Annotated in this window: 49 protein-coding genes, 4 tRNA genes and 1 other RNA gene (2 of these 54 cut by a window edge); 31 read left to right on the top strand and 23 right to left on the bottom strand. The window is 72.1% G+C overall.

Annotated elements, in window-relative coordinates:
• Both ACFT32_RS23605 and ACFT32_RS23610 read right to left on the bottom strand, forming a co-directional pair.
• Positions 1-4,269: the 5' portion of a PAS domain-containing protein gene (locus ACFT32_RS23605; RefSeq protein ID WP_382492458.1), read on the bottom strand. The gene continues 381 nt to the left of window position 1, outside the view; only the first 4,269 of its 4,650 coding nucleotides appear in the window; its start codon is at positions 4,267-4,269; the stop codon falls past the left edge of the window.
• Positions 4,270-4,704: 435 nt separating this feature from the next.
• Positions 4,705-5,220, bottom strand: coding sequence for an SSI family serine proteinase inhibitor (locus ACFT32_RS23610; RefSeq protein ID WP_382492461.1), 516 nt, complete (start codon positions 5,218-5,220; stop codon positions 4,705-4,707).
• A 165-nt stretch (positions 5,221-5,385) separates the two neighbouring features.
• Here ACFT32_RS23610 and ACFT32_RS23615 point away from each other — a divergent pair.
• The 6 genes from ACFT32_RS23615 to ACFT32_RS23640 all read left to right on the top strand — a co-directional run bounded on the left by ACFT32_RS23615 (position 5,386) and on the right by ACFT32_RS23640 (position 9,642).
• Positions 5,386-5,476: transfer RNA gene (locus ACFT32_RS23615), tRNA-Ser, on the top strand.
• Between the two features lie 184 nt (positions 5,477-5,660).
• Positions 5,661-5,733, top strand: a tRNA-Arg gene (locus ACFT32_RS23620).
• Positions 5,734-5,989: 256 nt separating this feature from the next.
• Positions 5,990-6,316: a GYD domain-containing protein gene (locus tag ACFT32_RS23625; protein WP_358286799.1), complete on the top strand. Its 327-nt coding sequence runs from the start codon at positions 5,990-5,992 to the stop codon at positions 6,314-6,316.
• Positions 6,317-6,574: 258 nt separating this feature from the next.
• A complete protein-coding gene (locus ACFT32_RS23630; protein WP_382492464.1) occupies positions 6,575-8,842 on the top strand; it encodes an N-acetylmuramoyl-L-alanine amidase in 2,268 nt (755 codons plus the stop codon).
• 123 nt (positions 8,843-8,965) lie between these two features.
• Entirely contained in the window at positions 8,966-9,232 is a 267-nt protein-coding gene (locus ACFT32_RS23635; protein ID WP_382492467.1) for a hypothetical protein, read from the top strand.
• A gap of 38 nt (positions 9,233-9,270) precedes the next feature.
• Positions 9,271-9,642 (top strand): NUDIX domain-containing protein, encoded by a 372-nt coding sequence (locus tag ACFT32_RS23640; protein ID WP_382492470.1) that lies wholly within the window; start codon positions 9,271-9,273, stop codon positions 9,640-9,642.
• On the opposite strand, the gene ACFT32_RS23645 is transcribed toward ACFT32_RS23640, so the two are convergent.
• Positions 9,612-10,088 carry a MarR family winged helix-turn-helix transcriptional regulator gene (locus ACFT32_RS23645; RefSeq protein WP_382492473.1) on the bottom strand — a complete coding sequence of 159 codons (477 nt, stop codon included), beginning with the start codon at positions 10,086-10,088 and terminating at the stop codon, positions 9,612-9,614. The genes ACFT32_RS23640 and ACFT32_RS23645 overlap by 31 nt on opposite strands.
• A 100-nt stretch (positions 10,089-10,188) precedes the next feature.
• Here ACFT32_RS23645 and ACFT32_RS23650 point away from each other — a divergent pair, with 100 nt between their 5' ends.
• The 8 genes from ACFT32_RS23650 (at position 10,189) to ACFT32_RS23685 (ending at position 20,120) form a co-directional block, all read left to right on the top strand.
• Complete coding sequence (locus ACFT32_RS23650; protein ID WP_382492476.1) at positions 10,189-10,575, top strand: HGxxPAAW family protein; 387 nt, start codon at positions 10,189-10,191, stop codon at positions 10,573-10,575.
• 78 nt (positions 10,576-10,653) lie between these two features.
• Positions 10,654-11,526 (top strand): DUF2797 domain-containing protein, encoded by an 873-nt coding sequence (locus ACFT32_RS23655; RefSeq protein WP_382492478.1) that lies wholly within the window; start codon positions 10,654-10,656, stop codon positions 11,524-11,526.
• 172 nt (positions 11,527-11,698) lie between these two features.
• Complete coding sequence (locus tag ACFT32_RS23660; protein ID WP_382492481.1) at positions 11,699-12,439, top strand: response regulator transcription factor; 741 nt, start codon at positions 11,699-11,701, stop codon at positions 12,437-12,439.
• Positions 12,436-14,037 carry an ATP-binding protein gene (locus ACFT32_RS23665; RefSeq protein ID WP_382492484.1) on the top strand — a complete coding sequence of 534 codons (1,602 nt, stop codon included), beginning with the start codon at positions 12,436-12,438 and terminating at the stop codon, positions 14,035-14,037. The genes ACFT32_RS23660 and ACFT32_RS23665 overlap by 4 nt, the downstream gene beginning before the upstream one ends.
• A gap of 14 nt (positions 14,038-14,051) precedes the next feature.
• Entirely contained in the window at positions 14,052-15,515 is a 1,464-nt protein-coding gene (locus tag ACFT32_RS23670) for a glycosyltransferase (protein ID WP_382492486.1), read from the top strand.
• The gene (locus ACFT32_RS23675; RefSeq protein WP_382492489.1) at positions 15,512-17,689 is read left to right on the top strand and encodes an ArnT family glycosyltransferase; all 2,178 of its coding nucleotides are present in this window, start codon (positions 15,512-15,514) and stop codon (positions 17,687-17,689) included. The genes ACFT32_RS23670 and ACFT32_RS23675 overlap by 4 nt, the downstream gene beginning before the upstream one ends.
• Before the next feature lie 116 nt (positions 17,690-17,805).
• A complete protein-coding gene (locus tag ACFT32_RS23680) occupies positions 17,806-19,302 on the top strand; it encodes an MFS transporter (RefSeq protein WP_382492492.1) in 1,497 nt (498 codons plus the stop codon).
• Between the two features lie 53 nt (positions 19,303-19,355).
• Positions 19,356-20,120: a TetR/AcrR family transcriptional regulator gene (locus ACFT32_RS23685; RefSeq protein WP_382492495.1), complete on the top strand. Its 765-nt coding sequence runs from the start codon at positions 19,356-19,358 to the stop codon at positions 20,118-20,120.
• Between the two features lie 153 nt (positions 20,121-20,273).
• On the opposite strand, the gene ACFT32_RS23690 is transcribed toward ACFT32_RS23685, so the two are convergent.
• Positions 20,274-20,744: a PPOX class F420-dependent oxidoreductase gene (locus ACFT32_RS23690; RefSeq protein ID WP_382492498.1), complete on the bottom strand. Its 471-nt coding sequence runs from the start codon at positions 20,742-20,744 to the stop codon at positions 20,274-20,276.
• 10 nt (positions 20,745-20,754) lie between these two features.
• On the bottom strand, positions 20,755-21,108 hold the full coding sequence (locus ACFT32_RS23695; RefSeq protein WP_382492764.1) for an STAS domain-containing protein: 354 nt from the start codon (positions 21,106-21,108) through the stop codon (positions 20,755-20,757).
• A 216-nt stretch (positions 21,109-21,324) separates the two neighbouring features.
• Between ACFT32_RS23695 and ACFT32_RS23700 the strand changes: the two genes are divergently transcribed.
• Positions 21,325-22,047: an ANTAR domain-containing protein gene (locus ACFT32_RS23700; RefSeq protein WP_382492500.1), complete on the top strand. Its 723-nt coding sequence runs from the start codon at positions 21,325-21,327 to the stop codon at positions 22,045-22,047.
• A 57-nt stretch (positions 22,048-22,104) separates the two neighbouring features.
• A complete protein-coding gene (locus tag ACFT32_RS23705) occupies positions 22,105-22,815 on the top strand; it encodes a GAF and ANTAR domain-containing protein (RefSeq protein ID WP_382492502.1) in 711 nt (236 codons plus the stop codon).
• On the opposite strand, the gene ACFT32_RS23710 is transcribed toward ACFT32_RS23705, so the two are convergent.
• The 3 genes from ACFT32_RS23710 to ACFT32_RS23720 all read right to left on the bottom strand — a co-directional run bounded on the left by ACFT32_RS23710 (position 22,798) and on the right by ACFT32_RS23720 (position 26,745).
• Complete coding sequence (locus tag ACFT32_RS23710) at positions 22,798-23,619, bottom strand: YceI family protein (protein ID WP_382492505.1); 822 nt, start codon at positions 23,617-23,619, stop codon at positions 22,798-22,800. The two genes, ACFT32_RS23705 and ACFT32_RS23710, sit on opposite strands and share 18 nt — an antisense overlap.
• Before the next feature lie 89 nt (positions 23,620-23,708).
• A complete protein-coding gene (locus ACFT32_RS23715; RefSeq protein ID WP_382492508.1) occupies positions 23,709-26,243 on the bottom strand; it encodes an MFS transporter in 2,535 nt (844 codons plus the stop codon).
• Positions 26,244-26,256: 13 nt separating this feature from the next.
• Positions 26,257-26,745, bottom strand: coding sequence for a MarR family winged helix-turn-helix transcriptional regulator (locus ACFT32_RS23720; protein ID WP_184593624.1), 489 nt, complete (start codon positions 26,743-26,745; stop codon positions 26,257-26,259).
• 215 nt (positions 26,746-26,960) lie between these two features.
• On the opposite strand from ACFT32_RS23720, the gene ACFT32_RS23725 reads away from it, so the two are divergent.
• Positions 26,961-27,161, top strand: coding sequence for a hypothetical protein (locus ACFT32_RS23725; protein ID WP_382492511.1), 201 nt, complete (start codon positions 26,961-26,963; stop codon positions 27,159-27,161).
• 456 nt (positions 27,162-27,617) lie between these two features.
• Here ACFT32_RS23725 and ACFT32_RS23730 read toward each other — a convergent pair whose 3' ends face one another.
• The 8 genes from ACFT32_RS23730 to ACFT32_RS23765 all read right to left on the bottom strand — a co-directional run bounded on the left by ACFT32_RS23730 (position 27,618) and on the right by ACFT32_RS23765 (position 32,922).
• The gene (locus ACFT32_RS23730; protein WP_382492514.1) at positions 27,618-28,523 is read right to left on the bottom strand and encodes an RNA polymerase sigma factor SigF; all 906 of its coding nucleotides are present in this window, start codon (positions 28,521-28,523) and stop codon (positions 27,618-27,620) included.
• 267 nt (positions 28,524-28,790) lie between these two features.
• Entirely contained in the window at positions 28,791-29,711 is a 921-nt protein-coding gene (locus tag ACFT32_RS23735) for an RNA polymerase sigma factor SigF (RefSeq protein ID WP_382492517.1), read from the bottom strand.
• A gap of 155 nt (positions 29,712-29,866) precedes the next feature.
• A complete protein-coding gene (locus tag ACFT32_RS23740; RefSeq protein ID WP_382492520.1) occupies positions 29,867-30,160 on the bottom strand; it encodes a Dabb family protein in 294 nt (97 codons plus the stop codon).
• On the bottom strand, positions 30,160-30,336 hold the full coding sequence (locus ACFT32_RS23745; protein WP_193482975.1) for a hypothetical protein: 177 nt from the start codon (positions 30,334-30,336) through the stop codon (positions 30,160-30,162). Before ACFT32_RS23745 ends, ACFT32_RS23740 begins: the two co-directional genes overlap by 1 nt.
• Before the next feature lie 116 nt (positions 30,337-30,452).
• Positions 30,453-30,537: transfer RNA gene (locus ACFT32_RS23750), tRNA-Ser, on the bottom strand.
• Positions 30,538-30,582: 45 nt separating this feature from the next.
• The gene (gene tadA, locus ACFT32_RS23755) at positions 30,583-31,014 is read right to left on the bottom strand and encodes a tRNA adenosine(34) deaminase TadA (RefSeq protein WP_382492523.1); all 432 of its coding nucleotides are present in this window, start codon (positions 31,012-31,014) and stop codon (positions 30,583-30,585) included.
• Between the two features lie 56 nt (positions 31,015-31,070).
• A complete protein-coding gene (locus ACFT32_RS23760) occupies positions 31,071-31,610 on the bottom strand; it encodes a hypothetical protein (RefSeq protein ID WP_382492526.1) in 540 nt (179 codons plus the stop codon).
• A 1,078-nt stretch (positions 31,611-32,688) separates the two neighbouring features.
• Positions 32,689-32,922, bottom strand: coding sequence for a hypothetical protein (locus tag ACFT32_RS23765; protein WP_382492767.1), 234 nt, complete (start codon positions 32,920-32,922; stop codon positions 32,689-32,691).
• Between the two features lie 107 nt (positions 32,923-33,029).
• Here ACFT32_RS23765 and upp point away from each other — a divergent pair, with 107 nt between their 5' ends.
• A complete protein-coding gene (gene upp, locus ACFT32_RS23770) occupies positions 33,030-33,665 on the top strand; it encodes a uracil phosphoribosyltransferase (RefSeq protein WP_189727300.1) in 636 nt (211 codons plus the stop codon).
• 40 nt (positions 33,666-33,705) lie between these two features.
• On the opposite strand, the gene ACFT32_RS23775 is transcribed toward upp, so the two are convergent.
• On the bottom strand, positions 33,706-34,323 hold the full coding sequence (locus ACFT32_RS23775; protein ID WP_382492769.1) for a LytR C-terminal domain-containing protein: 618 nt from the start codon (positions 34,321-34,323) through the stop codon (positions 33,706-33,708).
• A 130-nt stretch (positions 34,324-34,453) separates the two neighbouring features.
• Positions 34,454-34,750 (bottom strand): type II toxin-antitoxin system VapB family antitoxin, encoded by a 297-nt coding sequence (locus tag ACFT32_RS23780; RefSeq protein ID WP_003999914.1) that lies wholly within the window; start codon positions 34,748-34,750, stop codon positions 34,454-34,456.
• A gap of 105 nt (positions 34,751-34,855) precedes the next feature.
• Between ACFT32_RS23780 and ACFT32_RS23785 the strand changes: the two genes are divergently transcribed.
• The gene (locus ACFT32_RS23785) at positions 34,856-36,466 is read left to right on the top strand and encodes a helicase HerA-like domain-containing protein (RefSeq protein WP_382492530.1); all 1,611 of its coding nucleotides are present in this window, start codon (positions 34,856-34,858) and stop codon (positions 36,464-36,466) included.
• A 35-nt stretch (positions 36,467-36,501) separates the two neighbouring features.
• Here the strand turns inward: ACFT32_RS23785 and ACFT32_RS23790 are convergent, their stop codons facing one another.
• The 4 genes from ACFT32_RS23790 to ACFT32_RS23805 all read right to left on the bottom strand — a co-directional run bounded on the left by ACFT32_RS23790 (position 36,502) and on the right by ACFT32_RS23805 (position 38,464).
• Complete coding sequence (locus ACFT32_RS23790; protein ID WP_382492532.1) at positions 36,502-36,633, bottom strand: hypothetical protein; 132 nt, start codon at positions 36,631-36,633, stop codon at positions 36,502-36,504.
• A gap of 70 nt (positions 36,634-36,703) precedes the next feature.
• Positions 36,704-37,030, bottom strand: coding sequence for a hypothetical protein (locus ACFT32_RS23795; RefSeq protein ID WP_382492535.1), 327 nt, complete (start codon positions 37,028-37,030; stop codon positions 36,704-36,706).
• A gap of 70 nt (positions 37,031-37,100) precedes the next feature.
• Positions 37,101-37,694 carry an HhH-GPD-type base excision DNA repair protein gene (locus ACFT32_RS23800; protein ID WP_382492538.1) on the bottom strand — a complete coding sequence of 198 codons (594 nt, stop codon included), beginning with the start codon at positions 37,692-37,694 and terminating at the stop codon, positions 37,101-37,103.
• A 47-nt stretch (positions 37,695-37,741) separates the two neighbouring features.
• Positions 37,742-38,464, bottom strand: coding sequence for a siderophore-interacting protein (locus ACFT32_RS23805; RefSeq protein WP_382492772.1), 723 nt, complete (start codon positions 38,462-38,464; stop codon positions 37,742-37,744).
• Positions 38,465-38,557: 93 nt separating this feature from the next.
• Here ACFT32_RS23805 and ACFT32_RS23810 point away from each other — a divergent pair, with 93 nt between their 5' ends.
• The 8 genes from ACFT32_RS23810 (at position 38,558) to ACFT32_RS23845 (ending at position 50,971) form a co-directional block, all read left to right on the top strand.
• Entirely contained in the window at positions 38,558-40,651 is a 2,094-nt protein-coding gene (locus tag ACFT32_RS23810; protein WP_382492540.1) for a penicillin acylase family protein, read from the top strand.
• The gene (locus ACFT32_RS23815) at positions 40,644-41,252 is read left to right on the top strand and encodes a GNAT family N-acetyltransferase (protein WP_382492543.1); all 609 of its coding nucleotides are present in this window, start codon (positions 40,644-40,646) and stop codon (positions 41,250-41,252) included. The genes ACFT32_RS23810 and ACFT32_RS23815 overlap by 8 nt, the downstream gene beginning before the upstream one ends.
• On the top strand, positions 41,249-41,722 hold the full coding sequence (locus ACFT32_RS23820) for a cupin domain-containing protein (protein WP_382492546.1): 474 nt from the start codon (positions 41,249-41,251) through the stop codon (positions 41,720-41,722). The genes ACFT32_RS23815 and ACFT32_RS23820 overlap by 4 nt, the downstream gene beginning before the upstream one ends.
• A gap of 221 nt (positions 41,723-41,943) precedes the next feature.
• Entirely contained in the window at positions 41,944-43,770 is a 1,827-nt protein-coding gene (locus ACFT32_RS23825; protein WP_382492774.1) for a copper resistance protein CopC, read from the top strand.
• Positions 43,771-43,926: 156 nt separating this feature from the next.
• Positions 43,927-46,476, top strand: coding sequence for a SpoIIE family protein phosphatase (locus tag ACFT32_RS23830; protein ID WP_382492548.1), 2,550 nt, complete (start codon positions 43,927-43,929; stop codon positions 46,474-46,476).
• Between the two features lie 7 nt (positions 46,477-46,483).
• Positions 46,484-46,948, top strand: coding sequence for an MSMEG_6728 family protein (locus ACFT32_RS23835; protein WP_382492551.1), 465 nt, complete (start codon positions 46,484-46,486; stop codon positions 46,946-46,948).
• A 185-nt stretch (positions 46,949-47,133) separates the two neighbouring features.
• Entirely contained in the window at positions 47,134-49,344 is a 2,211-nt protein-coding gene (locus ACFT32_RS23840) for a hypothetical protein (RefSeq protein ID WP_382492554.1), read from the top strand.
• A gap of 4 nt (positions 49,345-49,348) precedes the next feature.
• On the top strand, positions 49,349-50,971 hold the full coding sequence (locus ACFT32_RS23845) for an amino acid ABC transporter substrate-binding protein (protein ID WP_382492557.1): 1,623 nt from the start codon (positions 49,349-49,351) through the stop codon (positions 50,969-50,971).
• 89 nt (positions 50,972-51,060) lie between these two features.
• Here ACFT32_RS23845 and ACFT32_RS23850 read toward each other — a convergent pair.
• A tRNA-Ser gene (locus tag ACFT32_RS23850) sits at positions 51,061-51,148 on the bottom strand.
• A gap of 72 nt (positions 51,149-51,220) precedes the next feature.
• On the opposite strand from ACFT32_RS23850, the gene ffs reads away from it, so the two are divergent.
• From ffs to ACFT32_RS23870, 4 genes are all read left to right on the top strand, one after another.
• Positions 51,221-51,319, top strand: an RNA gene (gene ffs, locus ACFT32_RS23855) — signal recognition particle sRNA small type.
• A 46-nt stretch (positions 51,320-51,365) separates the two neighbouring features.
• Positions 51,366-53,843 carry a DNA polymerase III subunit gamma and tau gene (locus ACFT32_RS23860; protein ID WP_382492559.1) on the top strand — a complete coding sequence of 826 codons (2,478 nt, stop codon included), beginning with the start codon at positions 51,366-51,368 and terminating at the stop codon, positions 53,841-53,843.
• Positions 53,844-53,971: 128 nt separating this feature from the next.
• Positions 53,972-55,222, top strand: coding sequence for a phosphoribosylamine--glycine ligase (gene purD, locus ACFT32_RS23865; protein ID WP_382492561.1), 1,251 nt, complete (start codon positions 53,972-53,974; stop codon positions 55,220-55,222).
• A gap of 320 nt (positions 55,223-55,542) precedes the next feature.
• A protein-coding gene (locus ACFT32_RS23870; protein WP_382492777.1) for a hypothetical protein crosses the window boundary here: on the top strand, positions 55,543-56,793 show its 5' portion. It continues 564 nt past the right edge of the window; 1,251 of the gene's 1,815 nt are visible here — the first part of the coding sequence; the start codon lies at positions 55,543-55,545; the stop codon falls past the right edge of the window.

Genomic DNA, 56,793 nt, shown 5'->3' on the forward strand with positions numbered 1-56,793 from the left:
CGGCGGGTGCTGCTCACTGTCGCGCGGCGCCAGCGCCTTCAGCAGCACGGCCGGATCGGCTCCGTAGGCCGCGTCCCGCGAGGCCTGTCCGAGCCCGGCCGTGACGAGGACGGGCACCTCGGCGGCCACGGCGGCCTGCCGCAGCGACTGCAGCGCCGTACGGGTGATCGGCCCGGTCAGCGGGTCGACGAACAGCGCGGCGGGGAACGCCGCGATCTGCGCGTCGACCTCCTCGCGCGAGTTCACGATCACCGGCCGGTAGCCGCGGTCGCTCAGCGCCTGCTGGGTGCTGACGTCCGGCGCGGGCCACACCAGCAGCCGCCGCGGGTTGTCCAGCGGCTCCGGCGGCAGCTCGTCGTCCATCGGCTGCGGCCGCGGCGGATCGGCCACCTCGACGGCACCCCCGGGCCCGTCCAGCGGCTCGGGCCCCTCGGCGGCGTTCTCGTCGGGTGCGCCTATGGCGTACGACCGGCCGCCGCCCTCGGTCAGCTGCGTGAGCCGGGACTGACCGGCGAGGGACGGCTGCGCCGGGGCGGGCGCGGACGCCTGGGCGGGCACCTGTGCGGCGACCGGCGCGGGCGTCGGCTCGGCCGTCGGGTGCGGACGCGCGGCCTGTTCCGGACGGGCCGCCTGCTCCGGGCGCGCCGTCTGCTGGGGGCGCTGTCCCTGGTCCGGGCGGGACGCCGGTTCCGTACGCGTGGCCTGGTCGGTCCGGGTGGCCGGGTCGGGCGGCGTGCCGAGCTTGCGGCGCCGGCCCGATCCGCCCGGCTGGTGCGGGGGAGGCGTCGCCGTCGGCAGAGGGACGGACAGCGCCGGGGGCTGCTGGACCTGAGCCGCCTGCCGGTTGAACGGCACGCCCTGTCCCAGCGTCCGCACGCTGATCGCCCGCCCCTGCGTCGAGTTCGGATCGACGGGCGCCGAGGCCTCCGCGGGCAACGGCTGAGCCGCCCGCTGCGCCTGCACGGCGCCCTCCGGTGGCAACGGGGTGCCCGGGGCCGGGGTGTTCGTGGCCGCGGCGTTCGTGGCCGCGGCGTTCGTGGCCGCGGCGTTCGTGGCCGGGGCGTTCGGCTGCGGGGCCTGAGGGGGTGTGCCGTTCGGGGGTACGGCGACACCGGCCCCCGTGCTGTCGTCGGCGGCGGGCCAGGGCTGGGGGGCGGGGGTGCCGCCCTGAGCCGGGGTTCCCTGAGCCGGGGCCCTCTGAGCCTGGGCCCCCTGGGCGGGAGTGCCTTGAGCCGGGCTGCCCTGGGCCGGGGTGCCCTGCCCGGGGGCGGCCTCGGCGGGGAGCGGCTGCCCGGCGGAGGGCTGCTGCGCCGCTGCGGCGACGCCCTGCTGCGGCTGGGGCTGCCCGCCCTGGGCCGGAGGCTGCAGCGCCTGCCCCGGGAGGGCCGCCTGCACGCTGTGCCCGAGCCCGCCCTGCGCGGGGACGGACACGCCCTGCGGCTGCGGGATGCCGCCCTGCGGAGCGTGCCCCTGAGGCTGAACGGCGTTGCCCTGCGGCGGCACGGCCGCACCCGGCGCGACCTGCGCGGCGGCCACCCCGACCTGAACGGGCGCGCCCTGCCCCGGCGGGACCTGCTGCGCGGGAATGCCCTGCCCGGGCCCCGCGGGCACGGAACCGGGCGGCACGGCGGCAGCCGGTACGGCACCCGTCGGCGCGGCACCCGCCGCACCACCGGGTGTCTGCCCCGGGGCTCCCTCGCCCTGCTGCGGCACCACGGCCCTGCGCCGACGGCCTGTCGGCGCACTCGTGGGATGCGGCTGCGGCGGGGTGTGATCGGCGGACTGGTCGTGCGGTACGGCGTCGTGCCGCCCCTCCGCGGCCACCCCTTCACCGGCTGCGGCCGACGCGGCGACCGCCTCGGTCCCCTGCCCCTGATCGGCCGGTCCGGCCTGAACGCCCTGGTGGGCCGGTTCGACCGGGGTCGTCTGATCGGCCTCGGCCGGCGGCAGGGCGAACACCGGACGCGGCCCCGCGGCCTGCTGTGCCGCCCGCTCGTTGGCGGCGGCCAGCGCACGCCGCCGGCGCCCGGTCGGCTGCTGGGCCTCTCCCGGTGCCGCACCGTCCGAACCGGAGCCGGCGTCACCGGACGGCGCGGGCAGCGCCGGAGGCAGCGCGCGCTGCTCACCGGGTTCACGCCGGGCCCGCTGCCCGGAGGCGTCGGGCACGCCCTGCGGCGGAACGGTCCCGCCCAGCCCCGTACCCGAGGCGGCGGTCCCGGCCGCGTGCTCGGCGGCCGTGACGACGGCCCCCTCGGCGACACCCTGGACGGCACTGCCGACGGCCTCGAGAGCGAGGGCCTCCCCGGCGGCGTCCTCGGCCGGACGCCCGCGCCGCCGCCCGGTACCGCCCGACCCGGCGGCCTCACCGGAGGCCAGCGCCGGAAGAGCGGCCGGTTCCCCGGCGGCCCGCCTCCTGCGCCGCCCGGACCCACCGGCCCCGGCGGAACCATCGGCCTCGTCGCCCTCACTGGGAACATCGCCGTCAAGGAAGGCATCGGTGGTGGCGCGCCGCGCCCGGCGCCGCCCCCCACCGGAGGTCTGCTCACCCGGGGCCCCGGCGAGGCCCTCGTCGACTGCCTCGGCGGCGGCATCCGCGGCAACGGCCCCGGCCCCGCCCCCGATCGGCACCTCGAGGACGTAGGCGCTCCCGCTCATCCCCGGCACGTCATGCGTCTGCAGCACACCGCCGTGCGCCCGGACGATCCCCCGCACGATCGGCTCGTGCACGGTGTCGCCACCGGCGTACGGTCCGCGCACCTCGATGCGTACGACCTCGCCGCGCTGCGCCGCCGCCACCACGACGGTGTTGTCCAGATAGCCGCCCGCCGACAGGGGCGTGTTGCCGGTCGCGTCGACCCCCGCCACGTCCGCGACGAGATGCGCGAGGGCGGTGGCGAGCAGCCGGGGATCCACCTCGGCCTCGATGGGCGGCGCGTGCACGGCGAACTGCACCCGCCCGGGCCCGATGAGCTCGACGGCCCCGTCGACCCCGGAGGCGACGACGGCGTCCAGCATCACCTTCGTACGGGCCACGTTCTCGCTGCCCGTGTCGAGCCGCTGGTAGCCGAGGACGTTGTCGATGAGCGTCGTGATCCGCGAGTAGCCCGCGGACAGGTGGTGCAGCACCTGGTTGGCCTCGGGCCACAGCTGCCCGGCGTCGTCGGCGGCCAGCGCGGCCAGCTCGCGCCGCAGTTCCTCGAGCGGCCCGCGCAGCGACCGGCCCAGCAGGGTCAGCAACTGCTCGTGCCGGGCGGCGAGCGCCTCGTACCGGTCCTTCTCCCGCTCCCCGAGCGCGGCGTACCGATCCTCGTTCGCGCCGAGTTCCTCGGCGTGCCGCTCGCTCAGCTCCTCCAGCTCGGTGACATGCCGCTGGCGCAGCGCGGTCAGCTCGGAGGCGTGCTCCTCGGCGACCCGCTCCAGCTCTTCCTCGTGGCGCTTGTCCGCCGCTTCCTTCTCCTCGACGACCGTGTCGTACGGCCGCCGGTCGGTGAAGGTCATCACGGCGCCGACGAGCTGGTCGCCGTCCCGCACGGGCGCGGTCGTCAGATCGACCGGAACCTTGCCGCCGTCCTTGGCGTACAGCACCTGCCCGCGCACCCGGTGCTTGCGCCCGGAGCGCAGGGTGTCGGCGAGCGGCGACTCCTCGTACGGGAAGTCCGTCCCGTCGGCACGCGAGTGCAGCACGAGTTCGTGCAGTTCACGCCCGCCGAGATCGCTGGCCCGGAAACCCAGTATCTGAGCGGCGGCCGGATTGACGAGCACGATCCGCCCGTCGGTGTCGGTCCCGACGACGCCTTCGGAAGCGGCCCGGAGAATCATCTCGGTCTGCCGCTGCGACCGCGCGAGCTCGGCCTCGGTGTCCACGGTCCCGGACAGATCGCGTACGACGAGCATGAGCAGCTCGTCGCCGGTGTAGCCGTAACCGTCGTAGGCCTGCTGCCCGTTCTCCAGATTCGCACTGGTGACCTCGACGGGGAACTCGGTCCCGTCCGTCCTGCGCGCGATCATCCGGGTCGGCTTGGTCCGGCCCTGCGGATCGAGGTGTTCCGGCCGTCGCATGGAGCCGGGGATGAGCTTGGAGTCGAACTGCGGCAGCAGATCGAGCAGCCCGCGCCCCACCAGAGCGGTGCCCGGGGTCTCGAAGGCCTCCAGGGCGATGGTGTTGGCGTTGACGACCGTCCCGTTGGCATTGACCAGCACCAACGCGTCGGGGAGCGCATCCAGTATGGCTGCGAGGCGAGCAGCGCCTCGGGATGGCCTGCTGCTCACGAGACGCTTCCTCCCTGTTACCGCACCTTGCCGACCGCTCGGGCCATCTTGCCAACCGTCCCGCAGCGTGTCACGCGAGGGAGTCTAAGGGCTGCGGTTGCGCTCGCGACGCCGGATGAGAGGGAGGTCGCACGCACAAGTGACCCCGAACTGACGACCGAGTAACCGCCAAACGCCCGCCCTCCTGCGACGACGTCGCGGGACCTTCGCGGGACCTTTACGACGACGGTGTTTCTGTACCTTTTGGCCGGACCGGCGGGATGAGGGACGGGCAGGGGCGAAATCCGGACGAGATGCGACGAGGTACGGAGGGTCGTAACGGAGGCGACATGGGGAGAACCGGTGCGGGATCCGATGCGGGATCCGATGCGGGATCCGATGCCGGTTCCGATGCCGGCCCCGATGCGGGTTCCGATGCGTGATCCGCTGCGGTACTCAGGCGCGCCGCCCGCCCCCGATGTCCGGCAGGAGCGGCACGAGCCGGTCCCAGCGGGAGATCTGGCAGCCGTCACGGCGGTCGTACGTGGCGTCGACGGGGCGTCCGGCCCAGGTGCCGGTGATGTGCGCGGTGGCCGGCCCGCCGTACTGCATGGTGCAGAAGCCGCCCTGCGGGGCGGGAGCGAAAGTCTCCTGTCCCCACCGCGTGTCCCGCTCCAGGGCGGCACACGCGCCGCGCGGGTCGGGATGGCTGCCGCCGTCGGGTCCGCAGTACAGCTCGAAGGTCCCGTCGGCCCCGTTGCCGGCGTTCCGCACGGTGACGGTGAGGTGATCCCGCTCCTTGCTCTTGCCGTCGCCGAGCCCGGTCTGGGCGTACGCGGCCGGGGATACCGCGGCCAGTGACCCGAGGGCGGCGACGGAGGCGGCGGCACCGAGGGCGAGGCGTCGCAGACCGGGGCGGAGGGTGGTCCGGGGCGCGGTTCGGGCGGTGGCCCGGGAAATGGGAGTCGACATGCCCTGACTAACGCGGCGTGCCCCGGGACGTTGCGCGACGGCCCGAGAAGGCTTTTGCCCTGCGACCTTCCTGCCTAGTACCGTGGGGGGCGATTGGTGACACGGCGCTCGACTGTGTCATCATCGGCAAGCACCGACTCGCGCTCGCGCGAGAGGATGTTGCGTGGAGGCGTCGCCTAGTCCGGTCTATGGCGCCGCACTGCTAATGCGGTTTGGGACTCAAATCCCATCGAGGGTTCAAATCCCTCCGCCTCCGCACCTGATCACGAAGCCCCGGTCACCCGACCGGGGCTTCGCTGTCACACCGGCCGGAACAGCCGTTTCCGCAGCTCACAAGGGGTAAGGCAAACGGATTTCACATGGCGGCGGCAGTCATGTAATGTTCTTCCTGTCGCCGCGAGCGAGCCGGAAGGCCCGAGAGCGGCGATAAAACAGAACAAGCACTCGTAGCTTAACGGATAGAGCATCTGACTACGGATCAGAAGGTTGCAGGTTCGAATCCTGCCGAGTGCACACAGGTGAGAGGCCCCGGAGAGATCCGGGGTCTCTTGTGTTTCCGGCGCGTACAGCCCGGCCCGTCGGGCGCGCAGGGCGAGCATGTGATTCGGATTCCCCGGCTCGATGGGCGTCCCGTACTTCGGCGGCTGAGCCGCTCGCCGGCAGTGGCCATGTCGGTCGTCGTCCCGGCCGTTCGGGGGATACGCGCGCGGCCTCGGCGGCGTATCCCACCCCGCGGGGGCATCCCTTGCTGGGACGAAAGGGAGACACGATGCCGCTCTATCTATCAAGGTTCAGCTACACGCCGGAGACCTGGCGGAGACTCATCGGCCACCCCGAGGACCGCGCCAAGGCCGCTCAGTCATACATCGAGTCGGTTGGCGGCAAGCTCCACGGCTTTTGGTACGCGTTCGGCACCCGCGACGGTTACAACCTGTGGGAGGCCCCCAATAACGTCTCCATGGCCGCGGTCGCCCTGGCGATCAGCGGAGGCGGCGCACTCAGCTCGTTCGAGACGACCGTTCTCCTGACCGTCGACGAAACCATGGATGCCCTGCACAAAGCCGGGCAAGTCCAGTACCGGGCTCCCGGCGCTTAGCGGATCCACAGGCCTCTGTCTTTCGCCTCTGCTTCGAAACCGCGCACCGTCGAAGCCTGCTCACGGTCATCGCGGTGAGCTGCGTCACAGGTGCCTGTTTGGCTGTGATGTTCGCAGGTCGGGGTGCGCTGGGAGTGTGGGCCGCTGCTGTGACGGGTGTGCCTCAGGTGACATTCGTCTGTGGCCGCTTGTGCCGGCCAACTGGTGGGGGGATTCTTCGTGATTCGTCGGGCGTCGCGCGCGTACAGACCGCTGAGCATGAAAGGACGAGCGTGGCTGACGCTCGGTGCCGTGGTGCTGGGGGGCGGAGGCGTGGTGACGTACGCGGCCGCCGGCCCGTCCGGCGACTCCGGTGCGGCCGGCCGGGACAAGCGGCCCGGGAAGGTCTACGACCTCGCGCTGAAGGGGACCACGGGGGCCAAGCGGGAGCTGCCGCGTACGGACACCGAGCAGTTCTCGCTGGTCGGCGTCTCCTGGACGGGGGCCGTCAAGCGGCTCGACGGCACGGCGCAGGTGCGCACCCGCGGCCTGGAGAACGGCGAGTGGAGCGCCTGGCGGGATCTCGAGGTGAACATCGACCCGCCGGACGACCCGGAGGCGGGGATGCGCGGCGCGTCCGAGCCGCTGTGGGTGGGGCCCTCCGACGGCGTCCAGGTTCAGGTCGTCCACGACGACGGCGGGACGGGCTCGCTGCCCAAGGGGCTCCAGGTCAACCTGGTCGATCCGGGCGTGGTGACCGACGCCGAGACCAGGGCGGCCGAGCCGGCGGCGTTCGTTGCCGAGGAGAGCACTCCCGTGGCCACGCCCGCCGAATCGACGGCACCCACCGAATCGACGGCACCCACCGAATCGACTGCACCCACCGACGGTACGACCGCCACGCCGACGGACGGACCGACCACCACGTCTCCGGCACCGACCGGCACCCCGACCGCCTCGGAATCCGCATCCCCCTCGACCTCGACCTCGCCGAGCCCTTCGGCCACAGTGCCCACCGCGCCGCCGTCGACCGTTCCCGAACCGCCGATCACCTCACGCGCCGGCTGGGGCGCCGACGAGTCGCTCAGCCCCGATCCGTCGGAGTACAACGCCGATGTGAAGGCCGTCTTCGTCCACCACACCGACGGGGCCAACGACTACTCCTGCGCCGAGTCGGCCTCGGTCGTGCGGGGCATCTACGCGTACCACACGCAGGTCAACGGCTGGAACGACATCGGCTACAACTTCCTGGTCGACAAGTGCGGCACGATTTTCGAAGGCCGTAAGGGTGGCGTCGGCCTGCCGGTGCTGGGCGCCCACACCTATGGCTGGAACCGCGAGTCCACGGGCATCGCGGTGCTGGGCGAATACACGTCCACCGCCGCCTCCAACGCCGCTCTGGCCTCGGTCGCCCGCGTGGCGGCCTGGAAGCTCGGTCAGTACGGCGCCGACCCGGCCGGAACGGTCCAGCTCACCGCGGGAGCGACCCAGAAGAACTACTTCGCCACCGGCTTCACCCAGGGCGGCAAGTACACCTTCCAGCGGATCTCGGGCCACCGCGACGGCTACAACACCCAGTGCCCCGGCAACTCCCTCTACGCCCAGCTGCCGACCATCCGCACCTGGGCGTCCGGCCCGGTCCAGGGCCTGAAGGTCACCTCGCTCTCCGGAGCGGCCCTGTCGGGTTCGACGTACTACACCAAGGGCGCCATCACCGCGCGCTGGACGGCCACCACGCCGGCCTCGCTCATCTCCGAGTACGAGCTGCTGGTCGACGGCAAGGCCGTCGCGACCGGCTCCGGGACCGCCACCTCCGTCGGCGCCACTCTGCTCTCGGGCAGCCACACCGTCGCCGTGCGGGCCGTCCACCAGTCCGGCAAGTCGACGACCAGCGCCCCGCTGAACGTTGTCGCGGAGACGACCGCACCGACCTTCACCACCGCCCCGAAGCTCTCGCTGCGCACGGGAACCGTCAACACGACGGCCGTCCCGGTCACCCTCGGCTGGAAGGCCACCGACAACGCGGCGCTGAGCTCCGTGAAGCTGCTGGCGCCCACCACGGCCACCTTCGGCCCGACCACGACGAGTTCCAGCCGCACCGCCAAGTCCGGCACGGCCACCACCTGGTCGATGCGGGCCTATGACTACGCCGGCAACTACCGCACGTCGTCCCCCTCCTTCACGCCGGTGATCCTGCAGGAGACCTCGGCCACCAAGTCCGGCAGCTGGACCAGCCGTTCCTCCAGCAGCTACCTCGGCGGCAAGTCGTACTCCAGCGGGTCCAAGGGCGCCGCCCTCTCCTGGACCTTCACCGGCCGCTCCGCCGCCTGGGTGGTCTCCCGCGCCTCCGGATCCGGCCAGGCGTACGTCTACGTCGACGGCGTGAAGGTCGGCACCGTCGATCTGAAGTCCTCCACGACGCTCTACCGGCAGGCGATCTGGACGAAGACCTGGTCCAGCAGTGCCAAGCACACCGTCAAGATCGTGGTGGTCGGGACCAGCGGCCGTCCGACGGTCACCACCGACGGCCTGGTCTATATCAAGTAGCCCTGACCTGGACGATCATGGTCACAGGCCCCGGAGCGATCCGGGGCCTGTGGTGTCTCGGTGGCGGGTTACGGGCTGAAAGGGGACGCTGGAGCCAGGGGCAACGTGAGGGAGAGGCACCCCATGGCCCAGACCAGCCCAGATCACAAGGCGCGCACGCCGTTCCTTTCCCGCCCGGGCGTCCGCCGCTTCCTGCCGTTCGCTCTGATCACCGCGGTCGCTCTGATCTTCATCTTCGAGAACCGTACGAGTGTCGAGATCCGACTTCTGATCCCGATGGTGACCATGCCGCTGTGGGGCGCCCTCTTGATCGCCTGGGCGCTCGGCATCATCGCCTCCCTCTTCACCGTGCGCCGCCGGTCGAACCGGCACTCACGAAAGACGGGATAGCTCCCGATCCGGAGCCCGCCGCGTCCACCGCGTCCGACGTGTCCCGATTTCCGGGGCAGTACAACTGGCTGATAGGCGGTGCCGCGGAGGCCGGGGAGTCGTACGAGGAGGCGGCGGCGCGTGAACTCACCGAGGAGCTGGGCGTCCGGACGCCGGTGCGGTTCGTCTTCAAGTTCCTGTGCGACGGCCTGATCAGCCCCTACTGGCTGGGCGTGCACGAAACCGTGGTCGCCGGGGGAATCGCGCCCGATCCGTCGGAGATCGCCTGGCACGGATGGCTCACCGAGGGCGAGTTGCGGGAGGCGTTCGGGCAGCGGACGTTCGTCGAGGACGGGGTCGATGTCTTCAGGCGCTACCACCTGGCTCGGCCGGTGCCCGGTCAGTCGGGGCGGCAGTGGTCCTCCAAGTAGTTCGCCGCCAGGGTGCTCGCGCGGGTGAACCAGTCGTTCAGGACCGCGATTTCGGCGGGGGAGTAGTCCGCGAAGAGGTCCCTGAGGCGGGCGTAGTACGGCTCGTAGACCTCCAGGACCCGGGCGATCGCGTCCGGTTGGGCGGCTACGCGGATGCGGCGGCGGTCGGTCGGGTCGGGGCGGCGGGTGATGTAGCCGGCGCGTTCCAGACGGTTGAGGATGCCGGTGACCGCGCCCGTCGTGACGTGGACGCGGGCGGCCAAGTCGCCTGCGGTGAGGAGGTTTTCGCCGGCCTCCATCACGTAGGCGAAGCAGGTGAGGTCGGTCACGTTCATGCCGACCTGCTGGGCGATCTCGTGCTGTCCGACCAGGTGGGTCGCGATGAGATGGTCCATCGCCGACAGCGCCTGCTCCGGCGTCGCGGCCGGACGCGGCTTGGCTTGCATTCCCAATTCCCTTAGTTCGTGAGAGGTTTGGGTCCTAAACGGCTTGATCGTAAGGGGCTCGGGGGCTCCCCCGGGTCCATGTGTGATGAGGGGGCAGCGCGTGAGCGCACATCAGTATGACCACGGGCACACGTTCGCGGGGTGGGCCGGATGCGCGATCGGCAGCGTCGCGGCCGCTGTGGCGGGTGCCGGGGTCGTCATGGTCTCGGGCTTGCTGATCGCCGGTGGGATCGCCATCGGTGTCGTGGCTCTGCTCGTCACCTGGGCGCTGCACCTCGCCGGGTGGGGGAAGGGTCCCGGCCTCCGTCCCCGGGCGGAGTGGGGCTGGCGGGTGCGGGACTCGTCGGCGCCGGGCGGGCACGAAGAGTGCCTGGGGTGCCGGCTGGCCGGGCGGCGGCGGCCGGTGCGGACGGCCGGGGTCGTGCCCGTGCGTACGGGCGGGGAGACGGAGGCTGCTGCTGCCGTGGGGGCTGATTCCGGGAGGTGATCCCGTCTTCCGTGAGGTGATCGCCCCCGGGGTCGGCCGCGGTGCCGTTGTCAGTGGTGCCCTCTACTCTCGGCAGAGATGGCACAGGCATGGAAGTGCTCGGGGCTGCGATGGTCGGCGGACGGTCCCGTGCTGGTGTGGGACGGCGGGCGGCGCAGTGCGCTGACCTGGGGGAAACGCGTGGCCTTCGGGGTCGCGGAGGGGGGCGTGCGGACGTGTGTGGGGGCTCGGGGGCATGCGTGTCCGGCGCGGGTGGCCGTGCCGGGGCGGAGTACGGGGGCGCGGTGCGAGGAGTGTGCGCGGCTGGACCGGGCGCACTCCGTGGCCGCCGACACGATCGCGGACGATCCCCGGCCGTATCACGTATATCTGGCGTGGTTCGGGCCCGGCATGACCAAGGTCGGGATCACCGCGGTGGAGCGGGGCTCGGCCCGGCTCCTGGAGCAGGGTGCCGTCTGCTTCAGCTGGCTGGGTGCCGGGCCGCTCATGGCCGCGCGGCGTACCGAGGAGCTGCTGCGGGCCGCGCTGGGGGTGCCCGACCGCATTCCATACGCCGAGAAGCGGGCCGTGCGGGCCGCGTTGCCGGAGGCGGCGGCCGATCGGGCCGGTGAGGTCGCCGAGTTGCATGCGCGGGCGGTGGCGCTCGGGGGGTGGCCGGAGTCGCTGGTGCGGGAGCCGCTGCGGGTTGTCGATCATGTCGAGGTGTTCGGGCTCGCGGGGTTGTCCGGCGCCGTCGGGGGCGTGAGCGAGCTCGTGGCCGGTGGGGTCGTGAGCGGGGAGCTCGTGGCCGCCGCCGGGCCCGATCTGCATCTGGCCACCGGGGGCGGGGTCGTCGTGCTCGACACACGGTTGATGACCGGGTGGGAGCTGGTGCCCGCCGGGGGCGCGGAGCTGACCGTTCCCCTGCGGGAGTTCAAGGAGGAGGCCGGAGTGCAGGACGGGTTGTTCTGACCCGCCCAGCGGACCCACAGCTTCCCCAACACCTCTCACAGCGGCCCCAAGGGCCCTCACCCCACCGAACTGCGGCATTCCCAGGCGTTCCCTGAGAACCGCCTGTGTGTTTCTCAGGGAATTCACAGCTTGCCGAAAGGGTGCTCTCAGAGGTCCCCGACATCGTGTTCACATGACCACGACCTCGCCCCAGGGGCGCACCGAACTGCTGAGGCCGGACGGGAGCCCCGTCCGCGTGCTTGTGGTGGACGACGAGCTGTCGATCACCGAGCTGCTGTCCATGGCCCTTCGCTATGAGGGATGGCAGATCCGGAGCGCGGGGGACGGCCAGGGCGCCGTCCAGACCGCGCGCGACTTCCGGCCCGACGCCGTCGTGCTCGACATGATGCTGCCCGACATGGACGGGCTGGCGGTTCTCGGGCGGCTGCGGCGGGAGCTGCCGGACGTGCCCGTGCTCTTCCTCACGGCCAAGGACGCCGTCGAGGACAGGATCGCCGGGCTGACGGCCGGTGGCGACGACTACGTCACCAAGCCGTTCAGCCTCGAAGAGGTCGTCGCCCGGCTGCGCGGGCTGATACGCCGGTCCGGTGCCGCCGACCGGCGCTCCGACTCCACGCTGGTCGTCGGCGACCTCACCCTCGACGAGGACAGCCACGAGGTGACCCGGGCCGGTGCGAACATCCACCTGACCGCGACCGAGTTCGAGCTGCTGCGGTTCCTGATGCGCAATCCGCGGCGCGTGCTCAGCAAGGCGCAGATCCTGGACCGCGTGTGGTCGTACGACTTCGGCGGGCAGGCCAATGTCGTCGAGCTCTACATCTCGTATCTGCGGCGGAAGATCGACGCGGGGCGCGAGCCGATGATCCACACCCGGCGCGGTGCCGGATACCTGATCAAGCCCGCGGTGTCATGAGCGGGCGACGACGGACGCGTCCGCAGCAGAGAGCGGGCAAGCAGGCGCGAGCGGGCAAGCCGCGCACTCTGCGGACGCGGCTCGTCGTCGCGTCCGTGGTGCTGATCGCCGTGGTGTGTGCGGTGATCGGGACCGTGACGACCCTTGCGCTCAGGTCGCATCTGTACGAGCAGTTGAACGGGCAGGTCGAGGACACCGGCAAGCGTCTGTCGGGGCCCATGAAGCCCGGTGGCGGAGACGACATCGACTCGGCGGACAGGATCACCGGCTTCATCGAGGGACCGGCACAGCCCGAGACCATCGTCGCCCAGGTCGGCGCCGACGGCAGGGTCACCCAGGCGGCCTTCGCCAAGGACTCCGAGGAGAACGGCCCCTTCAAGCGGAACCTCGCGGTCGACCTCACCGATGAGCAGAAGGCCGCCCTCGCCGGGGTGCCGACCTCGGGAACGCACACCGTCGACATCCCCGGACTCGGCGAGTACCGCGTGCAGTACGTCGTCGGCAAGGACGGAGGCACCTACTACGTCGCCCTGCCCACCGAATCCGTCACCACCACCATCAACACCCTCATCCTCGTCGAGGTCAGCGTCACCGGCGCCGGACTGGTCGCCGCCGCCATCGCCGGCTTCGTGCTCATCGGCGTGGCCACCCGCCCTCTGCGCCGAGTCGCCGCCACCGCCACCCGGGTCTCCGAACTGCCCCTGCACACCGGCGAGGTGAACCTCAGCGAGCGCGTCCCCGACTCCGAGACCGACCCGCACACCGAGGTCGGACAGGTCGGTGCCGCGCTCAACCGGATGCTCGACCATGTCCACGGGGCGCTGCACGCACGGCAGCAGAGCGAGACGCGGGTCCGGCAGTTCGTCGCCGACGCCAGTCACGAGCTGCGCACTCCCCTCGCCTCGATTCGCGGGTACGCGGAGCTGACCAGACGCGGCAGAGAGGACGTCGGGCCCGACACCCGGCACGCGCTCGGGCGGATCGAGTCCGAGGCCGGGCGGATGACGCTGCTCGTCGAGGATCTGCTGCTGCTCGCCCGGCTCGACGCGGGGCGGCCGCTCCAGTTCGAGCAGACCGACCTCGTACCGCTCGTCGTGGACACCATCAGCGACGCCCGTGCCGCCGGACAGCAGCACAACTGGCGCCTCGACCTGCCCGACGAGCCCGCGCTCGTGTCGGCGGACGCGGCCCGGCTGCAACAGGTCCTCGTCAACCTGCTCGGCAACGCGCGCAATCACACACCGGCCGGTACGACCGTCACCGCACGGGTGCAGCGGCGTGGGCCCTGGCTGTGCGTGGACGTCGAGGACAACGGGCAGGGCATTCCCGCCGAGTTGCTCCCGCATGTCTTCGAACGGTTCGCGCGCGGCGACTCGGCGCGTTCCCGCAACACCGGATCGACCGGTCTGGGCCTCGCCATCGTGCAGGCCGTGGCGACCGCGCACGGCGGTGCCGTGACCGTCGACAGCGTGCCCGGGCGGACCGTTTTCACGGTGCACCTGCCCGCGATCCCGGCGCAGCCGCAGCCGGAAATGAGCTGGCAACAGCACTCACAGGCACGCCACAGCGTCACCACATCGGTACAACAGGGCGCCTGACGAAAGTCGGTTCCATGCGAACCGATTCTTCTCCCGGCACCCTGCCGGCGCGGGAGCACCTCCCGGCCGCGCCAGCCGGTACGCCTGTCCTGGACGTAGTGATCCCCGTCTACAACGAGGAGAAGGACCTCCAGCCGTGCGTCCGCAGACTCCACGAGCACCTCGTGAGGACGTTCCCGTACGCGTTCCGCATCACGATCGCGGACAACGCCTCCACGGACACCACCCCGCACGTGGCGGCGCGGCTGGCGGCGGAGATTCCCGAGGTCACCCTCTCCCGGCTGGAGCAGAAGGGCCGGGGCCGGGCCCTGCGGGCCGTCTGGTCGGCCTCCGACGCCCCCGTCCTCGCCTATATGGACGTGGATCTGTCCACCGACCTCAACGCCCTGCTCCCGCTGGTGGCGCCGTTGATCTCCGGCCACTCGGACCTCGCGATCGGCTCCCGGCTCGCCCGTAGCTCGCGTGTGGTGCGCGGCCCCAAGCGGGAGTTCATCAGCCGGGCCTACAACCTCATCCTGCGCGGCTCGCTCCAGGCCCGCTTCTCGGACGCCCAGTGCGGATTCAAGGCGATCCGCCGGGACGTGGCGCAGGTGCTGCTGCCACTCGTCGAGGACACCGGCTGGTTCTTCGACACCGAGATGCTGGTGCTCGCCGAGCGCGCCGGGCTCCGTATCCACGAGGTGCCGGTCGACTGGGTCGACGACCCCGACTCGACCGTGCACATCGTCAAGACCGCGACCGACGACCTCAAGGGCGTGTGGCGGATCGGCAGGGCCCTGGCCACCGGCTCGCTGCCGCTGGACCGGATCGCCCGGCCGTTCGGCGACGACCCGCGCGACCGCGAGATCAAGGACGTACCGAAGGGCCTGGCCCGCCAGCTCGTCGGGTTCTGCGTGGTCGGCGCCCTGTCCACCCTCTTCTACCTGCTGCTCTACAGCGGCTTCCGCCTCTTCACCGGCTCCCAGGTCGCCAACGCGCTCGCCCTGCTGGTCTCGGCGATCGCCAACACGGCGGCCAACCGGCGGCTCACCTTCGGGGTGCGCGGGCGCGGCGGGGCCGTACGGCACCAGGCGCAGGGCCTGGTCGTCTTCGGCATCGGACTCGCCCTGACCAGCGGCTCGCTCGCCGCGCTCAACGCGGCCACGTCCGAGCCCGCGCACTCCACGGAACTGGCGGTGCTCGTCGCCGCCAACCTCGCGGCGACCGTGCTGCGCTTCCTGCTCTTCCGGGCGTGGGTGTTCCCGGACCGGCGCGACGGCGACGGCGACGGCGACGGCGACACGACGGTGCCCGCCTCGCACACCCCGGTCCACCACCTCTCCTCGCCGACCTTCTCCACCGCGCGCCACGACCCGTACGGGCCGCTCCCCCAGCGCACCCCCCGGTACCCGCACGACACCGCCCAGTGGGGGAGGGACGCCACCGTCCAGCTCCAGCCGGTGCGCCCGAACGACACCGACCCGAGGGACTCCCGATGACGATCCACTACGACCAGCAGACCGCGGACAGAGACACGAGTGTCGGCGACTGGACCCGGCCGCCGACGCCGGAGGCACCCGCGCCCGGCGCCGGTGAACCGAAGCGGCCCTTCGTACGACGCCTGTGGCACGGCCGCCCCGAGGACCCCCGCTGGGCCCGCCCGGCCTTCCTCGGCCTGCTCCTGGTGACCACCGCGCTCTACCTCTACAACCTGAGCGCCTCCGGCTACGCCAACTCCTTCTACTCTGCGGCCGTCCAGGCCGGCAGCCAGTCCTGGAAGGCGTTCTTCTTCGGCTCGCTGGACGCGGCCAACGCCATCACCGTCGACAAGCCCCCGGCCGCGCTGTGGCCGATGGCCCTGTCGGTGCGGCTCTTCGGCCTCAGCTCCTGGGCGATCCTCGCCCCCGAGGTCCTCATGGGCGTCGGCACGGTCGCCGTCGTGTACGCGGCGGTACGCCGCCGGTTCAGCCCCGCGGCCGGGCTGATCGCGGGCGCGGTGCTCGCGCTCACCCCCGTCGCGGCGCTGATGTTCCGCTTCAACAACCCGGACGCGATGCTGGCGCTGCTGATGGCCGCCGCCTGCTACCTGGTGATCCGGGCGCTGGAGGACGGCCGTACGAAGTGGCTGCTGTGGGCCGGTGCCGCGATCGGCTTCGCCTTCCTCGCCAAGACCCTCCAGGCCTTCCTGATCCTCCCGCCGCTGGCGCTGGTCTACGGCGTCTGCGCCCCGGTGACCGTGAGGAAGCGGATCGGCCAGCTCGCGGCGGCCCTCGTCGCGATCGTCGTCTCCGGCGGCTGGTGGGTCGCGATCGTCGAGCTGTGGCCCGCGTCGTCCCGCCCCTACATCGGCGGCTCGCAGAACAACAGCTTCCTGGAACTGACCTTCGGCTACAACGGCCTGGGCCGCCTCAACGGCGACGAGACCGGCAGCGTCGGTGGCGGCGGCGGGGGCGGAAACGGCGGCGGCGCCTGGGGCGAGACCGGCTGGGACCGGATGTTCAGCTCCTCCATCGGCGGCCAGATCTCCTGGCTGATCCCGGCCGCGCTGATCCTGCTCGTCGCGGGCCTGGTGGCGACCCGCAAGGCCCGCCGCACCTCGGCGACGCGCGGTGCGTTCCTGGTCTGGGGCGGCTCGCTGCTGATCACCATGCTGGTCTTCAGCTATATGCAGGGCATCTTCCACGAGTACTACACGGTGGCCCTGGCCCCCTACATCGCCCCGCTGATCGGCATGGGTGCGGCGCTGCTCTGGGAGAAGCGCGACAGGGCGTGGGCGTCGCTGACCCTGGCGGCCGCGATGACGGCCACCGCGGCGTGGGGCTACGTCCTGCTCAACCGTTCCTCCGACTACCTGCCGTGGCTGAAGTGGCTCGTCCTGGTCGGCGGTCTGACCTCGGCCCTCGGCCTGATCTTCGCCGGACGGCTGGGCCGTCGGCTGGCCCTGGGCGCCGCGGGGCTCGGCCTCGTCGCAGCGCTGGCCGGTCCGGCGGCGTACACCCTCACCACGCTGAACGAGGGGCACTCCGGCTCGATCGTCACGGCGGGTCCGACGGTCGCCGGCGGCCGCGGTGGGCCGGGCGGCGGTGGCGGCATGGGCGGCGGCCCCGGCGGGGGCGGCATGCCCGGCCAGAACAACCAGCAGGTCGGCCAGAACCAGCAGAACGGAAACGGCTTCCCCGGCGGCGGCATGCCGGGCGGCGGCCAGAACCAGCAGGGCCAGCAGAACCAGCCAAACCAGCAAGGCCGGCAGAACCAGCAGAACGGCGACGGCCGCATGGGCGGCATGGGCGGCGGCATGGGCGGCCTGCTCAACGGCGCCAGCGTCAGCTCCGAGGCCAAGGAGCTGCTGGAGAAGAACGCGAGTGACTACACCTGGGTAGCGGCGGCCATCGGCGCCCAGAACGCCGCGAGTTACCAGCTGTCCACCGGCGACCCGGTGATGGCCATCGGCGGCTTCAACGGCACCGACCCGTCCCCGACGCTGGCCCAGTTCAAGCAGTACGTGGCGGACGGAAAGATCCACTACTTCATCGGTTCGGGCAGCGGCGGCGGCATGGGCGGCAGCAGCGACGGCACGTCCTCCCAGATCACCTCCTGGATCGAGTCCACCTTCAAGAAGGTCACGGTCGGCTCGGCCACCTTCTACGACCTCACACAGAAGGCGAGCGGCTGACAGTCGCCCGAGTGCGCCTGAGTACCTGAGCGCGGGGAGGGGCGGTGGCCGAGTGCCACCGCCCCTCCCCGCATCTCTGTTGTACACCGTATGGGAGTTGTTCTACGGTGTACAGCATGACGACGTCCCCACAGGAACAGGCCCCACCGCAGACGGCTCCCGGCGGCCACCCACAACGCTGGCTGATCCTCGGTGTCATCTGTCTCGCGCAGCTCACCGTGCTGCTCGACAACACGATCCTGAACGTGGCGATCCCCTCGCTCACCCGCGAGATGGACGCGACGACCGCCGACGTCCAGTGGATGATGAACGCCTATGCGCTGGTCCAGTCCGGCCTGCTGCTCACCGCGGGCAACGCCGCCGACCGCTACGGCCGCAAGCTGCTGCTCATGTCCGGCCTCGCGATATTCGGCGTGGGCTCGCTGGCGGCCGGCTTCTCCCAGAGCCCGGCCCAGCTGATCGCGGCCCGTGCGGGCATGGGCGTCGGCGGCGCCTTGCTGATGACCACGATCCTCGCCGTCGTCGTGCAGATCTTCGACGACAAGGAGCGGGTGAAGGCCATCGCGCTGTGGTCGACGGTCAGTTCGCTCGGGTTCGCGGCCGGGCCGCTGATCGGCGGTGTGATGCTGAACCACTTCTGGTGGGGCGCCATCTTCCTGATCAACATCCCGGTCGCCGTGATCGGCCTGGTCGCGGTCGCCGCGCTCGTCCCCGAGTCCAAGCACACGGCGGGCGACCGTCCCGACCTGGTCGGCGCGGTGCTGTCGACCATCGGCATGACGGCGTGCGTGTACGCGATCATCACCGGGCCCGAGCACGGCTGGACGTCCGGCCAGGTGCTGGTCTCCGCGCTGATCGGCCTGGCCGTACTCGGTCTGTTCGTGATGTGGGAGCTGCGCATCGACAACCCCATGCTCGACATGCACTTCTTCCGCAACCAGAAGTTCGTGGGCGCGGTCGCGGGCACGATCCTCGTGGCGTTCGGCATGACGGGGTCGCTGTTCCTGCTCACGCAGCACCTCCAGTTCGTCCTCGGCTACGAGCCGCTGGACGCCGGGCTGCGGACGGCGCCGCTGGCGCTGACCGTCGTCGTGCTCAACTTCACCGGGCTCGGGGCGAAGCTGGTGCTCAAGGCCGGTACGCCGGCGGCCATCGCGCTCGGTATGACCCTGGTGTCCGCGGGGCTGGCGGCGATCGCGCTGTTCGGCGGGCACGGATACAGCGGCATGCTGCTCGGTCTGATCGTCATGGGCGCGGGTGTGGCGCTGTCCATGCCGGCCATGGCCAACGCGATCATGAGTGCGATTCCGCCCGAGAAGGCGGGAGTGGGAGCGGGGATCAACGGGACGCTCGCGGAGTTCGGCAACGGCCTCGGTGTCGCGGTCCTCGGCGCTGTGCTCAACTCGCGGTTCGCGTCCCTGGTCGCCGTGTCCGCGGCGTCGTTGCCCGCGGCGCTGGCGGCGGCGGACTCGGCGGAGGAGAAGGCGCGGATCTCCGACGCGTTCGCCTCCGGCCTGGAGAGCAGTCAGCTGGTGGGGGCGGTTGCTGTCCTGCTGGGTGGTTTGGTCGCGGCGGCGTTGCTTCGGCGGGCCGAGCGGGCAGAGTCCGCCTAGGAGAGACAGGGCGCCTAGCATGATCGGCGTTGGAAAGTCAGGAAAGGTGCGCCATGGCGAAATCGGCCGACAAAGCCGGGCGGAGCAGCGTCTGGCTGGACGGCAAGGCGCACCGGCGGCGGGGTGGCGGGCAGCCGTCGGGGCTGGACCGGGACCGGATCACCGAGGTCACGGCCCGGCTGCTGGACGCCGAGGGGCTGGCCAAGTTCTCGATGCGGCGGCTGGCCGGCGAGCTGAACGTCACCGCGATGTCCGTCTACTGGTACGTCGACACCAAGGACGACCTCCTCGAACTCGCCCTGGACGCGGTCATGGGCGAGATGCGGCTGCCCGATGAGGAAGCCGACGAGGACTGGCGCGAGCAGGTGCGGGCGCTCGCCCGGGAGTACCGGACGCTGCTGGTGCGCCACCCCTGGGTGTCCGCGCTGGTCGGGGTCTTCCTCAACATCGGCCCCAACAACCTGGCCTTCTCGCGGACGGTCCAGCGCGTCGTCCGCAGGACCGGGCTGCCCGCGAAACGCCTGACGAGCACGATCTCGGCCGTCTTCCAGTTCGTCTACGGCTACGGCACGCTGGAGGGCCATCTCGCGACCCGGGCCGCGGCCGGCGGCATGAACGTGGACGAGTACTTCCAGCAGGCCCTGAGCACGGTGACCGCCGCCCCGCAGGCCGCCGACGTCATCCGGGAGTCGCAGGAGATCATGGCGGCCCGCGGCGGCGACACGGTCGCCGAGATGCTGGAACGCGACTTCGAGTACGCGCTGGAGCTGCTGATCGCGGGCATCGAGGCGATGGTCGCCCGCGAAGCGGACTCCTAGGGCCTGTTGTTCGGATCAGGTCGCAGGGAGTCGACGCGATGGGGGTCCCTCTCGCGCGAGCGAAGCCGAGCGTGGAGGAGCCGGCGAGTGACGACAACGCGGCGGATGCGCGTGCCGGACCCCGCGTCTGCGGCGTGATCCGAACGCCAGTCCCTAGTCCCCTTCCACCAGCCGCGCCGGGAACCCGCCGGTGGCCACCGGCCCCCAGCGCTCCGGTGTGATCCGGATGATCGACTTGCCCTGCTTGGCCATGGCCGCGCGGTACTCGTCCCAGTCGGGGTGCTCACCGGCGATGTTCCGGTAGTACTCCACGAGCGGTTCGATGGAGTCGGGGGTGTCGACGACCTCGGCGGTGCCGTCGATCTGTACCCACGGGCCGTTCCAGTCGTCGCTCAGGACGATCAGGCTCACCCGCGGGTCCCGCTTGGCGTTACGGGTCTTGGCCCGCTCCGGGTACGTGGAGACCACGATCCGGCCGGAGTCGTCGACGCCGCAGGTCAGCGGTGATCCCTGGGGGCCTTCGTCGGACCGCCGGGTCAGCAGGATCGCGTGGTGCCGGGGTCGTACGAAGTCGAGCAACTCGTCGAGGGAGACACGGGTGTTCGTCGCGATGTTCGGTGCCATGGGCGGCAGCCTACGACGCCATGGCCTCTGCGAGGTTGTCGTACACGGGGACGTCCCGGCGCAGTCCGGTCAGCTCCAGGACGCTGCTCGTGACGCCGTCGGGCCGGGCCACCAGGCGCACCCGGGCCTCGGGGCGCAGCCGGTGGCGGATGTCGTTGATGAGGCGGATGCCCTGGGAGTCCATGAAGGACGTGCAGGAGAGGTCGAGGACGAGCAGCTCCAGCCGGTCACCACGGTCCCTGGCCGCGGACATGATGAGCGGCAGCAGCTCGGCGGCGTTGCAGAAGTCGATCTCCGCGGGCATCGTGAGGCAGACACGGCCGGGCAGGTCCTGCGGTTCGGTGGGATTCGGGATGAAAGTCACAGCACTCACCTGGCAGACGTTCGTCCGGATTCCGGTAAGGCCGCTTCCTGACCCTTGGGCCCATTCCACCACGCCGGGGTACGGCTGCGGAAGCGCCTGTCGCGGCCGTCGGCCGGACGTCACCTGGACGCAACCGAGCAGCTAGAGTGCTGTCCGTCCTGTGCTCGCAGTCGGGAATGTGCTGCGGAGCTCTCCTGCGCACGGCCATGGCCGTGCATGCCGAAGAGGTTCGTGGTGGCTGCGTCCGACTTTCCTGATTTGCCCCGTTTTCCGGTTGGCTTCGAGCTGGCCGATGCCCTGACGGTGGCGTCTCAGCAGCTGCACGAGACGCTCACTCCCCACAGCACCCTGCGTACGGCCGTCCGGCTGGCCGTGCACCTCATGCCCGGGGCCGAGCACGTCGGCGTCTCCGAGCTCGAGCGAGGCAGCCGGCTCCGGACGCTCGCCTGGACCGACGAGGTCGTGCGCTCCGCCGAGGCCCGGCACACCGGCCGCGAACAGCACGGGCACTGGGAGCGGTTGTGGAACAGCCCGATGGTACGGATAGGGGACAGCGACGCGGACGACGGCTGGGACGTGCTGTCGGCCCTGGGGCTGCGCTCGGCACTGTCCCTGCGGCTGCGCGCCGACCGCCGCCGGCTGACCGTGCTCACGGCCTACGCGCGCAAGCCGGGAGTCTTCGACGAGGACGCGACGCGCATCGGCCGGCTGTTCACCGCGCACGTCAGCATCGCCCTGGACTCGGCGACCGAGCGCGAGCAGCTCACCGAGGCCATGCACACCCGGGACCTGATCGGCCAGGCCACCGGCATCCTCATGGAGCGTCAGGGCATCGACGCGGCCGCGGCCTTCGAGAGCCTGGTGCGGGCCTCCCAGCGGGAGAACGTGAAACTGCGCGATCTCGCCCGCCGCATCGTCGGCACCCACAACACCACCTGAGGCGAGCCGGTCAGGTCGGGGGGCGTGCGCGGGCGGCGACGGGATACCCGTACGGTCATGAGCTCCGAGACGTCCGACACGCTGGACCAGGCGATGGTGCGCAGCAGTGGTCTCGACACCCTGCTGCACGATCTGACCGACCGTGCGGTGCGAGAGGTGCCCGGCGCCGCCGCGTGCAGTATCACGGTGCGCCGTGCCGGGCGGCTGCTCACCCTGGCCGGCAGTGACGGCCTGCCCAGCGGCCTGGACCTGCGCCAGTACGAGAACGGTTCGGGACCCTGCGTCGAGGCCGCCGAGACCGGCGCCGAGCAGTACGCCCCGGATCTGTCGGCGGAGTCCCGCTGGGCGCCGTACACACAGTACGCGCTGTCCGTGGGCGTCGGGTGTGTGCTGGCCGTGCCCATCGACGTCGAGGACGAGACGGGCGCGGCGCTCAACTTCTACGGCGAGCGCCCCGGGGCACTCGCGGCGGGCCGGGAGGCGGCCCGTGCGTTCGCGGCACGGGCCGGGGACGCGATCGACGTGGCGCTGCGGATCGAACGCGGGCGCCAGTCCGCGGCCGATGTGCGCACCGCGCTGCTCTCCCGCAGCGTCATCGACCAGGCGATCGGCATCCTCATGGCCCGGGAACGGATCGACGCGCGCATTGCGCTGGAGCGGCTGCGCCGGATCTCACAGGACCGGAACGTCAAACTCCGCGACCTGTGCGACCAGTTGGTGGCGAGAGTCTCCCGGCCGGCGGGCCCGGCCTCAGACCGCCGGAAGTGACTCGCCCTGCACGGCCTGGATGTCCAGCTCCACCTTGAGCGTCGTACCGATGGCGGCGATGCCCGCCTGCAGGACCTGGTTGTAGTTCATCGCGAAGTCCTCGCGGTGCAGTTCGGTCGTGGCACGGAACGCCGCGCGGGTGCCGCCCCACGGGTCCGGGCCCGTGCCGAGGTAGGCGAGGTCCAGGTCGACCGGCCGTACGACACCGTGCATGCCCAGCTCGCCGTGGACCGTCCACCGGTCGGACCCGGCCGCCGTCAGCCCGGTCGACCGGTAGGTGATCTCGGGGAACCGCTCGACATCGAGGAAGTCCGGCGACTTCAGGTGCCCGTCGCGCATGCCGTTGCCGGTGTCGACGGACGCGGCCCGGATCACCGCCTCCACACGGGACTTGGTGACATCGTCCGGGGCGATCTCGATCGACCCGGAGAACTCCGTGAACCGGCCGTGCACGCTGGAGATGCCCAGGTGCTGCGCCACGGCGGCCACGCTGGAGTGCACCGGGTCGACGGTCCACGGGCCGGGCGGCGGAAGTTCGGTGCCGCCCTGCCGCGCCAGCGTCACCGTGCCGGCCTCGGCCCGCCCGCTCGCGGTGACGATCACACTGGAGGCCGCGGGCGCGTACCCGACGGCCGTGACGATGACGGTGTACGCCCCCGCCTCCAGCGGCGTCGTGTCCCGTACGGCGCCCTCGGCGTCGGCCTCGGCACGCAGCACCTGCGCGCCCCTCATGTCCGCCACCGTGACGACCGCGTGCGACACGGCCCAACCGTCCCGGGTACGGATCCTCGCGGTCAGTCCCATCTCAACTACTCCTCAGAAAGAAACCGGCCCGCGACAGGGGGCGCACCTCCGCTCAGGGCGCGCCCCACTGCCACGGGCCGGGGTCTGTACTACTCGCCGGGGTGGGCGAGTTCGATGTCGTGGCCGTCGGCGCCGGCACCCGTGACCGTCAGGGCGGTGGCCACCGGCGGGTAGCCCGTGGCGATGACGGTGTACTCGCCGCCGTCCAGGTCGGTGAAGGCGTACGCCCCGTCCGTCCCGGTCGTGGCCGAGCCGACGACATTGCCCGCCTGGTCGACCAGCGTCACCCGGGCATCGGCCAGCGGGCCGTGCGGAGCCCGCACGACACCCTGGACGCGAGCGCCCGAGTCCAGGTCCATCTCGACCCGGGTGACCCCGGTGCCGCCCACCTCGACGGGCAGGGCCCGCGGCCGGTACCCGGCGGCGTTCACCGCGACGGTCACCGCCCCCGGCACCAGCTCGGCGAAGGTGAACTCGCCCTGCTCACCGGTGGTCCCGGTGGCCAGCAGATCCCCGCGCACATCCGTCACGATGACCATCGCGTCCTTGACGGCCTGCCCGTTCTCGGCGGCCCGCACCAGGCCGGTCAGCCCGCTGGTGCCGCTGAGCAGGATGTCGTAGGCGACCGGCTCGCCGTTCACCACGACCGTGGACGCCTGCGGCTGGTAGCCGTCGGCGGAGGCGATCAGCACGTACGACCCGGAGCCCGGGGCGTCCACCGCGTACGAGCCGTCGGCCCGCGCCACGGACCGGCCCAGCTGACGCCCGGCCAGCGAGATCAGCGTGACGGCGGCCTGCGGCACGGGCGCGGACTCGGCGCCGCGGACGAACCCCTTCACGGGAACGCCGGGGGCACCGCCGGAGGTCTCCTCCGACCGGACCGCCGTGGCCACGGCGGCGAGCCGCTGAGTGCCCTCGGGCCCGGTGCCGTCGACGGCCTCGTTCTCCGCCACGGCCCAGCTCGGCACGGCCTTCTCCGCGGCGGGAGCCACGGGCTCGGCAGGGGTCTGGGCCTCCGGCTCGGCGGCCTGCGCCAGCCCGCCCTTCGTCTTCAACGAAACCTCCTTGATGAACAGCGAGACCAGCAGCGCGAGCAGCGCCAACGGAGCCGAGTAGAGGAACACGTCCGCGACACCGTGGCCGTAGGCGCTCTCCACGACGGTGCGCAGCGGCGCGGGCATCGCGTCGAGGTCGGGGATGCCGCCCCCGCCCGTGCCGGCGTGACCGAGGGCCGCGCCCTTGGGCCCGAGGTCGGCGAGGCCGTCCTTCACATAGTCGGTGATCTTGTTGCCCAGGACCGCGCCCAGCGCCGAGACGCCCACGGCACCGCCCAGGGACCGGAAGAAGGTCACCGTGGAGCTGGCGGCACCCAGGTCGCCCGGCTCCACCTGGTTCTGCGTGCAGAGCACCAGGTTCTGCATCATCATGCCGATGCCGAGACCCATCAGCGCCATGAAGATCGCGATGTGCCAGTACTCGGTGTCGTACCGGATCGTGCTCAGCAGCCCGAGGCCCGCGGTCACCAGCACACCACCGGCGACCAGCCACCCCTTCCAGCGCCCGGTCCGGGTGATGACCTGGCCGGAGACGGTGGAGGAGACGAACAGGCCGGCGATCATCGGGATCGTCATGACCCCGGACATCGTCGGCGACTTGTCCCGCGCCAGCTGGAAGTACTGGCTGAAGAACACGGTCCCCGAGAACATCGCGACACCGACGAACAGGGAGGCGACGGAGGCCAGCGTGATGGTGCGGTTGCGGAACAGCCGCAGCGGAATGATCGGCTCGCTCGCCTTCGCCTCGATGAGGACGAACACCGCCAGCAGCACGACCGAGCCACCGACCATCGCATAGGTCTGCCACGACACCCAGTCGTACTTGTCACCGGCGAAGGTCACCCAGACCAGCAGCAGGCAGACGGCCGCGCTGATGAAGAAGGCGCCGGCCCAGTCGACCTTGACCTTCCGCTTCACCACGGGCAGGTGCAGGGTCTTCTGGAGCACGATCAGGGCGATCACGGCGAAGGGCACGCCGACGTAGAAGCACCAGCGCCAGCCGAGCCAGTCCGTGTCGGTGATGACACCGCCGACCAGCGGACCGCCGACCATGGCGGTGGCGAAGACGGCACCGAGGTAGCCGTTGTAACGCCCGCGCTCACGCGGGGAGATCATCGCCGCCATGATGATCTGGGCCAGCGCGGACAGACCGCCCATGCCGATGCCCTGGACCGCGCGGAACGTGATCAGCATGCCGGGGTTCTGCGACATGCCCGCCGCGGCCGACCCCAGCACGAAGATGACCAGGGCGAGCTGGATCAGCAGCTTCTTGGAGAACAGGTCGGCGAGCTTGCCCCACAGCGGCGTGGAGGCGGTCATCGTCAGCAGGGACGCGGTCACGACCCAGGTGTAGGCGCTCTGGCCGCCACCGAGGTCGCCGATGATCCGGGGCAGGGCGTTGGAGACGATCGTCGACGACAGGATCGCGACGAACATGCCGAGCAGGAGGCCGGTGAGGGCCTCCATGATCTGCCGGTGCGTCATCGGAGCGCCGTCGCCGGAGGAGCTGTGCGAGCCTCCCCCGTGCTTGGCATGAGCCCGCACACCGGCTGGTGTGGTCGTTGCCATGGGCTTCCTTTTCTTACGTGCTTGCGGGTGTACGGGTGGTCTGTTCGACAGCGGGTGGTGCCGCCCGGGGCGCGGGCCGGCAGTCGAAGCTCTCCCGCAGCCGTGCCATCAGCTGCGTGAGCCGGCGGACGTCCTCGTCGGACCAGTCGCTCAGTCGCTCTTCCAGCACCTCGGTGGTCCGCCGGGACAGCTCGTCGAGCTGGGCGTCGCCGGCGGGTGTGAGGCGCAGGATGCGTGAGCGCTTGTCCGCGGGGTCGGGGGAGCGTTCGATCCAGCCCCGGTCCACGACGTGCGCGACATGGCGGCTGGTGACCGACATGTCCACCGCGAGCAGCTCGGCGAGCTTGCTCATGCGCATGTCGCCATGGCGGCCCAGCAGGGTCAGCACGGCCGCCGACCCGCCGGGACATTCGGCCGGCATGATCCGGCCGAGCTCCCGCTTCACGGCGCCGAAGGCACTGAACTGGCGGACCAGCTCTTCGTACTGCGCCCTCTCGGCCATGACACCTCCCGCTTTCGTTGCTTAGGGCAACCATAGGAGCTGTTGGTTGCTGAAGGCAAATAAAGGAGGTGAATGCGGCATCAAAACTTGGCAAAGGCAAGTATTGCGTCAGTAAATGTGCTGGTGGCGAGGGTGGCGGTACCGGTCGTCCCGGGGCAAACGGAAGGCCAACCCCCACTTGGGGAGCACCGGCGTTTTCGCTAGGGTCTCGGGCCATGGCTAACAACCAGGCCCCCCAGGGCAATCACGACCCTGCCGGCAACACCCAGATGTTCCGCGCGTTCGTCGACGAGGCGCCGCAGGGGCGGCAGGCCGCGGCGGCGGGCGCCGGCGGCGGGCCCCGCATCGGTCTCATCCTCGGCGTCGTCGTCGCCGTGGCGATCGTCGCCGCGGTGGCTTGGCTGGCGCTGGCGTAGGTCACTGAGTACCCGGTGTCCGGAGCTGAGGCCGGGTGGGTCCGCAACCCGGCGGAACGGGGTGCCGCTGCGCCCACCCGTGCCGCCGTTAGCGGCACGATTGCCCGCAGCTAGAGCACCTAGGGCGGGCCCGCAGTGACGGCCGACGGAGGCTAGGGCGGCTCGCGGGTGCCCGCGGCGGCAGTCGACGGCAGCTCAGCCGGGACGCGCCCGCACCCGCGTACGGCGAGAAGGGGCCGTGTCGGGGGGTGTCCGCCCGCAGCGGTTGTCGCGTCAACGAACAGTCAGTCGGCGTCCAACCCCATCGCGACGTTCCGAGGACGGACACCCCCCGGCGCGGCCCCGACCCACCACCCGGCGCCAGGCGCTACGCGCACCCCCACCACACCCGCACAGGCCGCCGCAGGCACCCCCACCCGACGGGCAGATGCCGACGACGGCCCGAGCCACACCGCCTCAGTCCGAGATCAGGCCTTCCCGCAGCTGCGCCAGCGTCCGGGTCAGCAGTCGGGAGACGTGCATCTGCGAGATGCCGACCTCCTCGCCGATCTGCGACTGAGTCATGTTCGCGAAGAACCGCAGCATGATGATCCGCCGCTCACGAGGCGGCAGCTTGGCCAGCAGCGGCTTCAGGGACTCGCGGTACTCCACGCCCTCCAGCGCGGTGTCCTCGTACCCCAGCCGGTCCGCCAGCGACCCCTCGCCGCCGTCGTCCTCGGGGGCCGGCGAGTCCAGCGAGGACGCCGTGTACGCGTTGCCCACGGCGAGGCCGTCGACCACGTCCTCCTCGGACACGCCCAGCACGGCCGCGAGCTCGGTGACCGTAGGAGACCGGTCCAGCTTCTGCGAGAGCTCGTCACTGGCCTTCGTCAGCGCCAGCCGCAGCTCCTGCAGTCGCCGCGGCACCCGCACCGACCACGACGTGTCGCGGAAGAACCGCTTGATCTCGCCCACGACCGTCGGCATCGCGAACGTCGGGAACTCCACCCCGCGTTCGCAGTCGAACCGGTCGATCGCCTTGATCAGCCCGATCGTGCCGACCTGGACGATGTCCTCCATCGGCTCGTTGCGGGACCGGAACCGCGCGGCGGCGTACCGCACGAGCGGAAGGTTGAGCTCGATCAGCGTGTCCCGGACGTAGGCACGCTCGGGGCTGTCCTCGTCGAGCGCGGCCAGCCGCAGGAACAGGGAGCGGGACAGGGTGCGGGTGTCGATGGCGCCCGCGGTCGGAATCACCGGGGCGGGCTCGGCCGCCAGGACGGCCGGAGCATCATCGATGGGGCCGAGTGAGTCGAGAGCATGGGGAGCTGTCTCGCTCTCCGCGAGCGTGAGCACCTTCGAGCTGCCCTGTTCTGCGGACATGCCACCCCCTTTGGGTCGCGGGACGGTCGCGGCGAACGCTCCCGTCTGAGGAACGCAGCCTTCACCTGAATACCGGCGCCGAAGCCCCGGCAAACGCGCTTCCCGCAGAATGTCACATGTCGGCAACACGCTGTAGTGACATGTCGACATCTGAGACGCGAATCCGCCCTGCAAACAAGGGGTCTGACGGCCTGTCGGCCCGCAACCGCCGGGAACGCCCTGATCAGCGATTCCCTCGCCCAGGTGACCTCTCGCTCCTGTTTGCGGTTACGCGTCGATCCGGTTCGCAGACCGCAACCGCTGGAAGCTACGCGCGAGTAGCCGCGAGACATGCATCTGCGAAACACCGAGCTCCGCACTGATCTGAGACTGCGTGAGATTGCTGTAGTACCGCAGCAGCAGAATCCGCTGCTCTCTCTCGGGCAGTTGTACGAGCAGATGCCGTACGAGATCCCGGTGTTCCACGCCGTCCAGCGCGGGATCCTCGTAGCCGAGCCGGTCCAGCAGCCCCGGCAGCCCGTCGCCCTCCTGCGCGGCCTCCAGCGACGTCGCGTGGTACGACCGCCCGGCCTCGATGCAGGACAGCACCTCGTCCTCGGTGATGCGCAGCCGCTCGGCGATCTCCGAAGTCGTCGGCGTACGCCCGAAGGAGGTGGTCAGGTCCTCGGTCGCGCTGTTGACCTGCACCCACAGCTCGTGCAGCCGGCGCGGCACATGGACCGTACGGACGTTGTCGCGGAAGTACCGCTTGATCTCGCCGACGACCGTCGGCATCGCGAACGTCGGGAACTGCACGCCCCGGTCCGGGTCGAAGCGGTCGATGGCGTTGATGAGCCCGATGGTGCCGACCTGGACGACGTCCTCCATCGGCTCGTTGCGGGAGCGGAAACGGGCGGCCGCGTAGCGCACGAGCGGGAGGTTGGCCTCGATGAGCGCCCCGCGCACCCGGTCGTGCTCCGGCGTGCCCGGCTGGAGCTCCTTGAGCTGACCGAAGAGGACCTGCGTGAGGGCGCGCGTATCGGCGCCACGGCTCCGCTGGGGAGTCGCTTGGGGAGTCGCTTGGGGGGTCGCTTGGGGGGTCGCTTCAGAGGAGGCTTCCGAGGCAGAGGAGGGTGCCTGAGGCGCAGTACTGGCCAGCACGGTCAACTCCACCTCGTCATCCGTCAACCCATCAGTCAACTCTTCCATCAAAAGCGGTCATAGCATCACAAGACATGTCCACTGTGTGCAAGCACCCCATAACTACGTGTTGAGGGATGAAAAGCAGCATCCATCGGCACGCGACACGGAAGAGCCCCCCGTCGCAGCGACGAGGGGCTCGAAATGCCTGGGGGCCGAGGGCCTCAGAACTCGTAGTCGGCGATCACCCACGTGGCGAACTCGCGCCACAGCGCGACACCCGCCTGGTGGTCGGGATGCTCCACGTACCGGCGCAGCGCGTCCGCGTCGTCGAAGGCCGAGTTGATGGCGAAGTCATGGGCGATGGGGCGGTCGCTGACGTTCCAGCCGAGCTCCCAGAAGCGGATCCCGGGGACAGCGCCGTCGAGCGCGCGGAAGGCCTCGACGCCCTTCACGACGCGCGGGTCGTCGCGCTCGACGCCCTCGTGGAGCTTGAAGAGGACCAGGTGGCGGATCATCACTTTCCTCCGTTGGCGACCCAGGTGGCGAAGTCGCCGAGGGCCCTCGCGGCGTCCGATATGCCCTGGAAGCCTATCTGGACGTAGTCGGCGGCCTTGGCCGGGTCCGTGACGATCACGTACAGCGCGAAGACCACGACGACGTAGACGGCGACCTTCTTCGCGTTCACCGCCATCGCGGCCTCCCCTGTCCCTGGTGTCCCATGCAGCGCACATGATCGCACGAAGGGGCGAACACTCGAAGGGGCGGATCGCACGAAGGGCCCCGTCTGACGACGGGGCCCTTCTCAAGCGGTAGCGGAGGGATTTGAACCCTCGGTGACTTGCGCCACACTCGCTTTCGAGGCGAGCTCCTTCGGCCGCTCGGACACGCTACCGAGGGAGACCTTACAGCAAGGTGCGGCGTGCTTTGAAATCAGTATTCAGCGGGCCCGGAAGAACTCCGTGAGCAGCCGTGAGCACTCCCCGGCGAGCACGCCCTCGATCACTTCGGGCCGGTGGTTGAGCCGCCGGTCGCGGACCAGGTCCCAGAGGGAGCCGGCCGCGCCGGCCTTCTCGTCGCGGGCGCCGTAGACGAGACGGTCGACGCGGGACTGCTGGATGGCGCCCGCGCACATCGTGCAGGGCTCCAGCGTCACCACGAGGGTGCAGCCGGCGAGCCGCCACCGGCCGAGTTCGGCGGCGGCCCGGCGGATGGCGAGGATCTCCGCGTGGGCCGTCGGGTCGCCGCCGGCCTCGCGTTCGTTGTGCCCGGCCGCGAGCACGGTCGTGCCGTCCGGGGCCAGTACGACGGCGCCGACGGGGACGTCCCCGCCCCGGACGGCCTCGGCGGCCTGGTCCAGGGCGAGTCGCATCGCGGGCCGCCAGGGGTCACGTACCGGATCCGGCGGTCCCGGGCCGACGGGACCGGTCAGCGGACGGCCTCCAGCGTCTCCGAGGCGCCCAGGGACTCGGCGATCTCCGTGACGGCCTCGGTGGACATCAGGCGCAGTTCCTTCTCGCTGACGCCCAGGTCGTCGAGGATCTGGACGTCGCCGACCGGGCCGTGCGGGACGGCGTCCGCCGATCCGGTGGACCCGTCACCGTCGTCGGACTCGTCGTCCTCGTCGGGCTCACCGTCCTCGGTGCCGTCGAGGTCGAGGGCGTCCAGGTCGTCCCCGTCGTCGGGATCCCGGCCGAGCAGCTCGTCGGTGAGCAGGATCTCGCCGTAGCTGCTGCGGGCAGCGGCGGCGGCGTCCGAGACGTAGATGCGGGGGTCGTCCTCGCCGTCCACGCGGACGACGCCGAACCAGGCGTCCTCCTGCTCGATGAGCACGAGCACCGTGTCCTCGTCGGGGGAGGATTCACGGGCCAGGTCGGCAAGATCCGACAGGGTTTCCACATCGTCGAGCTCTGTGTCGCTCGCTTTCCACCCGTCTTCGGTGCGCGCGAGCAGTGCGGCGAAGTACACCGTGACTCTCCCACTGGTCAGAGGCGTGCCGGTTGGGGGTCCCCCCGGCGGAGGTTGAGGGCGGGGAGTGCTCGTCCGAGCCCCGCCCACTCGGAATCGTGGCAGAAACAAGGCGTTCAGGGGACGTCTTCGGCACCCTGTGTCCGGCAGTTTTGATCGCACGCCCGTTGCCGCCACCTGCGGATCGTACGCGGCTTTCCCCCACTCCACCCACGGTCACCGCGACAACGCCCGCGCGGTTCGTGATCTTCTCCGACGGTTTCCTCACCCGTTTCCTACGGGCGGAACACGCCGCGGATCCCACGGCCGGCCGCGCGCGGTCCTGTGCGGCCGGCCGCGTCCGGTCCCACGGTCGGACCCGTGGGGGCGCCACCGTCAGACCCGTACGGCCGACACCGACGGACGCGTCCGGGTGCCACCCACGGACCCGTGCGGGTCCACGGATAGAACGCGGGCCGGTTCGCGGGCGGGACACAGCGGTCCTGGCAGCGAACCCGTGGCCCCACCGGCAGACCCGTGCGGGTGCCACCGGCGGGCCCGTGCGGCCGACATGATGGACGCCTGCGGTTCCCAGCAGTGGACGCGGGCCGGTTCCGCCGAGGGACACGTCCGGCCCTGTCGACGGACGCGTCCGGGGCCCACCGACGGACCCCACTGGGCCCTACGGGCGTTCCCGTGCCGTCCTGCCGACGGACGTGTCCGGGGCTCACCGGCATACCCGGCCGGGTGCCACCGGCGGGCCCGTGCGGCTCCCGTCGTAGAAAGCGGGCCGGTTCCGCGGGCGGAATGCGTGCGGCCGTGTCGGCGGACGCGTCCCGGTTCCACCGGATGACCCGGTTGGGTCGTACGGGCGTACCCGTGCGGTCCTGCCGACGGACGCGTCCGGGGCCCACCGGGCATACCCGGCCGGGTGTCACCGGCAAACCCGCCGGGTGTCACCGGCAAACCCGGCCGGGTGGCACCCGTGAGCCCGGCCGGGTGGGGGCCATGGTCGGACCCGCGTGTGGGCGGTACGCGATGGGCGGGTGTGGGCCCCGCCGGCGTACTCGCGCAGTCCCCCCGCCGGCGTAGGGCCGTGTCACCAGCGGAACGTGCGCATGCGCATGGCGTGTCGCAGGCGGGCTGTCTTGGCGCGGCGGGGCTGGACTCGGTCGCGCAGTTCGCGGGCCTCTGCGAGGTCGCGCAGGAAGCGGGCGCGGCGTCGGCGGCGCTCGGCGGAGGACACGTCCGGCTCGTCCGTCCGGCCGGCCGCCGGGTCCGCCCCGGGCCATGCGCGCGGCGACAGATCTTCTCGGAAATCCCGGTCGGGCATCTGGCTCATCACCCCCAGTTCGTCTTTCCCGCCTTCCCCCGGACGGGCGATTGACGCCGTCGAACGCCGTGCGGCCCGTGTCACCCGGCCCGGCTACTGTTGTGGACATGCGTCTCCACGTCGTCGACCACCCACTGGTCGCCCACAAGCTCACCACGCTGCGCGACCAGCGCACCGACTCCGCGACCTTCCGCCGTCTCGCCGACGAGCTGGTCACCCTGCTCGCCTACGAGGCCACGCGCGACGTGCGCACCGAGCAGGTCGACATCCGGACGCCGGTGGCCACGACCACGGGCGTCAAGCTCTCCCACCCGCGTCCCCTGGTGGTGCCGATCCTGCGGGCCGGGCTCGGCATGCTGGACGGCATGGTCCGGCTGCTGCCGACCGCCGAGGTGGGCTTCCTCGGCATGATCCGCAACGAGGAGACGCTCGAGGCCTCCACGTACGCGACGCGGATGCCGGAGGATCTGTCGGGACGTCAGGTGTATGTGCTGGACCCGATGCTCGCCACCGGCGGCACGCTGGTCGCGGCGATCCAGGAGCTGATCAAGCGCGGCGCCGACGACGTGACCGCCGTGGTGCTGCTGGCCGCCCCGGAGGGCGTCGAGATCATGGAGCGCGAGCTGGCCGGCACCCCGGTGACGGTCGTGACCGCCTCGGTCGACGAGCGCCTGAACGAGCACGGCTACATCGTGCCGGGCCTCGGCGACGCGGGCGACCGGATGTACGGCGCGGCGGAGTAAGAAACCCCCGAGCCCTTGAGGGGCCCTCGCACCAAGCCCCTCAGCAGCCCTTCTTCGGCGTGGCCGCCGGCTCGGGCCTGGCCAGCTCGGTCAGGGCCCGGTCGGCGTCCGGCTTCTTCGCCAGTGCCTTGAAGCCGTCGCCGATGACGAGGTCGACGGCGGCATCCTTGCGCGCCGCCTCGGTGCGCCGTTCGGCGTCCGGCAGCTGTGTGCCGAGCACGGGCAGCGAGGTGTCGAGCGCGGCGGCGGGCCCGAGCAGCACGCCGGTGCCCTTGACCTTCTTGTCGTACTGCTTGGTCGCGTTGCCCACGTCGCCGATCTTGAAGCCGCGCTTCTTCAGCTCGTCGGCGGTCTTCTTCGCCAGGCCGCTGCGGGTGGTGGCGTTGAAGACGTTGACCGTGATCGTGCCCGGCTCGGGCAGCGCCTTGGCGGCGGGTGAGGCGCTCGCCTTGGTCCTGGGGGCGCAGTCCGTGCCGTTGCCGGCTGCCGAAGCCTTTCCGCCGCCGCCGGTGAAGACATCGATGAGCTGCAGAGTGCCCCAGCCGCCCACGCCCAGCACGGCGACGGAGGCGACGACAACGACGACGAGCCTGCCGCGCCGCCGGGGCCCGCGCATCCGGGGGTGCTTGTTGCCCGTGATGCGGTATTTGCCGCCCATGCCGGGGGGAGTCAGCATGCTCATGAGCGCAGCGTAGTGCGCCTGGGCGACGATGCCTACTAGATGATCATTCGACATCGGCCAGACGGACCAGCCGAACCCGAAAGGGCCGACCCGTTACCGGCGGGGCTCAGTCCAGCTCGAGCACGCGCGCGTGCAGCACCTGGCGCTGCTGGAGCGCCGCCCGCACCGCGCGGTGCAGGCCGTCCTCCAGGTACAGATCGCCCTGCCACTTCACGACGTGCGCGAAGAGGTCGCCGTAGAACGTCGAGTCCTCGGCGAGGAGGGTCTCCAGGTCCAGCTGCCCCTTGGTCGTCACGAGCTGATCGAGGCGGACCGGGCGCGGCGCGACGTCCGCCCACTGCCGGGTGCTTTCCCGGCCGTGGTCGGGGTACGGCCGGCCGTTTCCGATGCGCTTGAAGATCACACGGAAAGCCTACCGGGCAAGACGTTCCGGGCGCAGCCATGGCGCCGTAGTGCGACGCTGAAAAAAACCCCACAAGGCGGTACGAACCGGAACAGGGGCGTGAATATGCCGGACCGCGAGACCATGCCGTCGGCCCCTGCTCCGGAAGTGTCGGAGCGCGCCGCCGCCCTCCCCCAGGAGGCCCTGAAGATCGCCTCCGGCTACGCCTTCTCCGGACCCGCCCTGCATCTGGGCGCCCTGCTGTGGGACGGGCAATGCCTGCCGGACGCGCAGATCCGGGTGCCGCTGGCGATGCTCAACCGCCACGGCCTGGTCGCGGGCGCCACCGGCACCGGCAAGACCAAGACGCTCCAGCTCATCGCCGAGCAGCTGTCCGCCCAGGGTGTGCCCGTCTTCCTCGCCGACATCAAGGGCGACCTCTCCGGGATCGCGGCGCCCGGCCGCTCGGACGCCCGGGTCGAGGGCCGCGCCAAGGACGTCCACCAGCGCTGGACGGCGACGGGGTTCCCGGCCGAGTACTACGCCCTCGGCGGCATCGGCCGCGGCATCCCCGTCCGGGCCACGGTCACCGGCTTCGGACCGCTGCTGCTGTCCAAGGTGCTGCGGCTGAACCGGACCCAGGAGCAGTCCCTCGCCCTGATCTTCCACTACGCCGACGGCAAGGGCCTGGAGCTGATCGACCTCAAGGACCTCAGGGCGGTCGTGACGTTCCTGACCTCGGACGAGGGCCGCCAGGAGCTGAAGACGATCGGCGGTCTGTCGGCCGCTACGGCCGGGGTGATCCTGCGGTCCCTGACGGCCTTCGAGGCGCAGGGCGCGTCCGGCTTCTTCGGGGAGCCGGAGTTCGACACGGCCGAGTTGCTGCGAACGGGTGAGGACGGACGCGGCACCGTCTCCGTCCTGGAGCTGAGCGCCGTACAGGACCGGCCGCAGCTGTTCTCGACCTTCCTGATGTGGCTGCTCGCCGACCTCTTCCACGATCTGCCCGAGCTGGGCGACGTCGACAAGCCCCGGCTGGTCTTCTTCCTCGACGAGGCGCATCTGCTCTTCGACGACGCCTCCGAGGCGTTCCTGGAGTCGATCACGCGGACCGTGCGCCTGATTCGCTCGAAAGGGGTCGGCGTCTTCTTCGTGACGCAGACCCCGAAGGATGTGCCCGCCGATGTCCTGGCCCAGCTCGGCAACCGCGTCCAGCACGCGTTGCGCGCCTTCACACCGGACGACCAGAAGGCCCTGAACGCCACGGTGAAGACCTTCCCGAAGTCCCCCTACGACCTCGAAGAGGTGCTGACCAACCTGGGGACGGGCGAGGCGGTCGTGACCGTGCTGAGCGAGAAGGGCGCCCCGACGCCCGTCGCCGCGACCCGGCTGCGCGCGCCCGAGTCCCTGATGGGTCCGGTCGGCCAGGAGGCCCTGGACCGGGCGGTGGAGGAGTCGCCGCTGTACGAGCGGTACGCCCGGGCCGTGGACCGGGAGTCGGCGTACGAGCGGCTGTCGGGCGGGCGGGGCGGCCGCGGGGCGAAGGGGCCGGACGAGATGCGGGAGGCCGCCGCCCCGGTGGAGGAACGCACGGAAGAACGGCCGTCCGCCGTGGAGCAGGTGGTCGGCAGCGGGGTGTTCAAGTCCCTGGCCCGGTCCGTGGGGACGCAGATCGGGCGGGAGATCACTCGGTCGCTGTTCGGGACGGCTCGGCGTTCGGGGCGGCGGAGGCGCTAGTTCTGCTCTGTGCCGCTTCCGCCGCCGTGGGTGGATCAGCCGCGTTCGCGTTCCTTCGAGTGCTGCTGCGGGTTCCGTGGGTCCGGCTTGGCATGGGGCTTGGGGGTGCTGCGGGCGGCCTCCGCGCGCAGCAGGGCGCGCAGGACCGCGTACGGGTCTTGAAGCATGGCTTTTCCTCGTCGTTCCTCTTCTTCGTTCCTGTTCCGTGCGGGGCTGAGGGACCGGTGTCCGGTCCGGTCAGCAGCGCAGGACCTCGGAACGCGGGGGGCGAGGGGCGGGCGGCGGGCCCGGCGGTACGGGCGAGGGGCGCGGCGCGGTGTGCGCGGGCCCGGGGGCCGGGAGCGGGGCGGGGCGCAGCGGGACGGCGGTGCGCCGGGCGGCCCGGGCGGACGGGCGCAGGACGGTGTCGAGGATGTCGCACTCGACGGCCGTGCTCTCCCCGGAGACGGCGGCGGCCGTCGACCCCGTGTGCGCCTCGGCGTGCGCGCCCGGCACGAGCAGGGCGAGCAGCAGGACGAGCACCCGCGGCCATGAGGTCCGGCGGGTACCGCGGGGGACCGTCATGATCCATGCTTGGACCGGGCCGGAGGGGCCCGCCACCTGGGGCGGGCCACGTGGCTGACGCCCGGGGGCGTTACTGGCCGGCGGCCTTCGCCGCCTTGGCCGCCGCCTTCATCTCCTGCTTGTGCGCCCGCACCTTGACCAGTGACTCGGGCCCCGTGATGTCGGCGACGGAACGGAAGGACTGCGGCTCGCCGTAAGCGCCCGCGGCCTCCCGCCATCCGGCCGGCTGCACCCCGAGCTGCTTGCCGAGCAGGGCGAGGAAGATCTGGGCCTTCTGCTTGCCGAAGCCCGGCAGTCCGGCCAGCCGCTTCAGCAGTTCCTTGCCGGTGCCGACGTCCTTCCAGACGGCCTCGGCGTCACCGTCGTAGTGCTCGACGAGGTACTGGCACAGCTGCTGGATCCGCTTGGCCATGGAGCCCGGGTAGCGGTGCACGGCCGGCTTCTGAGAGAGCAGCGCGGCGAAGGCCTCGGGTTCGTGTGCGGCGATCTCGTGCGCGTCCAGGTCGTCCGTGCCGAGCCGCTGGGCGATCGTCGCCGGACCCTTGAACGCCCACTCCATCGGGACTTGCTGGTCCAGCAGCATCCCGACCAGTGCGGCGAGCGGACTGCGGCCGAGCAGCGCGTCGGCCTCGGGGTCCTGGGCGAGGTGAAGGGTGACGTCCATGCCCCGATCATCCCCCGGGCCGGGCCCGGCCGCGCTCCCGCAGTGCTCTAGGACGCCCGCCAGTACCCCAGCGCGTGCACCCGCTGCTTGGGCAGGCCCAGTTCCTTGCGTACGTACGCCGCCAGGGCCCGGGTCGTCGCCGTGTCGCAGGCGATCCAGACATACGGGTCGGAGGCGCCCTGGAGCAGCCCGGGCAGGTCCGCCTTCACCTGGTCGACCAGCTGGGCGCCGGAGTCCTGGCGGGGCACCTTGCGCAGCTCGTGGCGGGCCGGGTCGGTGCGGAACGGCAGGTCGTCGTCGCCGCCCTCGAACCAGACGGTGGCGGGGGCGGAACCCAGGGCGTCCAGGAGGGAGTTGATGGCCGGCAGCGAGGCGGGGTCGCCGACGGCGAAGACGTGCGAGGGCGCGGGGCTCGGGTGCTCGAAGCCGGTGCCCTGGACGGTCGCGTCGACGGTGTCGCCCGGCTCGGCCTTCCTGGCCCAGTCGCTGGCGCACCCCTCGTGCAGGGCGAACTCCAGGCTGAAGGTGCCGGTCTCAGGGTCCGGGTCGACCAGGGTGTAGGCCCGCTGGTGGGGCTTTCCCGCGTTGTCGAACCACAGCCGGACCCACATGGTCGGGTGGACGCCGGTCGCCGCCAGCAGACCGCCGTCGGTGAAGGAGAGCCGCCGGTAGTCCGGGGTGACGTCCTCCGCGCCGGTCACGGTGAACACGAAATCCTTCGCGCGCAGCAGCTTGAGGACCGCGCCTTCCCAACCCCGCCCCTGCCCCATCGCTTGTTCACCCTTCACGTACTATTCCGCCACGATCGACTTAGGCAAGCCTAACCTAAAAATGCCTGGCTTGAAGAACAGAAGGAGCACAGCGTGGCCACCGAGATCTACCGTGACGCCTGGGGCATTCCGCATCTGCGCGCCGGCAGCGCGGCCGAACTCGCCCACGCGCAGGGCCGCGTCACCGCCCGCGACCGGGCCTGGCAGCTCGAGGTCGAGCGGCACCGCGCCCAGGGCACCTCGGCGTCCTTCCTCGGCGAGAGCGCCCTGGCCTGGGACCGGTTCGCCAGACGGGCCAGACTCGACGACACGGCCAGACGCTGCTTCGCGGAGCTGGAGAGACGGGACCCCGAGACGGCCCAGTGGGTCCGGGCGTACGTCGACGGGGTCAACGCGGGGCTGGCGGAAGGGGCGGCGGCGGCCCCCGAGTTCGCCCGCACCGGCCTCACCCCCGGGCCCTGGCACCCCTGGACCCCCTTCGGCGTCTGGCTCGCCACCCACATCCTCTTCGCCGGGTTCCCGGCCAAGCTCTGGCGCGAGCAGGCCCTGAACCACCTGGACGCCGACGCCATCGGCCTGTTCGCCACCGACGGCCCCGGCACCTCGGGCAGCAACGGCTGGCTGGTGAGCGGGGCGCGGACCGTCACCGGGCAGGCGGTCATAGCCGGCGACCCCCACCGCTGGATCGAGGACCCGGGCGTCTACCAGCAGATCCACCTGTCCTGCCCGGAGTTCGACGTCGTGGGCCTGGCCGTCCCCGGGGTCCCCGGCATCGCCCACTTCGGGCACACCGGCTCCGTCGCCTGGGCCATCACCAACGCCATGGCCGACTACCAGGACCTCTACCGGGAGCGGCTGCGGCGCACCGGGGCCGGCGTGGAGGCCCTCGGCCCGGACGGGGTCTGGCACCGCGCGGCCCGGCACACGGAGACCGTCGAGGTGGCGGGCGAGGAGCCGGTCGAGGTCGAGGTGATCGAGACCGGCCGGGGCCCGCTGGTCATCGGCGGCCCCGAGGGCCTCGACGGCGACCCTGCGGACCCCTTGGGCGTGCCGGTGGCGATCAGCCTGCGCTACCCGCCCCGCGTCACCGGCGACCTCGGCTTCGGCGCCCTGCTGCCGCTGCTGCGGGCCCGCCGGGTGGGGGACGTCGACCGGGCCTTCGACCGGTGGGCGGAGCCGGTCAACGTCGTCCAGGCCGCCGACACCGAGGGCGGTGTGCTGCACCGCGTGGCCGGGTGGGTGCCGCTGCGCGCCGAGTCCAACCGCGTGCGCGTCGTGCCCGCCTGGGAGCCCGGCCACGAGTGGACGGGCCGGCACGAGACGCCCCGCGCCGGGCTCACCGACGGCGTCGCCGTCATGGCCAACCAGCGCGGCCCGGCCGCACCCCTCGGCGTCGAGTTCGCCCCGCCGCACCGGGCCGGCCGCATCGCCGAGCTGCTCTCCCGCAAGAAGCGCTGGTCCGCCGCCGACATGCCCGCGATCCACACGGACACCTACCTCGCCTCCGCGGGCCCCCTCCTGGACCACCTCCGCGCCCTCGACGGCCTCACCCCCGAGGCCGCCGCCCTCCGGGACCGGCTCCTCTCCTGGGACCGCCGTATGGACGCCGGCAGCGCCGACGCGGCCTGCTACGCGGCCGTGCGCGGAGCGGTCGTACGGAACCTGGCGGCGCACCCGGCCTTCGCCGCGCTCGCCACACCCCCGGCCTACCCGGAGGTGTTCCAGCCCTGGCTGGCCCTCCTCCCGCGCGTCGGCTTCGCCCTCGAACATCTGCTGCGGGCCGAGGACCTGTACGGAATCGACCGCCCGGCGGCCGTCCGCGCGGCGGTCGAGGAGGTGGCCGGGCGGCCCCCGGCCGGCGTCTGGGGCGACACCCACCGCCTCACCCCCTGGCGACCGCTGCACCCGGAGACGCCGTACGACGAACCCGCGCTGTCCGGCGACCACGACTGCGTGCTGTGCACCTCGGGCGTCCCCGGCCTCACCGACCGCGCCGCCCGCGGCCCGGCGGCCCGTTACGTATGGGACCTGGCCCGGCGCGACCACAGCCGCTGGGTGGTCCCGCTCGGCGCCTCGGGCGTCCCCGGCTCGCCCCACCACCGCGACCAGCTCCCGCGGTGGCTCGCCGGAGACCTCGTCCCGGTCGTCACCGACTGGACCCTGCTGAAGAAGGAAACCGATGTCTGACCCGTACGCCTCCCGCACGGCCGTCCACGAGCAGGCGGCCGACGGCTTCGGCACCGTCCGCGTCCTGCCGCTGGACCCGGAGGCCGACGCCGCCGTGATCCACCGCTGGGTGCACGAGGACCGGGCCGCCTTCTGGGGCATGAACGGCCTCACCGAACGGCAGGTGGCCGAGACCTACGCCCACCTGGACACCCTCACCACCCACCACGCCTACCTCGTCGTCCGCGACGGCGAGCCGGTCGCCCTCCTCCAGACCTACGAGCCCGAGGCCGACCGCGTCAGCGAGTGCTACGACGTCCGGCCCGGCGACATCGGCGTCCACCTGCTGCTCGCCCCCGCCGGCCCGGGCGGCACACGCTCCGGCTGGACGGCCCGGCTGGTGGCGTCCATCGCCGCATACGTCCTGCTGGGCCTGGACCGGCGGCGGGTCGTCGTCGACCCGGACGTGCGCAACGAGAAGGCCGTCACCCGCTTCCTGCAACTGGGCTTCACGGCCGGGCCGGTGGTCGTCCTGCCGGAGATCGACCTCCCCGACGTGTACCTGCCGGAGAAGAAGGCACAGCTCGCCTTCCTCGACCGGGAAGTACTCTTCCCCGGGTGACTCCCGACGAGCTCATCGCCCATTACGGAATGGAGCCGATCCCGCGCGAGGGCGGCCTGTTCCGGCAGACCTGGGCCGGTCCCGAACGCCCCGACGGCAGACCCGAGGGCACGGCGATCGTCGCGCTCCTGACGACGGAAGCCTTCTCCGCCCTCCACCGCCTCCCGACCGACGAGGTCTGGCACTTCTACCTCGGCGATCCCCTGGAGCTGCTCCTGCTGGCCCCGGACGGCAGCTCGCGGACGGTGGTGCTGGGCCCGGACGTCCTCGGCGGCCAGCACGTCCAGTACACGGTCCCGGCAGGTACGTGGATGGGCGGGAGGACCCACGGGGAGTGGACCTTGTTCGGCTGCACGATGGCGCCCGGCTTCACGTTCGAGGGCTATGAACACGGGGATGAGGCGGAGCTGACGGCGCGCTATCCGACAGCGGCCGATCGGATCGCAGGACTGTCCCGACCTGCTTTCTAGGGGCGCGGGGCTGTATCGATTTGCGGCTCCGCCGCGTGGGCGCGAACAGCCCCCACACGCCCGCAGCCGCCACACAACACAAACCACCCTCCCCGCTGAGCGCCGGACAACTCCCATCCGTACGTATCCCGAGGCCGGAAATCCCGAACACGGAGAACCACGTGGACCCACGGCGGAACGAGGAGCGCAATGTCGGACACCCCCGGCGATTCCAAGCCCTGGTGCTGCTCGGCACCGTGCTGGTCCTGCTCTTCCTCAGTGGAGCCCCCGCCTCGGCCCACGCAGCCCTCCGCACCACCACCCCTGACGATGGATCCGTCGTCAAACAAGGCCCCCGCAGCGTCACCCTGACCTTCACCGAATCCGTAGGCCTGCTCGACGACTCCTTCCGGGTCTTCGGCCCCGACCAGCGCCGCGTCCACACCGGCGAGGCCACACACGCGGACGGCCGCTCCGACACGGCCCGGGTCGGCCTGCCCGAGAAGCTCGCCCAGGGCACCTACACGGTGGCCTGGCGGGTGGTGTCCGCCGACAGCCACCCGGTCTCCGGCGCCTTCAGCTTCTCCGTCGGCAAACGGTCCGCCACGACCACGCAGATCGACACCGGCCCGGACGAGGACCCGCTGACCGGCGGCCTCTACGACGCCGCCCGCTACCTCGCCTACCTCGCCGCCGCGCTGCTCGTCGGCGCGGCGGCCTTCGCGCTGCTGTGCCGTCCCGCGAACAGGTCCCCGCTGCGCAGGCCGCTGGTGACGGCCTGGTGGACGCTGCTGGGCTCGACGGTCGTCCTGCTCCTGCTGCGCGCCCCGTACGAGGCGGGCGCGGGCCCGGCGGCGGCCTTCGACGCCGACGCCCTCAGCCGCACCCTGACCAGCCGTCCGGGCCTGGCCCTGCTCGCCAGGCTGGCCGTTCTCCTGCTGACCGCCGGCTTCCTGGTGTGGCTGTCCAGGCGCCGCGACCGACGGGACCGCCGGGATCCCGTGGCGCTGGCCGCGGGCACGCCCCTGGCCGTCGGACTGGCCCTGACCTGGGCGGCTGCCGAGCACGCCTCCGCCGGGATCCAGGTGCCGCTGGCGATGACGTCGTCCGTGCTGCATCTGCTGGCGACCGGGGTCTGGCTGGGCGGGCTCGTGGCACTGCTCCTGACCCTGCGCCGCTCGTCCGGCGAGGACCTGACGCAGGTCGTGCCCCGCTTCTCGCGGATCGCCTTCGCCTCGGTGACGGTCCTGGTCGTCACCGGCGTCTACCAGTCCTGGCGCGGCCTCGGCTCCGTATCCGCGCTGTCCGGCACGTCGTACGGCCGGCTGCTGCTCGCGAAACTGGTCGCGGTGACCGTGCTGGTGCTGGCGGCCGGGTACTCACGCCGCTGGACGGCCCGCCTCGCGGCCCCGGCGACCACCCGGACGGTGGCGGCCGTGGCGGCCGTACGCGAACGGGTCGCGCAGCCGGTCGGCGCCCCGCCGTCGCCGGAAGCGACCGAAGAGCCCGGGACGCCGGACGCCGGGGAGCCGGAGCGGCCGGAGGCGCCGTCACCCGAATCGGGGGACGGGGACGTGCTGCGGCGCGGTCTGCGCCGCTCCGTCCTCATCGAGGTGGCCGTCGCCGCGGTGGTGCTGCTGATCACGACCCTGCTCACCACCACGCTGCCGGGCCGCGCGCAGGCCGAGGCCGCGCAGCAGGCCCCGGCGGGCACGCTGCCGCCCACGACCCTGGTCACGGTGCCCTACGACACGGGCACGGACTCCGTGACCGGCCGCGGCACGGTGCAGGTCACCCTGGACCCGGCCCGCGTCGGAGAGAACGGCGTCCAGGCCGTGGTCTACGGCTCCGACAAGGGCCTGATCGTCATCCCCGAGGTCCGTGTCACTTTCACCCTGCCCTCCCGGAAGGTCGGCCCGATCGACGCCGAACTGAACGACATGGGCGGCTACTGGGGCACCAACTCCGTCAATCTGCCCCTCCCCGGGACCTGGACGATGAAGACGACCGTGCGGGTGTCGGACGTGGACCAGGTGACGGTGTCGAAGCGGGTGCGGATCGCGTCCTAGCCGCAGCAGTTGTCGAACGGGACGTGAACCTGCTCGGCCCGCTCCGTTCCCAGCCGGTGGTCGCACGGTGATACCGGCCGTAATCGGGGTAACCAGGTGATAATTGCGCTTGTCCGGGGTTACGGCTCATTCACCCCGAGAGTGAGATGACCGATCATGGATCAGCCCGTCAGCGTCGGCCGGGCCGGCCGGTCGCTCGGAGAAGCACCCGGAGCCCTCGCAGCAGTCGGCGGCGAGGCCCTCACCGCCCGCATCACCCTCGACGAACACGGCACGGTGACCGGCTGGAACGCGGGCGCCGAGCAGCTCCTCGGGTACGGGCCCGGAGAGATGACCGGCCGCCGCGCCGCGGATCTGCTGGCCGAGCCGATCCCCGTGCGGGGCGGCATGCCGGCCCTCGCCGGGCTGCCCCGCTGGAACGGCGACGTCGCGCTCCGGCACCGCGACGGCCGCAAGCTGACGGTCAGGATCCTCGCCCACCACCGGGAGCCCGGCACCGGCCCCCGCGCCTGGCTCATCGTCTCCGCCCTGACCGGCCGGCAGCCGCGGGCCGGCCTCGACGAATCCCTCGTGAGCTGGAGCTTCGCCCAGTCCCCGTGCTGCGCCCTGGCGATCTATGACACCCGGCTGAGACTGCGGCGGGCCAACGCCGACATGGAACGCTCCACGGCGCTCACCGAGGAGGAGATGCTGGGGCTGCGCGTGTCCGAGATCATCGACGACGACGCCGGTGAGCGGGCGGAACGCAGCATGGCCCGGGTGCTGCGGACCGGCGAGCCGGAGTACCAGGAGAACTATCTGCGCGCCCCCGGGGAGGAGCACGCGCACGCCTGGTCGGTCTTCCTGTCCGCGCTGCGGGACCACGACGGCACCGTCCAGGGCGTCTGCCTCTCCGCGCACGACATGACGGAGCAGTTCTGGGCCCGCAAGCGGCTCCAGCTGATCGCCGAGGCCGGCCGGCGCATCGGCAGCACCCTGGATGTGACGCGTACGGCCCAGGAGCTGGCGGACGTGACCGTCCCCGCCCTGGCCGACTTCGGCAGCGTCGATCTGCTGGAGGCGCTGGACGACGTGGCCGAACCGCCCGCGCACGCCGTTCCGGCGGACGGGCCGCTGCGGCTGCGGCGGGTGGCGTTGCGGTCCGTGACTCCGGGGGCACCGGAGTCGGCCGTGGCGCCCGGCCAGGTGGATACCTACCCTCCGGGCTCGGCGCCCTTCGAGAGTCTGCGCACCGGACGGCCCTCCCTGCACGAGGTGTCCGACCCGGAGTTCGCCGCGTGGCTGGCACGCGACCGCGTCCGCGCCGCCCGGGTCCGGGCGTTCGGCATCCACTCGGTGATGACCGTGCCCCTCGCCGCACGTGGCACCACCCTGGGCGTCGCCTTCTTCATGCGGTACCGCAGCGCCGAGACCTTCCACCACGACGACCTGGTCCTGGCCGGGGAGCTGGCGGCCAGGGCGGCCGTGAGCATCGACAACGCCCGCCGCTACACCCGGGAGCGTGCCACCGCGGTCACCCTCCAGCGCAGTCTCCTGCCCCAGCGGCTGCCCCGGCAGGCCGCGGTCGAGGTGGCGTCCCGCTACCTCCCGGCGGGCGGCCGGGCCGGCGTCGGCGGGGACTGGTTCGACGTCATCCCCCTCTCCGGCGCGCGGGTGGCGCTGGTCGTCGGCGACGTCGTCGGCCACGGCCTGCACGCCTCGGCGACCATGGGGCGGCTGCGCACGGCCGTACGCACCCTCGCGGACATCGACCTGCCGTGCGACGAGCTCCTGACCCACCTCGACGACCTGGTCGCCCGGCTGAACAAGGAGGACGAGGAGGGCGAGGGGGAGGCCTCAGGACACCCGGACACCACCGGACACCGGGACACCACCGGACTCCGGGACACCACCGGACTCCGGGACACCACCGGCCACCCGGGAACCTCCACCGACGTCGGCGCGACCTGCCTGTACGCCGTCTACGACCCCGTGTCGCGAAGCTGCTGCTTCGCCGGTGCCGGGCATCCCGTGCCGGCCGTGGTGAGCCCCGACGGCGCCGTCGACCTCGTCGGCCTCCCGGCCGCGCCCCCGCTCGGCGTCGGCGGCCTGCCCTACGAGGCCACCGAGATCGACATCCCCGAGGGCAGCCTGCTCGCCCTCTACACCAACGGCCTGATCGAGAACCGGGACCGCGACATCGACGCCGGGGTCCACCGGCTGCGGGAGGCCCTCGCCCGCCCGGCGACCTCGCTGGACGCCCTGTGCGACACGGTGCTGTCCGACCTGCTGACGCGGCGCCCGGCCGACGATGTGGCCCTGCTGATCGCCCGTACCCGCGCGCTCGACTCGGACCACGTCGCCACCTGGGCGGTGCCGGCCGACCCGTCCGCCGTCGCCCAGACCCGCAAGGACGTGGTGGCGCAGCTGGCGAGGTGGGGGCTGTCCGACGCCGTCTTCGTCACCGAGCTGGTCGTCAGCGAACTCGTCACCAACGCCATCCGCCACGCCGAGCCACCGATCCAGCTCCGTCTGATCCATGACACGACCCTCATCTGCGAGGTCTCCGACGGCGGCAACACCGCTCCCCATCTGCGACGTGCCCGCTCCTACGACGAGGGCGGCCGCGGCCTGCTCCTCGTCGCCCAGCTGACCGAGCGCTGGGGCACCCGGCAGAGCGCCACGGGCAAGACCATCTGGGCGGAACAGACAATGCCTCTCCCGTGAGGACGGAGTGCAGACCTTCCTTCCCTACCCCGGCTTCCGGAAGTCGGCCCTGGTCCTGGACCGCCGCCGGCTCGGCAAACAGCGGGTCGAGGCGCTGCAGGTGCTGCGCGGCCTGGTCGTACCGGACTACGGGTGGCGCAGGCATCCGGCCGTGCGGATGTGGGCCGGCTACGAGGAGGCGCTGGTCCGCTACGGCCTGGAGATCTGCCGCGTCTGGCGTGAGCAGGGCCATCAGGACACCTGCGCCGCCACCCTCGTCGCGGACCTCGCCGCGACCCGCCCCCACGCGCCGGTACGGGACCAGCCCCTGCTGGCCGCCGAGGGCGAACTGCCGCCCTGGCTGGGCGACGACACCTTCCACCGCAGCCACCGCTCGGCCCTGGTCCGCAAGGACGCGACCACGTACGCGGAGCTGTTCCCGGGGGTCCCCGACGACCTGCCCTACGTCTGGCCCACGTCGGACCGGACTTGACCGGGGCGCCGGCAAGCGACCGCCGGAGGGGTGAAGCCCCCGCCGCGGTCCGCGCGATCATCGGCAACTCCCTTCCGTGCGGATCCCGTTGTCCGGCCAGAGGTTCCGTGTTCCACTGGATCGTTTCTGGCACATCGGTCACGGGTCACCCGCCCCCGGGCGGGCAGGCACTCCATGGGGGGTCCGTGTGTGAAGAACTGGGGTTCGAGAAACTCCTCGGCGAGGAGGGCTTCTTCGCGGGGCTGCTCGGACGGACGCCGGCGGGGGCCGGCCGGGATCCGCTGTACGGCCCCGACCTGCCCGTCGTCCTGCTCACCGGCGGCCCGGGCATGGGCAAGGGCCGTCTGCTGCGCGCCGTACGGGACCGCTTCGCCGCCAAGGTGCCGGTGATCCACCTGGACTGCGCCTCGCCGGTGTACGCGGACCGCGCGGACCCGGAGCCCGGCGCCCGCTCGGCCACGACCGAGGCCCTGGTCGAGGTCGCCCGCCGGCTGAGCACCTGGCAGGGCACGGGCGGCTCGTTCGCCTTCCCGCGGCTCTTCCCCGGCCTGGCCATGATCGCGACCGGCGTCACGGAGGGCACGCCCGAGGCGGTCGCGACGGAGGCCGAACGCTACGAGGGCCTGGCCCAGAAGCAGCGTCTGCGCGGCCTGGTCACCGGCGACTTCTGGCGGGGCGTGCTGCGCGGCGCCATCCGTAACCTGCTGATGACCCTGTACGGGCAGGCGCTCGACCCGTACTCGGCGGCCGTGAGCAACGCCCTGCTGGACGCCCTCTTCCAGCGACTGGCCCCCCGGGGCAGGGCGGAACTGGAGCGGCTCTACGGCGCCTATCCCGGCGCGGCCGGCCAGCCCAGGATCGGGCTTCGCATCCTCGCCGCCGACTTCCGCGCCGGCGGCGAGGCACGGGAGGTGGCGGAGAGCTTCCTGTTCCGGGCCCTGCGCGAGGACCTGGAGGCGGCGTACGCCTCGCCCTCGGGCTGGCTCCGCCGGGTCGGCCGCCCGGCGATGCTGCTGGACCACGCCGAGTCGCCCCTCGGCGAGCGGCTGCTGCGCGCCGTACTCACCGACCGCCGGGCCGGGCAGCGCGACCGCGTGGTGATCGTGGGCACGGCACGCCGTCCTGACGGCGGCGCCTTCCTGCACGGCGGCCTGCCGCCCGAGGAGGCGGCGCCCCCGGCGGAGTACCGGCCGGCCGACGGTGCCCCGCCGGTCTGGTCCCGGCGTACGGACGAGGCCGCGGACCGGGCACCCCTCGCCGACGGCGTGGTCCTGCTGCGGATGCCGCTGCTCACCGGCGACCAGCTCCGCCGGGAGACCGTACGAAGACAGCAGCGCGCCGAGCCGGAGGGCGGCACGAACCGCCGCCGTATCGACGCCGCCGTGGCCCGGCTGAGCGGCGGCCGTCCGCACACGGTGATCCGGCTGTCCGCCGCCGCGGCGGCCTTCCGTATGCCGGCGGACGCCAACGACCGCGACATCCTGGACGCCCCGCTGCGGCTCCCCGGCGACGACACCCCCGAACGCCCGGTCGCGGACGTCCTGCTCCGCGAACTGATCCTGGACCAGTTACCCGTACGGCTCCCCACCGAGCACCGGGCCCAGTGGCTGGACCTCCTCTCCCACCTGTCGGTGGCCCACGACACGGAGTGCGCGGACGTCCTGCTCCGCCACCATCAGTCGGGCCACGTCCACCACCTGACCGCCCATCACGTGTCCCAGTTGCTCACCGACACCGGATGGCCCGCCTGCGAACGCCACTTCATCGGCGACTTCGGCCTCCGCCAGCTGCTGGTGCACCAGCTCTACGGACTGCGCCCCGGCGGCGCCGCCTGGTACGCCGACCACCATCTGCTGCGCGACCACTACGCGGAACGCGCGGCGGGGGAACCGCCGGACGCCCAGGGCGACGGGAGCAACGGGAGCATCGGGGGCGCCGGGAGCGACGGCGCCTTCCGCTCGCTCACCGCCCACCGGATGAACCACCACCTGGTGTCCGGCGGCGCGGACGACGTCGTCAGCCACCTCGCCGCCACACTCCCCGGCCGCCCCGGCGCCTGGTGCGCGGACCTGCTGGAGATCGCCCAAGCCCCCTACCCGGGCGGGGCGGACGCCCGGCGCGAGCGCGCCCAGGGCTTGGTGGGGGCGGACGGCCCACCCCTGCGCCGCACGGTCGACCAGCTGCTGCACGCGGTGTGGCTGTGCGAGGAGCGGACCAGGCCGACCGGCAAGGAGACGGCCCGCACGCTGGCCAAGCTGCTGGACCTGCTCTCGATCATGGACTTCGAGGGCGCGGGCCGGCTCAGCAGGACGGCGACGGACTGGAGCGGCCTGGCGGAGAACGAACAGCCCCTGCTGCGCTGCACCTGCACCGAACAGCTCCGGCGAAGGAGATGACGGCATGCCCAGATGGCGGAAGATCCTCTACGCGGTGCTCCTCGTAGGGGCGATCGTGGCAGGCGTGGCCCTCACCACCGCCCTCCTCGGCAGGCCGGACACCTGCGCCGACGGCGTCGAGCGGATCGAGGACGAGTGCGTCGGCGTCAACGGCGACGGCTACGACTTCGGCACCCCGGAGATCGCCGACGTGGCCCGGGCCATCGCACGCGAGAACCAGAGGATCGCGAACCAGCCGCATGTCACGGTGGCGATGATGCTGCCGCTCCAGTCGGACCGCGAGGCCCTGCGCCGGCAGATGCGCAGCGACCTCCAGGGCGCCTACCTGGGACAGCGGCAGGCCAACGAGGGCGAGGGCGAACCACCCAGGATCCGCCTGGTGCTGGCCAACCCCGGTCAGGCCTACGGCCGTCAGGCCGAGGTCGTGGACACCCTCCTGCGCATGGCCGCCTCCCCCGAGGACCGGCTGCGCGCGGTCACCGGCTTCAATCTGAGCCTCGCCGCCACGGAGGCGGCGGTGAAACGCCTGACGGAGAACCGGATCCCGGTCCTGGCGGCCAGAATCAGCGGCGACAGAATCGCGAACGAGGACCGGGCCGACGGCATGGCCGAACTGCGCTTCCCCGGCCTGGCCCGCATCCTCCCCACCAACAACGACGCGGCCCAGGCCCTGGCCAACTTCAACGGCGAACGCGGCCGCCGGAACCTCAGGACGGTCCTGGTCTACGACAAACGCCCCGACGGCTACAACGAGTCGCTGGCCAGGGCGTTCAGCAGGATCAAGGAGAAGGGCCCGGCCGGCCCCGCCGCGATGTCCTTCGAGTCTCCGTCCATCGACGAGGCGGGCTCGACCGGCAACCAGTTCACCCAGACGGCCAACAACATCTGCGACTCCGAGGCCGACACGATCTACTTCGCGGGCCGCACGCTCCACCTGCGAATCTTCGCCCTCAAGCTCGCCCAGGTGGGCTGCGAGAACCGCCACTACACCATCGTCAGCGGCTCCGACGCGGCCTCACTGCGCCAGGCGATGACGGAGAAGGACTGGTCCCAGCTCCGCGGCGACGACGGCAGAGCGAAGGTGACGGTGCAGTACGCGGCCCCCGCACACCCGGACGCCTGGGCGACGGAACTGACGAAGTGGACGAAGACCTACACGGCAACCCATAGGAAGAAGCCGCCCACCGCGGACCTCCCCCAATACCTCACCGAACCGAAGGCGGCGCTGGACATCCTCAGGAACCAGATCACCGCCACCCGACGCGAGGGCATCACACTCGGCTCCACCCCGAACCTGGACGACTCCCGCACGATGCTCGTCTACGACGGCCTCATCACCATCGGCAAGGCCCTCCACCAAGCCCAGCGAGGCGCCCCCGAGACCACCGCCCCCACCCGCGAGGACGTCGGCCGCCAGTGGTCCCTCCTCCAGTCCCGCCACCGCGTCCAGGCCACCAGCGGCCTGATCTGCCTCACCACAGGCGGCAACGCCTACGACAAACCGGCCGCCATCGTCGAACTCGACCCGGGCCGAAAAGGCGAAGGCACCCTGAAATTCGTCGGCCTCGGCTGGCCGACGGGCAAACCCCAACCGAAGAACTGCGTGATCCCCAGCACGACACCTTGATCCGCCCCGAGAGGTCATCCGAAACGGACAACGTCGAAGGGCCCCACCGCAAGCGGTGGGGCCCTTCGACATCGTGCCCGGTGAGGCACTGGCGGAGGATACGAGATTCGAACTCGTGAGGGGTTGCCCCCAACACGCTTTCCAAGCGTGCGCCCTAGGCCTCTAGGCGAATCCTCCGTCGAAGACATTACATGACTGGGAGGAGTGCTCGCGAACTCGTTCCCTGCCCCTGACATCAGGTAGCCTGGGCGCAGCTCCCCACGCGGCGCTATCTGACTGAACTCCCCCAGGGCCGGAAGGCAGCAAGGGTAGGTCGGCTCTGGCGGGTGCGTGGGGGGCGTTTGCGTTCCCGGGGCGGGGCCCGTTGTCAGTGGGCGCCTATAACCTCGTATGCGTGTCGTCTCTCGCTCTGTACCGCCGCTATCGCCCGGAGACCTTCGCCGAGGTCATCGGGCAGCAGCACGTCACCGACCCGTTGCAGCAGGCGCTGCGCAACAACCGGGTCAACCACGCGTACCTGTTCAGCGGGCCGCGCGGCTGTGGCAAGACGACCAGCGCGCGGATCCTGGCGCGGTGTCTGAACTGCGAGCAGGGGCCGACGCCCACGCCGTGCGGTGAGTGCCAGTCCTGTCAGGACCTCGCCCGCAACGGCCCCGGTTCCATCGACGTCATCGAGATCGACGCCGCGTCGCACGGTGGCGTGGACGACGCCCGTGACCTGCGCGAAAAGGCCTTCTTCGGACCCGCGAGCAGCCGCTACAAGATCTACATCATCGACGAGGCCCACATGGTCACGTCGGCCGGCTTCAACGCGCTGCTGAAGGTCGTCGAGGAGCCTCCGGAGCATCTCAAGTTCATCTTCGCGACCACCGAGCCCGAGAAGGTCATCGGGACGATCCGGTCGCGGACCCATCACTATCCCTTCCGGCTCGTCCCGCCCGGGACCCTGCGGGACTACCTCGGCGAGGTGTGCCAGAAGGAGACCATCCCGGTCGACGACGGTGTGCTCCCGCTCGTTGTGCGGGCCGGTGCCGGTTCCGTGCGTGACTCCATGTCCGTCATGGACCAGCTGCTCGCCGGCGCCGCGGCGGACGGTGTGACGTATGCCATGGCCACCGCCCTGCTCGGGTACACCGAGGGCTCCCTCCTGGACTCGGTCGTCGAGTCCTTCGCCACCGGCGACGGAGCCGCGGCCTTCGAGGTCGTCGACCGCGTCATCGAGGGCGGGAACGACCCCCGTCGGTTCGTCACCGACCTGCTGGAGCGGCTGCGTGACCTGGTGATCCTCTCCGCCGTTCCGGACGCGGCGGAGAAGGGGCTCATCGACGCCCCCACCGATGTCGTCGAGCGTATGCAGGCCCAGGCCGGCACCTTCGGCCCCGCCGAGCTGAGCCGGGCCGCCGACCTCGTCAACGAGGGACTGACAGAGATGCGCGGCGCCAACTCGCCCCGTCTCCAGCTGGAGCTGATCTGCGCCCGCGTCCTGCTCCCCGCCGCCTACGGCGACGAGCGGTCCGTCATGGCCCGCCTGGACCGCATCGAGCGCGGCGTGAACTTCTCCGCGGCACCCTCCGGCATGCCCGCTATGGGATACGTGCCCGGGCCCGAGGGGCATGGTGGAGCGGCGGCAGCGGCCGCTGCTCCGGTTCCGCCCGGTGGCGGCCCGGCCGCGGCCCGTGCGGCCGTACGGGCTTCCGGAGCACCGGGGAGCGGAAGCACCGGCGGGAGCGGCAGCGATAGTGGCGGTGGTGGTGACACGGCTGCTGCGGCCGGGTACGTCCCCGACGCTCCCGGTGCCCCGGGGTCCCCTGGTGGGTCCCCCGGTGCCCCCGCCGAGCAGGCCCCGGCCGCCCCCGCCCCCGGCCCCGCCACCAGTGGGCACGCCCAGCCGCCCCAGCCTCCCGAACCGTCCCAGGCACCCCCAGCGCCCACGACGCCCGCAACCACCCCCGCGGCCCCTGCCCCGGGCGCCTGGCCCACCGCCGCCTCCGCGGGCAGCGGCGGCCGTCGCCCCGGCGGCTGGCCCACGGCCGCCCCGGGCGGGCCCGCCTCCAACACCGGGGCAGGCAACGCCCCGGCGGCGAACCCACCCGCGCCGAGCACCCCCACCGCCAGCACCCCACCGGCGCCTTCACCGGCCCCCTCGGCCCCCGCAGCGGCCGCCCCCGGCGCCGCACCCGCAGGCGGTCTCGACCCCCGCATGCTCTGGCCGAACATCCTGGAGGCCGTCAAGAACCGCCGACGCTTCACCTGGATCCTGCTCAGCCAGAACGCCCAGGTGGCCGGCTTCGACGGCACGACCCTCCAGCTCGGCTTCGTCAACGCGGGGGCGCGGGACAACTTCCTGAGCAGCGGCAGCGAGGACGTGCTGCGGCAGGCGCTGGGCGAGCAGTTCAACGTCCAGTGGAAGATCGAGGCGATCGTCGACCCCTCCGGCGGCTCCGCGCCCCCGGCTCAGGGCGGCGGCCCCTCCGGCTTCGGAGGAGGCAACGGCGGCCACGGCGGCGGTCCCGGCGGCAGCGCCAGTGGCTACGGCGGCGGAAGCCACAGCTCCGGTGGTGGCGGCTACAACGCCGGAGGCGGCAGCGGCGGCAGCGGCGGTACGGCAACCGCCCAGCGCCCCGCCCCGGCCCAGTCGACCGCCCCGGCCGCCCCCGCCCAGCAGTCGAGCACACCCGCCTCCGTCTCTGCCCCCGCCTCGTCCGCCCCCGCTCCCCAGCCCTCCGCCCCGAAGCCGCGGTCCGTATCCGTCGAGGACGACATCCCCGAGGACGACGACCCCGACCTCGACGAGTCGGCCCTCTCCGGGCAGGACCTGATCGTCCGGGAGCTGGGGGCGACGGTGGTGGACGAGTTCACGAACGAGCCGTAACCGCACGAACGAGCCCGAGCCACCCAGTCGGAGACACCCCGCTTCGGAGAAACCTCCAAGCCCACACCGCCACCCCCTTCGGAAGCCCGCACAAAGAAAACCCGGCGCTTCCCGTTAGGCTGACCCCCGTGAAGGTCCTCGTCATCGGCACCGGCGCCCGCGAACACGCCCTGTGTCACTCGCTGTCCCTCGACCCCGACGTCACCGCGCTGCACTGCGCCCCCGGCAACGCCGGCATCGCCGAGGTCGCCGAGCTGCACCAGGTCGACGCCCTTGACGGCGCCGCCGTCACCGCGCTGGCCACCCGGCTCGGCGCGGAGCTCGTGGTCGTCGGACCGGAGGCGCCGCTGGTCGCCGGCGTCGCCGACGCCGTGCGCGAGGCGGGCATCCCGGTCTTCGGCCCGTCCGGCCCGGCCGCCCGGCTCGAGGGCTCCAAGGCCTTCGCGAAGGACGTCATGGCGGCGGCCGAGGTGCCCACGGCACGCTCGTACGTCTGCACCACGGCGGACGAGATCGACACGGCCCTCGACGCCTTCGGCGCTCCGTACGTCGTCAAGGACGACGGCCTCGCCGCCGGCAAGGGCGTCGTCGTCACCGACGACCTCGAAGCGGCCCGGGCCCATGCCGCCGCCTGCGAGCGCGTGGTCATCGAGGAGTACCTCGACGGCCCCGAGGTCTCCCTGTTCGCCGTCACCGACGGCGAGACGGTCGTGCCGCTCCAGCCCGCCCAGGACTTCAAGCGCGCGCTGGACGGCGACGAGGGGCCGAACACGGGCGGCATGGGGGCGTACTCCCCGCTGCCGTGGGCCGACCCGAAGCTGGTCGACGAGGTGCTGCAGACGGTCCTGCAGCCGACCGTGGACGAGATGCAGCGCCGTGGCACGCCGTTCTCCGGCCTGCTCTACGCCGGTCTCGCGATCACCTCCCGCGGTGTCCGCGTGATCGAGTTCAACGCCCGTTTCGGCGACCCGGAGACCCAGGTCGTCCTGGCCCGTCTGAAGACCCCGCTGGCCGGTCTCCTGATGGCCGCCGCCACCGGCAACCTCGCCCACCTGGAGCCGCTGCGCTGGAGCGACGAGGCGGCCGTGACCGTGGTCGTCGCCTCGCACAACTATCCCGGCACCCCGCGCACCGGCGACCCGATCACCGGCCTCGACGAGGTCGCCGCCCAGGACGCCCCGCACGCGTACGTCCTGCACGCCGGCACCAAGAGCGACGGGGACGCGATCCTCAGCGCGGGCGGCCGCGTCCTGTCCGTCACGGCCACCGGCAAGGACCTCACCGAGGCCCGCGACCGCGCCTACACGGCCGTCGGCCGCATCCGCCTCGACGGCTCCCAGCACCGCACGGACATCGCCGCGAAGGCGGCAGGCGCGTAACCCTCAGGACTGGGGAAACCACCCCGCCGCCGATGAACCCCACAGGCCCCGAATCCGTCTCAGGATCCGGGGCCTGAAGTTTTCGGTAGGTGCGGGCCTGACCCTCGCTTTCCGTCATCCACCTCTCCCCAGAGCCATTCCATCGAGTGACCGATGCCCTATCCGGCTGACGGGGGGCTGAGCCCCAACTAGGGTGCGGCGCAAGCGTTCCGGCACTTGGCCCACCGGCATTGCGATGTCAGTGACGGGTGCCACAGTGGGGGAGTGAGCAAGGAAAGCGTCAGGTCAACGGGGAGGGGGTGAGGTCGGTCGTGACCGGAATGGGTGTGGAGGCAGGAGCGCAGGTCGCGCGGGCACGAGCACTGGTCGTGCTGCGCATCCGCAGCCGCGCGCTGGCCGTCGCCCTGTTGCCCGCTGCCGTCGCCGTGATCCTGCTCGCGGGGGCTTTCTCCGGCCGTCTCGTCGGCCCCGGCTGGGACGCCGCCCGCTGGGTCCTGACCCCGGTCGCCGTCCTCGTGCTGCTCGCCGCCGCCGGGATCGCCCTGGTCGTCGCCCGGGCCCGTCCGGCCATGAGCCCGACCGTCCCGATCGCCGAGGAGGCGGCTCCCGACCTGTACCGGATGGTGCGCGACCTGGCCGACCGCCTCGAGGTCCCCGCCCCCTCCGCGATAGCGCTCACGCCGGACTGCGACAGCTGGCTGGAGGACCGCACCCACCCGGCCCACGGACCGCCGCCGGCCGAGGAGCACGACGACATAGCGGGCGCGGGGAAGCACGCGCACCGTCGGCACCCGGTCGCGCCGGTCCTCGTCATCGGCTCGCCCTTCCTGTGGTGGATGCGGGTCGGCGAGCTGCGCGCGGTCCTCGCCCCGGTCGTCGCCGGTACGGGCCCCTCCGCCCACCCGGACATAGCCGCGGCCCGGCGTTTCGTCCGGGGCCTCGACGCCGCGGTGGCCGTGACCTCGGCGCCCCGCCGCGACCCGGTGTCGCGGGCCGTGCTGGCCGGCGTCGGCTGGGTGGCCCGGCTGCTGCTGCGCAGTTGCCGCCTTCATGCCGCCGAGCTCGAGCGGGGCGTGGCGGCCGCGGCCGCGGAGCGTGCACAGGCTGTGGATTACGGGCTGCGGATCGTCGCCCAGGAGCAGGTGGGCCTGGCGTACGCGGGCTGGGACCGGCTGCTGACCCGGGTCGCGCTGCCCGCCTGGCGGATGGGCCGCTGGCCGTCCCGGCTGGACGCCGGCGTGGTGGCGGCGCTCACGGAGCTGTCCCGGCGCGACCGCCTGGCCGAGGGCTTCGCGTCCCGTCTCGGGGAGCGGCCCGCCTGCGATCTGCTCGAGGAGCCGGGCGTCGTCGACGAGTCGGCCTCCCTCCTCGCCGCCCGGCTCTTCCACGGTGGCCCCGCAGGCCCCGGGCCCGACTGGTCGCCGGTGGACTGGAGCGAGTATCCGGAGGAGGTCGTGGACCGCAGATGGCGCATCGACGCCGCCAGGCTGCACCGCGTCCTGGACGCGATGGGCGTCCGCCCCGCCGCCGGCCCCGCGGCCCCCGCCACCAGCAGCCCGACCCTGGCCCGC

The organism is Streptomyces sp. NPDC057002 (genome assembly GCF_042673825.1).
Lineage (GTDB): Bacteria > Actinomycetota > Actinomycetes > Streptomycetales > Streptomycetaceae > Streptomyces.

What these genes read in the sequence shown, in the direction of transcription:
- ACFT32_RS23845 (WP_382492557.1), top strand. Translation starts at nt 49,349, where the DNA reads ATGCCCAGATGGCGGAAGATCCTCTACGCGGTGCTCCTCGTAGGGGCG.
- ACFT32_RS23665 (WP_382492484.1), top strand. Translation starts at nt 12,436, where the DNA reads ATGAGCGGGCGACGACGGACGCGTCCGCAGCAGAGAGCGGGCAAGCAG.
- ACFT32_RS23700 (WP_382492500.1), top strand. Translation starts at nt 21,325, where the DNA reads ATGCCGAAGAGGTTCGTGGTGGCTGCGTCCGACTTTCCTGATTTGCCC.
- ACFT32_RS23680 (WP_382492492.1), top strand. Translation starts at nt 17,806, where the DNA reads ATGACGACGTCCCCACAGGAACAGGCCCCACCGCAGACGGCTCCCGGC.
- ACFT32_RS23730 (WP_382492514.1), bottom strand. Translation starts at nt 28,523, where the DNA reads ATGTCCGCAGAACAGGGCAGCTCGAAGGTGCTCACGCTCGCGGAGAGC.
- ACFT32_RS23610 (WP_382492461.1), bottom strand. Translation starts at nt 5,220, where the DNA reads ATGTCGACTCCCATTTCCCGGGCCACCGCCCGAACCGCGCCCCGGACC.
- ACFT32_RS23805 (WP_382492772.1), bottom strand. Translation starts at nt 38,464, where the DNA reads ATGGGGCAGGGGCGGGGTTGGGAAGGCGCGGTCCTCAAGCTGCTGCGC.
- ACFT32_RS23645 (WP_382492473.1), bottom strand. Translation starts at nt 10,088, where the DNA reads ATGCAAGCCAAGCCGCGTCCGGCCGCGACGCCGGAGCAGGCGCTGTCG.
- ACFT32_RS23725 (WP_382492511.1), top strand. Translation starts at nt 26,961, where the DNA reads ATGGCTAACAACCAGGCCCCCCAGGGCAATCACGACCCTGCCGGCAAC.
- ACFT32_RS23735 (WP_382492517.1), bottom strand. Translation starts at nt 29,711, where the DNA reads ATGGAAGAGTTGACTGATGGGTTGACGGATGACGAGGTGGAGTTGACC.
- ACFT32_RS23670 (WP_382492486.1), top strand. Translation starts at nt 14,052, where the DNA reads ATGCGAACCGATTCTTCTCCCGGCACCCTGCCGGCGCGGGAGCACCTC.
- ACFT32_RS23715 (WP_382492508.1), bottom strand. Translation starts at nt 26,243, where the DNA reads ATGGCAACGACCACACCAGCCGGTGTGCGGGCTCATGCCAAGCACGGG.
- ACFT32_RS23745 (WP_193482975.1), bottom strand. Translation starts at nt 30,336, where the DNA reads ATGGCGGTGAACGCGAAGAAGGTCGCCGTCTACGTCGTCGTGGTCTTC.
- ACFT32_RS23630 (WP_382492464.1), top strand. Translation starts at nt 6,575, where the DNA reads ATGAAAGGACGAGCGTGGCTGACGCTCGGTGCCGTGGTGCTGGGGGGC.
- ACFT32_RS23685 (WP_382492495.1), top strand. Translation starts at nt 19,356, where the DNA reads ATGGCGAAATCGGCCGACAAAGCCGGGCGGAGCAGCGTCTGGCTGGAC.
- ACFT32_RS23785 (WP_382492530.1), top strand. Translation starts at nt 34,856, where the DNA reads ATGCCGGACCGCGAGACCATGCCGTCGGCCCCTGCTCCGGAAGTGTCG.
- ACFT32_RS23660 (WP_382492481.1), top strand. Translation starts at nt 11,699, where the DNA reads ATGACCACGACCTCGCCCCAGGGGCGCACCGAACTGCTGAGGCCGGAC.
- ACFT32_RS23675 (WP_382492489.1), top strand. Translation starts at nt 15,512, where the DNA reads ATGACGATCCACTACGACCAGCAGACCGCGGACAGAGACACGAGTGTC.
- ACFT32_RS23635 (WP_382492467.1), top strand. Translation starts at nt 8,966, where the DNA reads ATGGCCCAGACCAGCCCAGATCACAAGGCGCGCACGCCGTTCCTTTCC.
- ACFT32_RS23710 (WP_382492505.1), bottom strand. Translation starts at nt 23,619, where the DNA reads ATGGGACTGACCGCGAGGATCCGTACCCGGGACGGTTGGGCCGTGTCG.
- ACFT32_RS23720 (WP_184593624.1), bottom strand. Translation starts at nt 26,745, where the DNA reads ATGGCCGAGAGGGCGCAGTACGAAGAGCTGGTCCGCCAGTTCAGTGCC.
- ACFT32_RS23795 (WP_382492535.1), bottom strand. Translation starts at nt 37,030, where the DNA reads ATGACGGTCCCCCGCGGTACCCGCCGGACCTCATGGCCGCGGGTGCTC.
- tadA (WP_382492523.1), bottom strand. Translation starts at nt 31,014, where the DNA reads ATGCGACTCGCCCTGGACCAGGCCGCCGAGGCCGTCCGGGGCGGGGAC.
- ACFT32_RS23740 (WP_382492520.1), bottom strand. Translation starts at nt 30,160, where the DNA reads ATGATCCGCCACCTGGTCCTCTTCAAGCTCCACGAGGGCGTCGAGCGC.
- ACFT32_RS23790 (WP_382492532.1), bottom strand. Translation starts at nt 36,633, where the DNA reads ATGCTTCAAGACCCGTACGCGGTCCTGCGCGCCCTGCTGCGCGCGGAG.
- ACFT32_RS23775 (WP_382492769.1), bottom strand. Translation starts at nt 34,323, where the DNA reads ATGGGCGGCAAATACCGCATCACGGGCAACAAGCACCCCCGGATGCGC.
- ACFT32_RS23815 (WP_382492543.1), top strand. Translation starts at nt 40,644, where the DNA reads ATGTCTGACCCGTACGCCTCCCGCACGGCCGTCCACGAGCAGGCGGCC.
- ACFT32_RS23690 (WP_382492498.1), bottom strand. Translation starts at nt 20,744, where the DNA reads ATGGCACCGAACATCGCGACGAACACCCGTGTCTCCCTCGACGAGTTG.
- ACFT32_RS23705 (WP_382492502.1), top strand. Translation starts at nt 22,105, where the DNA reads ATGAGCTCCGAGACGTCCGACACGCTGGACCAGGCGATGGTGCGCAGC.
- ACFT32_RS23800 (WP_382492538.1), bottom strand. Translation starts at nt 37,694, where the DNA reads ATGGACGTCACCCTTCACCTCGCCCAGGACCCCGAGGCCGACGCGCTG.
- ACFT32_RS23625 (WP_358286799.1), top strand. Translation starts at nt 5,990, where the DNA reads ATGCCGCTCTATCTATCAAGGTTCAGCTACACGCCGGAGACCTGGCGG.
- ACFT32_RS23765 (WP_382492767.1), bottom strand. Translation starts at nt 32,922, where the DNA reads ATGCCCGACCGGGATTTCCGAGAAGATCTGTCGCCGCGCGCATGGCCC.
- upp (WP_189727300.1), top strand. Translation starts at nt 33,030, where the DNA reads ATGCGTCTCCACGTCGTCGACCACCCACTGGTCGCCCACAAGCTCACC.
- ACFT32_RS23830 (WP_382492548.1), top strand. Translation starts at nt 43,927, where the DNA reads ATGGATCAGCCCGTCAGCGTCGGCCGGGCCGGCCGGTCGCTCGGAGAA.
- ACFT32_RS23655 (WP_382492478.1), top strand. Translation starts at nt 10,654, where the DNA reads ATGGCACAGGCATGGAAGTGCTCGGGGCTGCGATGGTCGGCGGACGGT.